The sequence below is a fragment of the Cryobacterium breve genome, from assembly GCF_004402375.1.
GTDB classification, from domain to species: Bacteria; Actinomycetota; Actinomycetes; order Actinomycetales; family Microbacteriaceae; genus Cryobacterium; species Cryobacterium breve.
In genome coordinates this window covers 1-57671 of record NZ_SOGJ01000012.1, presented here as the reverse complement: position 1 = coordinate 57671, position 57671 = coordinate 1, and the positions used below count along the sequence as shown (strand labels likewise).

The following is a 57671-nucleotide window of genomic DNA, read 5'->3' as shown; positions in this document are numbered from 1 at the left end:
GCCACGATCGCGCCCAGCGGACGGAACAGGAAGCTGATGCCGAGGGAGGCCCAGGCGATCAGCTGTGCCAGCCCGGCGTTGTCGTCGGCGAGCGGGGCGAAGTACAGACCGGCGAGCACGAGACCGGCGGCCTGCGCGTAGATGAAGAAGTCGTACCACTCGATCGTGGTGCCCACCATCGTGCCGGCCAGGACCCGGCGTTCTTCCCGCCGGGTGACGGTTTTAGCTGTGGTGCGGTCGGTCGTCAATGCCATGGAATACCCCTTTGTATCTCCCTGCGAGTTGCGGCGCGGTGTAGCGCGATTCCGAAACGGTATCACAGATCGTATATTATCTACAGGGTCGGGTGGGTCGGGTGGGTCGGGTCTGGTTGGGCTCGCGGTTCGGGTGGGCCGGGTCTGGTTGGGCTCGCGGTTCGGGTGGGCCGGGTCTGGTTGGGCTCGCGGTTCGGGTGGGCCGGGTCTGGTTGGGCTCGCGGTTCGGGTGGGCCGGGCTTGCGGCTCGCGTGGTGGTTGAGGCGCCGCTCAGCGCAGATCGGCCGCGATTGCGGACGCGGCCGTCACGAGTCGGGCGCCGATCGTGGTGGCACTCTGCCCGCTGCCGAGATAGACGACCGCCAGCGCAGCGGGTGCCTCGCCGGGCACGGAGAGTGGCACCGCCACGGAAGCCAGCCCTGGGATGACCTCGTCGTGGCTGGTGGCGAAGCCGCGCGTGCGCACCTCGGCGGCCTCGCTGCGGCGTTCTTCGTCACCGAGCTGTGACCATTGAGCTGCCGTGAGCAGCGACTGGATGGCTATTCCGGGCGCGCCCAGGCCCAACGGATGCCGCGTTCCCGGCCGTTGCGCCACCGTTGCATGTGCCTGCCGTGGTTCCACGCTGACCAGGGTCACGACCTCCGCCCGGTCCAGCATGGTCACAAAGGCTGTCATTCCCAGCTCGTTTGCGACGCTCGTGAGCTCGGGCAGGGCGGCGGTCTGCAGACTGCGGGCGACGCCGCGGGCGAGTGCGGCCATCCGCGGGCCGAGGCGCATGGCGCCCGCGGTATCTCGGATCACGACTCCGTGGTCCTCCAGCGTGCGCAGAATTCGGTAGGCGATGGAACGGTGCACGCCGAGGGCGGCGGCCACGTTGGCGATGCTCATGGCCTGGTCGGAGTCGGCAAGGATCTCGAGCACACGAATGCCCCGCGACAACGTTTGCGAATGCGGCGCGCCGTTCGCGTTGGGCTCGCTTGCCCCGGTTGCGTTGCTCGTGTTGGGCTTGCCTGCCCCGGTTGCGTTGCTCGTGTTGGGCTTGCCTGCCCCGGTTGCGTTGCTCGTGTTGGGCTTGCCTGCCCCGGTTGCGTTGCTCGTGTTGGGCTTGCTTGCCCCGATTGCGCCGTTTGCGCCGTTCGCACTGTTTGCGCTGTTCGCGTTCTTCGCACTGTTTGCGCCGGGTTCGCTCGCCCCCGGCTCCCTCGCACCGCTCATCCTGCCTATTGACGTCACCACGGAGCCATTCTCGCATCGTCGGTTCGGCCCCAGGGGGTCGCCCCGGATTTACTTCCGAAGCATGTGGCCAACTCAGGAGATCCGGGTGCCGCTCGGCATCCGTCGCCCGAACCAGCGCGGTGGCCGGTTGTTGCCGCGGTGCTTCTCCTGAGTTAGCCACACAACCCCGGCCCGACTGGGTTCGCAGCTTTGGTCCCGCAGTGCCTGGCCGTCTCGTAGTGCCTGGCCCTTGTAGTGCCTTGCCGTCTCGTAGTGCCTTGCCGTCTCGTAGTGCCTTGCCGTCCCGCAGTGCCTGGGCGTCCCGCAGTGCCTGGCCGTCTCGTATTGCCTTGCCGTCCGGCCGTCCGGCCTCTAATTCTCTTATCCTGGCGTTTTGCGTGCCTAGCTCCTGCAAATAGTGAGGGCCGGACCGTGTCTCCGCGAATTCCGGGGGTGTGCACCGGCTTTCTCACCGAATTGCAAGAGGTAGGTCGGAGGCATGGTGGCCAACTCAGGAGATCCCTGAGGGGAGCGACCGAATCGGTCCGGACTAGTGGCTCCGAGCGCACGCCAAATGCGCCCACCGCGTCAAATCTCCTGAGTTGGCCACCGGGGGTGCGGCCACCTCGGGGTGCGCTCCCGCTGCGCATCCGTGCGCTCCCGCCGCGCATCCGTGCGCCGACAGGCAAGTCGTGCGGGCCAGGCCGGCATATCGTGAGCCGATATGAATGCGATCTGGGTGTCCGCGTGCCCGTTCGCCGCGGTTGCGGCGGCCGGATTGGGTGTGGCCTGTTCGCTCTCCGGGCTCCGGATGTTGGGCCGAACCCTGGTCGCGGCACCCGCCATGATCGTCATGGCCGTCTCCTGCGCCGACATGGTATTGCCCGCTCTGCGACTGCTCGGGCCCCTAGCGTGGGCAGGGCTGCTGATCGGGTCGGCCCTACTGGCTCTGCTCGACCGGGCTCACCGCAGACTGGCGGCGCACCACGCCACCTCCTTGCTACTGATGGCGGTGATGTGGGCCGTAATGCTGTCACCGGCGGGCGCGGCGATGGGTTCCGCCACCGCTTTCATAGCTGGAACCGCACCCGGAACCATAACCGCAGCGGCCGGGCCAGCCGCGGGAAACGGCGCGCACGTCGGGCACGCGCTGGCGTCCTCCAATGTCCGGTTGCTGCCGGCCGGGCTGGTAGTGCTGGTGGTCGCGACATCCGTGGCCGTCGCATTCAGCTCCGTTCGGTCGGCGCGCCGCCCGCAGGGGATGGAGCCCGCTTCGGCGACGCTCCGGCTGGAGTCAGCCCAGCATCTGAGCATGGCCGTGGCGATGACGTTGATGGCGGCGGGCATGTTTTTACCGCTGGTGGGTGGCTGAGAACGAGCCGAACCCCGCCCCGGCGTGAGCGCAGGGCAGTCAGGGATATTTCCACTGAGAGGACTGGCCCGCCTGCGCTGCCAACAACCCCCGCAGAAACGGGTAGGGGTGCTCCCCTACCACCCTCGTCGTGTGGCTAACTCAGGAGAAGAGCCGCGGCATCCGCAGCTTGCTGCAGCGTTCTGGTCGACAACTGTCCGCCGCCGCCCGGATCTCCTGAGTTAGCCCCAGGGCAGAGGCGGCCAACGTGCAGAACTCCTACACGTCGTGGGCCAAGTGGTGCTGTTGCCTGGGGTCCCCGGGGGCGGCGAATCCGCCCCCGACCGAAGTGCAGGAGTTGTGCTCAACCGAGCCGCGAGCGGGGCTTTCAGCGCGCAGGATGCACGCCCGAGACCCAGTGCTGCCCCCGCGATAGACTGGGCGGGTGCCCGTCATCGAGATCAGCGACCTCAGCGATCCGCGTCTCGTGGACTACGCACACCTCACAGATGTTGCTCTCAAAAAGGCTCGCGGCACCGAGCAGGGACTGTATATAGCCGAATCGGCATTAGTCCTCAAGCGGGCCTTGCACGCCGGACACCGTCCCCGTTCGGTACTCGCCCTCGGCAACACCGTCGATGAAGCCCACGATCTCGTCGGCGGCGACGTGCCCATATTCGTTGGCCCCGGGGAACTGCTCGCCGAGCTCACCGGGTATGTTCTGCACCGCGGCGTGATCGCCTCGATGCATCGGCCCGAGCTGCCCGACCCGGATCAACTGCTCGCCGGCGCCCGTCGAATCGTGATCCTCGAAAACGTGTCCGACCCTACGAACGTGGGCGCGATCTTCCGTTCCGCCGGGGCCATCGGCGCCGACGCGATCCTCGTCTCCCCGCGCTGCTCCGACCCGTTCTACCGCCGCGCCATCCGCGTTTCGATGGGCACCGTCCTGCAGGTGCCCTGGACCCGCGTCGGCGACTGGCCGAGCACCCGTGCACTGCTCACCCGGCACGGTTTTCACCTCGCTGCGCTGGCCTTGACGACGGATGCCGTCAGTCTCCGCGACTTCCCCGGCCACGAGCATGAGCGGCTGGCGCTGCTGCTCGGTGCGGAGGGTGACGGGCTCACCCCGGATGCGCTCGCGGCATCCGACAGCGTGGTTCAGATCCCGATGAAGCACGGCATCGACTCGCTCAACGTGGCCGCCGCCAGCGCCGTCGCGATGTGGGCGCTCTCCAACTGACGCCATAACACCCGGCCAGCCAACCAGACCTGTGGCCAACTCAGGAGATTCACTAGGAATGTTCCGCCAGGCCCCGAACCAGTGCGGCGAGATGCCCCGGATGCCGGACTCCGCACCGGATCTCCTGAGTTAGCCCCATGCACGGCCACACACCCAGCTACGCGGGCTCGCACTCGCACTCGCGCCCCGCCCCACCGCGCCCGCACCGGCACCGCGCCGCCCACCCCGCCGCGCCACACGCTCCCGCGCGCTCAGTGCCACAGTGGCACCGGAAGCTTAGGCTGAGGTCATGAGCAACGAGGCTGTCATTGTCGATGTCGTGCGCACCGCGTCAGGTCGAGGCAAGCCGGGCGGCGCCCTCTCGGGCGTGCACCCCGCTGACCTTCTGGCCGGTGTGCTAGGCGAACTGGTCACCCGCAACGGGCTCGATCCCGCCCTGGTCGACGACGTGATCGGCGGTTGCGTCAGCCAGGTCGGGGAGCAGGGCTACAACGTGACCCGCACCGCACTGCTGAGCGCGGGCTTCCCCGACTCGGTTCCGGGCGCCACCATCGACCGTCAGTGCGGCTCCAGCCAGCAGGCGGCTACCTTCGCCGCGCAGGGAGTGATGGCCGGAACCTACGACGTGGTCATTGCCTGCGGTGTCGAGTCGATGAGCCGCGTGCCGCTCGGCAGCTCCCGGGGAACTGCAGCCGGGCACGACCCGCATGGCCCGCGGATGCGCGACCGCTACCCCGCTGGCCTCGTCAACCAGGGCGTCGCGGCCGAGTTGATGAACCAGAAGTGGCGACTCGGCCGCGGCGAGCTCGACGCATTCGCGGCTCGCTCGCACCGCCTTGCCGCGGCCGCGGCCGATCGGGGCGACTTCGACGGCGAACTCCGACCGACGATCGTGCAGGGCGGCCGGGTCGTCACGGAGGACGAGACCATCCGCCCCGGCACAACACTCGACTCCCTGGCCGCGCTGCCGCCGGCGTTCCGAACGGATGCTCTCGCCGCCCGGTTCCCGCAGCTCGACTGGCACGTGACCGCCGGCAACTCGTCCCCGCTGACCGACGGTGCGTCCGCCGCCCTGATCATGAGTGCAAAACGCGCGGCCGAGCTGGGCCTCAACCCGCGGGCCCGCTTCCACAGTTTCGCGGTCAGTGGAAGCGACCCGCTTCTGATGCTGACCGGCGTGATCGCGGCCACCCGGCGCATCCTGGAACGCTCTGGACTCAGCATCGACGACCTCGACGCCTATGAGGTCAATGAGGCGTTCGCCACCGTGCCGCTCGTCTGGCTGCGGGAGCTCGGTGCCGACCCGGCCCTGCTCAACCCGCGCGGCGGGGCCATCTCGCTCGGCCACGCGCTTGGCTCCTCGGGCACGCGGCTGCTCGGCACCCTGCTCAATCACCTCGAACTGAGCGGCGGTCGTTGGGGGTTGCAGACAATGTGCGAGGGCGGTGGCATGGCCAACGCCACCATCATCGAGCGGCTCTAAGATGCGCATCGACGGATGCTCCGCCCTCGTCACCGGAGCGGCGTCCGGCCTCGGACTGGCCACCGCCACCGCGCTGGCCGAGGCCGGGGCCGCGGTCGTGCTGCTCGACCTTCCGGGTGCCGCGGGGGAGCGGGCGGCGGCCTCGATCGGCGGGCGGACGCGCTTCGTGCCCGGCGATGTCACTCGCGCCGAAGACGTTCAGGCAGCCGTCTCTGAGGCGGTCGATCTCGGTCCGCTGCGCATCGTCGTCAACTGTGCCGGCATCGCCCCCGGCCAACGCACGGTCGACCGCACCGGCAGCCCGTTGCCGCTCGACGACTTCGACCGCGTCATTCGCATCAACCTGGTGGGCACGTTCAACGTGATCCGGCTGGCCGCCGCCGCCATGCAGGCGTCCGAGCCGACCACCGCCACGGTCCCGGAGCGCGGCGTGATTGTGAATACAGCATCGGTCGCCGCCTATGACGGTCAGATCGGCCAGGCTGCCTACGCCGCGTCGAAGGGCGGCGTCGCCGCGATGACCCTGCCGCTGGCCCGCGAGTTCGCGCGGTCGCTGATCCGGGTCGTGGCGATCGCGCCGGGTATCTTCGACACCCCGATGCTGCAGGGCCTGCCCGAGAGCGTTCGCGAGTCCCTCGCGGCGCAGGTGCCGCACCCCGCGCGCCTCGGCGACCCGGCCGAGTTCGCCGCGCTCGTGCGGCATATCGTCGAGAATCCGATGCTCAACGGTGACACCATCCGCCTCGACGGCGCCATCCGGATGCCGCCCCGCTGACCGGCCTCCACCCTGTACATCCCCTTCGAGCCCCGCCATCACACTCGATATTAGGATAGGCTTACCAAAGCACTCGGGCTTGGCCCGTCGACAGTAGGGACACGTAACACGATGATTCTGACACGCCGCTGGGCATTGCTTACCGCTATCGGAACGGTGACCCTGCTCGGGGCCACCGGGTGCAGCGCCGCCGACGAATCCGCCACCTCCACCTCGGCCACCCCGTCGGGCTCCATCACCGTCTACAACGCGCAGCACGAGGAACTCACCCAGGCTTGGGCCGACGAGTTCACCGCGGAGACCGGCGTCACCGTGACGCTCCGCAATGGCAGCGACTCCGAGCTCGGCAACCAGCTCGTGCAGGAAGGCACCGCCTCCAAAGCCGATGTGTTCCTCACCGAGAACTCCCCGGCGATGAGCTTGGTCGAGCAGGCCGACCTGCTCGCCCCGGTCGACGACGCCACGCTTGAGAAGGTGCCCGAGCAGTATCGTCCTTCCACCGGCCTGTGGACCGGCATCGCCGCCCGCTCGACCGTGTTCGCTTACAACCCGAGCCTGATCAGCGAGAGTGAACTGCCGGCCTCGCTGCTCGACCTCGCCGACCCTGCCTGGGCTGGGCGTTGGGCCGCGTCGCCGTCCGGCGCCGACTTCCAGGCCATCGTCAGCGCCCTCCTCGAACTCGAGGGCGAAGACGCCACCCGTGACTGGCTCGCTGCCATGAAGCAGAACGCGGTCGTGTACAAAGGGAACAGCACCGTGATGAAGGCCGTCAACGCGGGCGAGATCCCCGCCGGCGTGATCTACCACTACTACTGGTTCGGCGACCAAGCCGGCACCGGTGAGAACAGCTCTAGCACGGAGATGTACTACTTCAAGAACCAGGATCCCGGCGCATTCGTCAGCGTCTCCGGCGGCGGAGTGCTGGAGACCAGCGAGAACCCCGTCGCAGCGCAGGCGTTCCTCGCCTTCATCACCGGCAAGGGCGGCCAGGAAATCCTGCAGACGGGCACGTCGTTCGAGTACCCCGTCTCCGGTTCGGTCGACGCGAACCCCGCGCTCGTGCCACTGAGTGAACTCGACGCCCCCGTCATCGACCCGTCCAAACTCAACAGCACCACGGTCACCGATCTGATGACCGAGGCCGGTTTCCTCTAGGCTGCAACTGGTGATACCTGCAGCCCCCTCGACCGCGACTCCGGCGCCCGACGAGTCGGGCACCATTGGCGAAGCCGTCGCCGAAACCGGCGTGACGGGGCTGGCGGGGCGCACGGATGCCGCGGTCCGGGTCGGCAAACGACCCTCGCCATTCATCGTGGCGGCTGCGATCACCGTGTCCCTGCTCGGGCTGCTTCCGCTCGGCTACGTCGTCGTCACTGGCTTCCTCACCGGCTGGCCGGCCCTGTCGGCGCTCGTGTTCCGGCCGCGGGTCGGCGAGCTACTGGTGAACACGATCGGGCTGGTCGTGATCACCGTACCTCTGACGACGGCGATCGGGGTGGCCGCCGCCTGGCTGGTCGGTCGCACCTCCCTGCCCGGCCGCAGGGTCTTCGCCGTGCTGCTGGCCACGCCGCTCGCGGTGCCGGCCTTCGTCAACAGCTACGGTTGGGTGAGTGCCATCCCGTCGCTCAACGGCCTCTGGTCGGGGGTCCTGATCGCTACCCTGTCGTATTTCCCGCTGGTCTACCTGCCCTGCGCTGCGGCGCTGCGGCGCCTCGACCCCACGGTCGAAGAGGCGGCCGAGTCGCTCGGCAGCAGCGCCTGGGGCGTCTTCTTCCGTGTGATCCTGCCGCAATTGAGGCTGCCGATCCTGGGTGGCGCCCTGCTCGTGGGCCTGCACCTGCTCTCCGAATACGGCGCGTTCGCAATGATCCGATTCGACACCTTCACCACCGCGATCGTCGAGCAGTACCGGTCCACATTCAACGGCCCTGCGGCCAACGCCCTCGCAGGCGTGCTCGTGCTGCTCTGTCTGTTCCTGTTGATCGGGGAATCCGGTGCTCGCGGCCGCGCACGCTACGCCCGCATCGGCTCGGGCGTGGCTCGGGTCACTCCCCGGCGCTCCCTCGGCGCCTTTTCGCCGGTCGGCTACCTGTTCCTCGGCGGACTGTTCGCCCTGGCGATCGGGGTGCCATTCTGGAGCGTCATCCGCTGGCTCGCGCAGGGCGGCGCGGCTGTGTGGACCGAGCCCGTTCTGGCCCAGGCCCTGCTGCAAACGGTGGGCTACGGCCTCGCCGGCGCCGCGGTCACGTGTCTGCTCGCGTTCCCGATCGCGTTCCTCGCGGTGCGTTACCCCAGCCGGCTGTCCCGCGGCTTGGAGTCGGTCAACTACCTCACCAGCTCCCTGCCCGGCATCGTGACGGCCCTGGCGCTGGTGACCATCAGCATCCGTTTCGTTCAGCCGCTCTACCAGACCACGACGCTGGTGATCGTGACCTACCTGCTGATGTTCCTGCCGCGTGCGCTGGTGAACCTCCGGGCCGGGCTGGCGCAGGTGCCGGTGGGGCTGGAGGAGGCCGCACGGTCGCTCGGCAGGCGTCCCGTCGCCGCGTTCCTGCACGTGACGACCCGTTTTTTCGCACCGTCTGCCCTGGCCGCGGGGGCGCTTGTCTTCCTCGGCATCGTGACCGAGCTGACGGCCACTCTCCTGCTGGCCCCCAACGGAACCCGCACCCTCGCGATCCAGTTCTGGTCGAAAGTGAATGACATCAACTACGTCGGCGCCGCTCCCTATGCCCTGCTGATGATCGTTTTGAGCCTGCCGGTCACCTACCTGTTGTTCGCCCGCTCCCGGCTGACGAGCATGCAATGACCAACCAGGGAGGCGCCGTGGGCGCAATAGACCTATCCAGAGACACCGAGACGGGCACGCCGTCGGGCGCCGCCATCGAACTCGCCGGCGTCAACAAGAGCTTCGGCAGCACCCGTATCCTCGAGGACATCGCTCTCTCGGTGCCGCAGGGCAGCCGCACGGTCGTGGTCGGTTCTTCCGGGTCAGGCAAGACCACCCTGTTGCGCCTGATCAGCGGATTCGACTTGCCCGACTCGGGAACCATCACCGTTCTCGGTCGCACCGTGGCCGGCCCGGGCGTGGCCGTGGCCGCGCACCGGCGGGGGATCGGCTTCGTGGCGCAGGACGGTGCCCTGTTCCCGCACCTCACGGTCGGCCAGAATATCGCGTTCGGCCTGGGTCCGGCGCTGCGCGGCGGCACCCGTCGGCAACGCGCGCGGGCCGTGAGCGAGCTGCTCGAGATGGTGTCGCTGAAGCCCGACTTCGCTGAGCGTCGTCCTGACGAACTCTCCGGCGGCCAGCAGCAGCGCGTGGCCCTGGCCCGGGCGCTCGCCCGCAGGCCGCGGGTGATGCTCCTCGACGAACCGTTCTCCTCCCTCGACGCCGGACTTCGGGCGGCAACCCGCGACATCGTGGCCGAGACCCTGGAGCGCGCCGGCATCACGACGGTTCTGGTCACCCACGACCAGGCCGAGGCGATGAGCTTCGCCCACCAGCTCGCGGTGCTTCGCGACGGCAATCTCTGCCAGGTCGGGCCGCCGCGCGAGGTCTACTGGCGGCCGGTCGACCTGTTCACGGCCCGCTTCCTGGGCGACGCGGTCGTGCTGCCGGCCACCATCGCCGACGGATTCGCCGTCTGCGCGCTTGGCACGGTCGCCGTGGCTGCCACGAGCCTGCGCGGCGACGCCTGCATCATGCTGCGACCCGAACAGATCGTGGTCGAACATTGCGAGGCCGGTGTGACGGATGGCGCTGCATCCGTCGCCTGCACGGGCCGGGTCGAAGGGGTCGACTTCTACGGCCCCGAGGTGCAGCTGGCGGTGCGCCTGTTCTCCGGCGGCGGCGCGGTGCCCGGCTCCGCCCACGGCTCCGGCGGCACGCTGGTGCACGTGCGGCAGCACGGCACCATCGGCACCGTCGTCGGCAGCCGGGTCAGCCTTACGGCCCGCGGCATCGCCACGGCCTTCGCCGCACGCCCCTAACCGCCCCGCAGCCAGACCCCTGAACGCCCTCCACTCTTCGCCGAGACGTGAGAAGAACTCCGGAAAACTAAGAATCTGGGAGGACGACGCTGGGCTCGGCACGTCACGGCACGTGAGAGGGGCTTACTCGCGCATCAGCATGGCCGGGGGCCATGCGCTCGAGGCCGAGTAGGTTTCACCGCTCACCGCTCACCGCTCACCGCTCACCGCTCACCGCTCACCGCTCCGCCACCCGGTGGATCGTGCCGCCGGTGAAGGCCTACGGTGACGGGCCCCGGAACGAATTCGACGGAGATTCTGCCGACATCAAGCCCAAACAGGCCGGAATGCCGCCTTTTCCCGAAAATCTCCGTCGAAGTGGTTCGGCGGCGCGCCGCGGCGGGCGGGCGGTCGACGGGCGGGCGCACGGCGGGCGGCGGCGGTAGTCGCGGCTGGTCTACTCGGCGGCGTGCGCTTCGAGGAACTCGTAGACCTCGGTGTCGTCGACGCCGGGGAAGGTTCCACTGGGCAGCGGCGACAGCACATGCGCGTGCAGGCGGGCGCTCGGCCAGGCCTTGCCGGCCCAGCGGGCCGAAATGTCCGATGCCGGGCGGCGGCAGCAGGACTCGTCCGGGCAGCGGGAAACTGCCCGTTGGGTGGTCTCCCGGCCGCGGAACCACTTGGCCTGCACGAAGGGCACGCCGACGCTGATCGAGAACTCGCCGGCATCCGTCGCGCCGGTCTGGGTGGCGCACCAGAACGTTCCGGCGGGTGTGTCGGTGTACTGGTAGAACTCGGTGGTGCGGTTGGTGTGGGTGAAGGCGCTGCGGGCGCTCCACTGTTTGCAGACGAACTGGCCCTCGATCGAGCCGGTCACGTCGGCAGGCAGGGGGAGGTCATCGTTCTCGTAGCCCTTCTGCAGGGCGCCGTCCCCGGTGACCCGGAGGAAGTGCAGAGGCATGTCCAGATGCGAGGTGGCGAGGTTGGTCAGGCGCAGGGCAGCAGCCTCGTGGGTCACCCCGAAGGCGTCGCGGAAGTCTTCGACCGAGAGCTCGCGTTCACGCTTGGCGTGCGAGAGGAACGCGACGGATGCCGCCTGCGGCATCAGGCAGGCGGCCGCGAAGTAGTTGATCTGCAGCCGCTGCCAGAGAAACTCGGCGTAGCTCGCCGGGCGCTCGTGCCCGAGCAGCCGGTGTCCCATCGCTTGCAGGGCCATCGAGCGCAGACCGTGGCCGCCCGGGATGGACGCCGGCGGGAGGTAGATGCGGTGGTTGACCAGGTCGGTGACCGATCGGGTCGAGCCGGGCAGGTCGTTGACGTAGATGAGGCTGAAACCGAGCTGCTCGGCCATCACGCTCACCTCCCGGTGGGTGAGCGCACCCGATACGTGCCCGGATGCCCGAACCCGCTCCTCGGCGAGCTGCTCGATGTCGGGCATGAAATTGTCTTGTTCGCGCATCCGTTCGCGCAGTTCCGTGTTCGCCCGGCGCGCCTCCTCCGGGGTGGCGATGGCCTCGCTGGCGCGGCGGGCCAGCTCCCGGTGAAGGCCGAGCAGGGACTCGAGGGCCGCCAGCGGCATGCCCTTGGTCATCTTCACGCGCGGGAGCCCGAGGGCTCCGTAGAGCGGATTGCGCTGTGCGCGCTCCAGTTCGATCTCGAGGGCGGCGCGGTTGTTCGGCGGTTCGTTCTTGAGAAGGTCGGTGAGTTGCACGTCGACGGCCGTGGCGATGTCCTGCAGCGTCGAGAGCTTCGGGGAGCGGCGGCCGTTCTCGATCAGGGAGAGTTGGCTGCCGGCCATGCCCACGTGCTCGCCGAGCTGGTCGAGGGTGAAGCCCCGTTCAGAGCGGAAATGACGGATGCGCAGTCCCAGGGTGATCAAATCAGCGGCGCGTGTCGGCATTCCTTAACGATATCTAAAAAAGCGATGTTCTTAACCTGGTCCGGTCGTTGCGAATGTCGATTTGTGCATCATTCTGGAGGAAGGGGATGATTTTTGCGCCCCTCCATGACTGCAGACCGCTGGTTCACGCCGGATTGACCACGAAAGGCCAGGAGATGACCATCGCGAATTCCCGAGTAGAGACCGGCGGGGGCGAGTCACGCAACGCTACCGGCACCACCGACCCCAACCTTCAGTCCTGGGTGGACGAGATTGCCCGGCTGACCCGGCCCGACGCCATCGTCTGGTGTGACGGATCGCTGCGCGAGGCCGACCTGCTGGCGAAGCAGCTTGTCGCCGAGGGCAAGCTCATCCACCTGAACCCGGAGTGGCGCCCCAACAGCTATCTCGCCCGCACGAGCCCGTCGGACGTGGCGCGCGTCGAGGACCGCACCTTCATCTGCTCGGTCAACCAGGGCGACGCCGGCCCCACCAATAACTGGGCCGACCCGGACGCCATGCGCGGCGAACTGCAGGGTGTCTTCGCGGGCAGCATGCGCGGCCGCACGATGTACGTCGTGCCGTTCTCGATGGGCCCGCTCGGCGGTCCCATCTCCCAGCTCGGCGTCGAGGTCACTGACTCGCCCTACGTGGTGCTGAACATGGGCATCATGACTCGCATGGGCCAGAAGGTCCTGCACCTGATCGAGGGCGGGGCACCCTGGGTGCACACCGTGCACAGTGTCGGCTACCCGCTGGTCGACGCCGAGGGGGTCCACCGCGAGGACGTCTCCTGGCCGTGCAGCGACACCAAGTACATCGTGCAGTTCCCGGAGACCCGGGAGGTGTGGTCGTTCGGTTCGGGCTACGGCGGCAACGCGCTGCTCTCGAAGAAGTCGTTCGCGCTGCGGATCGCATCCGTCATGGCCCGCGACGAGGGCTGGCTCGCCGAGCACATGCTGCTGATCAAGGTCACCTCGCCGGAGGGTGGCGTGTCGCACCTGGCCGCGGCGTTCCCGTCGGCCTGTGGCAAGACGAACCTGTCGATGTTGCGCCCGACCATCCCCGGGTGGAAGGTCGAGACCATCGGCGACGACATCGCCTGGCTCCGCCCTGGACCCGACGGCCGTCTCTACGCGATCAACCCGGAGGCCGGCTTCTTCGGCGTGGCCCCCGGAACCGGCGAGATCACCAACCCAACCGCCGTGGCGACCGTCTGGGGCAACACGATCTTCACGAACGTCGCGCTGCGCGACGACGGCGACGTGTGGTGGGAGGGTCTGACCGAGACCACCCCCAGCCACCTGATCGACTGGGAGGGCAACGACTGGACGCCCGCCTCCGGCCGCCCGGCCGCCCACCCCAACTCGCGTTTCACGGTCGCTGCCGCGCAGTGCCCGTCGATCGCCGACGACTGGGAGGCCTTCGGTGGTGTGCCGATCGACGCCATCCTCTTTGGCGGGCGCCGCGCGACGAACGTGCCGCTGGTTGCCCAGGCCCGCAGCTGGAAGCACGGCGTGTTCATGGGTGCGACCATCTCCTCCGAGAAGACGGCCGCCGCCGAGGGAACGGTGGGCGAACTGCGCCGCGACCCGTTCGCGATGCTCCCATTCTGCGGATACAACATGGCCGACTACTGGGCGCACTGGCTCAAGGTAGGCAAGGGCCTCGGCAGCAAGGCGCCGGAGGTCTTCCAGGTGAACTGGTTCCGCAAGGGTGCCGACGGCAGCTTCCTGTGGCCCGGTTTCGGTGAGAACTCCCGGGTGATCGAGTGGATCGTGCGCCGCATCGAAGGATTTGCGGATGCCGTGGACACCCCGATCGGACACCTCCCGGTCAAAGGTGGCCTCGACCTACAGGGACTGGACCTCGCCCAAGCGGATGTCGAGCAGCTGTTCGCGATCGACCCGGCCTCCTGGCTGGCCGAGTGTGACCTCACCGAGGAGTACTTCGCCAAATTCGGCGACCGAGTGCCGCCGGCATTGCTCGCCGAGCTCGCCAGCGTGCGCTACAACCTGCGCAACGCGTAGCAGGGCGCAACGCTTAGCAGGGCGCTGCGAGTCGGGCGGTGCCGCTCACCAATTCGACGGAGATTCTGACCGGAACAAGCGTTTCTGGACTGAAACCTGCCCATTTATGCAAAATCTCCGTCGAATTGGTTCGGGCGTGGGGCGGCTAGGCGAGTAGCTGGTGCTTGGCGAGCTCGCGGTAGAGGGGCGTCGAGGCGACCAGCTCGGAGTGCGTGCCGGTGCCGACGACCTGGCCGTGGTCGAGCACGACGATCTGGTCGGAGTCGACCACGGTCGACAGTCGGTGCGCGATCACGATCAGGGTTCGGTCCACGGTGACCGCGTCGATGGCGGCCCGCATCTTCTGCTCGTTGACGCCGTCGAGGCTCGAGGTTGACTCGTCCAGCAGGAGGATGGGCGGAGCAGCGAGAAGGGCCCGCGCGATGGCGAGGCGTTGGCGTTCGCCCCCGGAGAGCATCACGCCGGACTCGCCGACCGCCGCATCCAGCCCGGCGGGGTCACGCTCAAGCACCTCGGAGAGGTTCACGGCGTGCAGCACGGCGATGCACTCCTTGTCGGTGGCGTCGGGCGTGGACAGGGTCAGGTTGTCCCGCAGCGAACCGGCTAGCACGGGGGCGTCCTGCTCGACGTAACCGATCTGCGAGCGCAGGGCTGTGCGATCGAGGGTGCGGATGTCCAGGCCCCCCAGGCGCACGACGCCGTCGGTCGGGTCGTAGAACCGCTCGATCAGCGCGAGAATGGTGCTCTTTCCGGCTCCCGACGGGCCGACCAAGGCGGTGCGCTTTCCGCGTGGCGCGCTGAAGGAGACACCGCGGAGTACGGGGCGCGGCTCACCGGCGGCGTCGGCGTCGGCGCGTTCGGTCGCGCGGTCGGCAGCGTCGGCGACCTGTGCGGCCTCTGGCGTCGCGGCGTCCGTCGCGGCCTGTGCGGCTGCGGCGTGCTCCACTGCCGCGAGTTCGGCTGAGACGAGATCCGGTTCGGTCAGTGCTGTCTCCAGCGCGGCCGGCACCACGATGGCCGTCTCGAGCACGAACGGGTGGTCGACGGCGGACTCGATCATGGCGTTCTCCGCGGCGGCGAGCTCAGCGTCGGACGCCGTATGAGCGGAACGACCGGCCCCGGCCGAGACGGCTGGGCCGGCTGAGCCGGCGCGGGCATCGTCGGTAGCCGCAGTCCCAGGCGCAGTCGCAGTCCCAGACCCAACCGACTCCGCGACGGCGCCTTCATCCGGCGCGGCAGCCGCGGCATCCTTCGCCACGGGGGCGACCATGTAGCCGAACTGCACGTTTTCGAACGAGATCGCCGGGGCATCCGGCCGCACCGATTCGTTGGCGGCGCCGACCGTGATGGCCAGCGGGGCGATGTCGCGGTCGAACTGGTCCTCGCTGGGCAGGTCGATGATCTCTTGGATGCGGCCGAGAGCGCCCAGTGCGGCGTTCACCGACGTGATCGCGCCGAACGCCTGGCCCAGCGGCACGATCATGAGGAAGAGGAACAGGATGAACGCGATCAGGTCCGCGACCGAGATGGTGCCGCTGGCCACGCGGAAGCCACCCACGCCCAGCACGACCAGGAAGGACACCTGCATGGCGATGCCGGCAATCGGCACGACGAGCGCCGAGATCTTCGCGACCTGGATGCCCATCCGCCAGGCACCCTTGGCGTCTTCCTCAACGGCGGCGACCTCCCGGTCGGTGGCGTTCGAGGCGCGCACGGTGCGCACGGCGCTGATGGCGCGCTCCACACTGGCGGCGAGGTCACCCACCTTTTCCTGGGCGGCCAGGCTGGCGGCACGGATGCGCCGCGACAGCAGTGTGACAGTGACCACCGACACCGCGATCACCAGCACCGTCAGCCCGAGCAACACCGGATCGATGACGAGCATGGCGATGAGCGCGCCCACGAAGGTAAGCGACCCGCCGATGGCCTCGACGAGCCCCTGGGTGAGCACGGCCCGCAGTAGCGTGGTGTCCGAGCCCACCCGGGAGACCAAGTCGCCCGTGCGGCGGGTGTCGAATTCGCTGATCGGGAGGCGCAGCATCCGCCCGATCAGCTTGCGGCGGCTGGAGAGCACGACGCCCTCGCCGGTGCGCTGCAGCAGATAGTGCTGGTAGCCGCTGATCAGGGCTGAGACGACGACGAGCGCGACCAACGCCCAGACAAGGCCGCCGAGCGGGTCGCCCTCCTGCACGATGGTGATGACCTGGCTGACCAGGAGCGGCTGCGCGAGGCTGGCGAGAGCGCCGAGGATGCTGAGAACGACGACGAAGCTGAGCACCTTCTTGTGCTCGAGCAGGTACGGGACCAGCTGGCTGAACGTCGCGCGGGGCCCTCCGGCTTCGGCGCGGCGCCCCATCCGACCGAGGCGGCCGCGGCCGGCCGGTTGAGCGGCAGCGGTGGCGGTTGCGGATGGGCGGGCGGCGGAACGGGGGCTGCTGGGGGTACTCACCAGATGAGCTTAACCGCATCCTGTGTCGGATTGCCCCGGCGGTCTACAGTAAGGAACTGTGCCGGAGCCAGTCATCGTTGCCCAGAATCTTGTCAAGAAGTACAAGGACTTCGCCGCCGTCGCCGGTGTGTCCTTCGAGGTGGCGCCGGGCGAATCCTTCGGTCTCCTCGGCCCGAACGGCGCAGGCAAGTCGACCACTATGCGCATGGTGGGCGCCGTTTCCACCCGAACCGGCGGCGACCTGCGCGTCCTGGGCCTTGACCCCAATCGGCACGGCCCGGAGATCCGCTCCAGGCTCGGTGTGGTGCCGCAGGCCGACAATCTCGACACCGAGCTGCGCGTGCGCGAGAACCTGCTCGTCTACGGCCGCTACTTCGGCCTGCCGCGGGCACAGGTGGCCCGCCGCGCCGACGAGCTGCTGGCCTTCGCCCAGCTGGAGGACAAAGCGAAGGCGAAGGTCGACGCACTCTCCGGGGGGATGAAGCGGCGCCTCACGATCGCACGGGCCCTGATCAACGACCCGAGCATCCTGTTGCTCGACGAACCGACCACGGGCCTCGACCCGCAGGCCCGGCACATCCTCTGGGACCGCCTGTTCCGGCTCAAGGAGCAGGGCACGACCCTGCTGCTCACCACCCACTACATGGACGAGGCCGAACAGCTCTGCGACCGGCTGGTCGTGATCGACAAGGGCGTGATCATGGCCGAGGGTGCCCCCGCGCAGCTGATCCGCACCTACTCCTCCCGGGAAGTGCTCGAGGTGCGGTTCGGTTCCGACCTGAACGCCGACGTGGCCGCACAGATCGCGGGAATGGGCGACCGCATCGAGGTCCTGCCCGACCGCATCCTGATCTACAGCGAGAACGGCGAGTCCGAGCTGGTGCGCATCGTGGAGGCCGGCCTCACCCCGATCACCAGCCTGGTTCGGCGCTCCAGCCTTGAAGACGTGTTCCTGCGCCTGACCGGGCGGACCCTGGTCGAATGAGCGCCGCTCAGCGCGCCCTGGATGCGGCCCAAACGGCACCGCCGCCCGGCTCGGTCGGCGACCGGGCCATCCGATCCACCCGGCGCACCCGGCGCTGGGGCTCCTGGTACGTCGCCGAGCACCGCTTCCTGTCGCTGCGCGCCTACGCCCAGACGGTGGTCGTGACCGCGATCGGCAACCCGGTCATCTACCTCTACGCGATGGGGGTCGGCCTAGCCACCCTCGTCGACGCCAACCTGGGCGCGGATGCCGTTGGCGGGGTCAGCTACCTGGCGTTCGTCGCTCCCGCCCTGCTCTGCAGCGCGGCGATCGCCGTGGCCGGCGACGAGTTCACCTACCCGATCATGCTCGGCTTCAAATGGAACCCGGTGTTCTTCGCGATGAATGCCGCCCCGATCCAGCCGGGCCAGATCATCAACGGCATCGTCATCGCTGTGGCCGTGCGCATGTTCGTCACCTGCGGCATCTTCTACGGGTTCATGCTGCTGTTCGGCGCGGTTTCGGCAGCGGCCGGGTTCGTCAGCGTCTTCGTGGCCGTGCTCACGGGCCTCGGCTTCGGCGCCCTGCTGATGGCCTACACGGCCACCCTGACCGAAGACACCGGCCAGCTGGCCATGGTGATGCGATTCATCGTTCTGCCGATGACGCTGTTCTCCGGCACGTTCTTCCCGCTCGCCGTGCTGCCGGTCTGGCTGCAGTGGATCGGCTGGATCTCCCCGCTCTGGCACGGCGCCGAGCTGGCTCGCGTGTTCTCCTACGGCGCGAACGAGCCGGTCTGGCTGGGCATGCTGCACGTGCTCTACCTGGGTGCGCTGCTCGCCCTCGGCTGGATCTGGGCGCGGCGCATCACAGCGAGGCGGCTGAACAAATGACCGAAACCGATCTCAGAACGGATGCCGCGGCATCCCGACTGCTCGGCGCGCTCTACGCCGGCAACGCCCGCAGCGTCATGCTCCGGGGCTGGCAGGCGACGAGGAGCACCAACTGGCTGGTCGTGGTCAGCGGCTTCTTCGAACCGATTTTCTACCTGCTCTCGATGGGCCTCGGCCTGGGCTCGCTGGTCGGCACCATCACGACCGAGTCGGGCCAGGACGTGCCGTACGCGGCATTCATCGCGCCGGCATTGCTGGCGGTCGCCGCCATGAACGGCGCCATCTACGACTCCACGTGGAACGTGTTTTTCAAGATGCAGTTCGCCAAGCTCTACGAGGGCATGCTGTCCACCTCCCTCGGCCCGCTGGATGTGGCGCTCGGCGAGATCTCACTGGCGTTGCTCCGTGGGGCGCTGTACGCCACCGGTTTCCTGGTCGTGATGCAGGCGCTCGGGTTGAACCTGTCCTGGTGGGCGCTGCTGGCCCTGCCGGCTGTGCTGCTGATCGCGTTCGGCTTCGCGAGCGTGGGCATGGCTGTGACGAGCTTCATGAAGACGTTCCAGCAGATGGACTGGATCACGTTCCTGCTGCTGCCGATGTTCCTGTTCTCGGCCACGTTCTACCCGCTGAGCGTCTACCCGCAGCCGATCCAGTTCGTGATCCAGGCGTTGCCGCTCTGGCACGGGGTCGAGCTCGTGCGCGGCCTGACCACCGGCCAGGTCGATCCCGGTCTGCTCTGGCACGTGCTCTACTACCTGGTCATGATCCTGCTCGGGCTGGTTGCCGCGACCCGCCGCCTGCGCACCCTGTTCCTCGACTGAACCGCTCAGTGCTCGATGTCGATGTCGCGGGTCTCACGGCTCAGCAGGAGGGCGACCAGGGTGACCACGGCCATCACGGAGAGGTAGACGCCGACCCAGAACGGGCTGCCCTCGCCGAGTGTCCACAGCCAGATCGCGATGAACGGCGCCACTGCTGCGCCGAGAATCGAACTCATGTTGTAGGCGAAGGCCGAGCCGGTATAGCGCACGCTGGTCGGAAACAGTTCGGGCAGTAGCGCGCCCATCGGACCGAAGGTCATGCCCATCAGGGAGAAACCGATGATGAGGAAGAACATCACGCCGACGAACCCGGCACCGAGCAGCGGCACGAAGAGCAGGCCGAACACGGTGATCGCCAGGGTCACGACGATCAGGGTCTTGCGGCGGCCGTGCGTGTCGGCCCAGGGTCCGGAGGCCAGCGTGAACACGCCGAAGAACAGCACGCCGACGATCATCATCAGGATGAAGTTGTTGTAGCTGTACCCAAGGCCGGGCACCGGGGCATCTGTTGCGCCGCGGCCGTAGCCGAGCGTGAACGTGGTCATCAGGTAGAAGAGCACGTAGGTGGCCAGCATGATGAAGGTGCCCAGGATCAGCTGGCGCCAGTGCGACGTGAATACGGCCGCGAGCGGCAGCTTCTCCACTCGTTTGGTGGCCACGACCTTCGTGAAGGCGTCGGATTCGACCAGGCGCAGGCGCACCCAGAGGCCCACGACGACCATCACGGCGGAGAAGAGGAACGGGATGCGCCATGCCCACTCGAGGAACGCGTCCGAGGGACGGGTCGGGTCGGTGGACGGCAGGGCGAGGGCGATGGCCAGGAACAGGCCGTTCGCGATGATGAAGCCGAGCGGGGCGCCGACCTGCGGGAATGTGCCGTACCAGGCGCGCTTGCCGACCGGGGCGTTCTCGGTGGCGACGAGCGCGGCGCCGGACCATTCCCCGCCGAGCGCGAATCCCTGGGCGAGGCGCAGCACTACGAGCAGGGCGGGCGCGACCCAGCCGATCATGGCGTAGGTGGGCAGCAGCCCGATCAGGAAGGTCGCGATGCCCATGGTCAGCAGGGCGCCGACAAGGGTGGCCTTCCGGCCCCGCTTGTCGCCGAAGTGCCCGAAGACGAGGGCGCCAATGGGGCGGGCCACCATCGCCGCGCCGAAGACGGCGAACGAGGCCAGTAGCGCCGTGGTCTCGTTTCCCGTGGGGAAGAAGAGGTGCGGGAAGACGAGAACGGCGGCCGTCGCGTAGACGTAGAAGTCGTAGAACTCGATCGTCGTGCCGATGAGGCTGGCGAGGATCACGCGGCTGCGCGGGTTCGTAGGTGCTGCGGCGTCGGGAGTGGTCGACGTGGTGGGTGCTGACATGGAGAATTGCTCCGGGACTTGGCGCGGAAGCGGACCATCGGAGTCGAGAACCAGCGTCGATCAGGCGTCAGCGGCTGCCCCCGAGGGCCGCGCGAATGGGCGGCCGTTTGTGACAGCCGCCCTTGCACCCTACGGGGGGAGGCAGCGCGGAGCCAATCCTCGACTAACGCTCAGATAACGATCCGGATGCCACCCTTCATGCGATCAGTCGACGCCGAACTCCCGCAGACGGTGCAACAGCTGTGCGGTGGCGATGGCGGCCGACGCCGCCTCCGCGCCCTTGTCCTCCTTCGAACCGGGCAGGCCGGCCCTGTCCAGACCCTGCTGCTCGTCGTCGAGGGTGAGCACGCCGAAACCCACCGGCTTGCCGGTGTCCAGGGCCACCCGGGTGAGGCCATCCGTTGCCGCCGCCGACACGTACTCGAAGTGCGGCGTGCCGCCACGGATGATCACGCCGAGCGCGACGACCACGTCGGCACCGTTGTCGAGAGCCACCTTGCACGCCACCGGCAGCTCGAAGCTGCCCGGCACCCGCACCAGGGAAAAGCGGGCACCGGATGCCTCGAGCACCCGGGTCGCACCGGCGATCAGCCCGTCGGTGATCACGTCATGCCACCGGCCGGCGACGATCACGATGTTCAGACCGGTTCCGTCGATCTCGATCTCGGGGGAGCCTGCTCCGCTCATAGGACGATTCCTTTCAGGATGTCTGTTTCTGCAATGTGGTGACCCATCCGGTCGCGCTTGACGGCCAGGTAGTCCTGATTGTGCGCGCCGACGCCCACGATCAGCGGCACGCGCTCGGTCACGGTGACGCCGTGCGCCTTCAACTGGCGCACCTTCTCCGGGTTGTTGGTCAGCAGTCGCACCGAGGAAAGACCCATCTCGTGCAGGATGGCGGTGGCGGCGCCGTAGTCGCGGGAGTCGGCGGGGAGGCCGAGCGCCACGTTCGCGTCGAACGTGTCCAGTCCGTCTTCCTGCAGCTTGTAGGCGCGTAGCTTGTTGATCAGGCCGATGCCGCGGCCCTCCTGTCCGCGCAGGTAGACGACGACTCCGCCCTGCTCCTGGATGGTCTCGAGAGCGGCATCCAGCTGCGGACCGCACTCGCATTTGAGCGAGCCGAACGCCTCGCCGGTGAGGCACTCGGAGTGCACCCGGACGAGGGCGCCGTCCGCAGGGGTGCCGGAGACGATGGCCACGTGGTCGGCGCCGGTCATCCGGTCGCGGTAGGCGCGGATCTGGAAGTCGCCATGCCGGGTGGGAACGGTGGTCTCCACCTCGAAGTCGACCCGCGGCGACTCGCGGATCGGGCTGACCGTGGGCAGCTCGGTGTCGGTGTGGAACTCCTGCAGGTAGGCGATCAGGTCCTTGATGGTGATCACCAGCACACCCTCGCGCTCTCCGAGGGCAAGCAGCCCGGGCAGGCGCATCATCTCGCCGTCTTCGGCGACGATCTCGGAGATCCCGGCGACGGGTGCGAGGCCGGCCAGTTTCATCAGGTCGACGGCCGCCTCGGTGTGGCCGTCGCGCTCGCGAACGCCGCCGTCCAGCGCACGCAACGGCATGATGTGGCCGGGACGGTGCAGGCTGGACGGCGTGGACGCCGGGTCGGCCAGAACGCGCAGGGTGTGGGCGCGGTCGGCGGCGCTGATCCCGGTGCTGAGCCGGTCTGCCGCGTCGACTGACACCGTGTACGCGGTGCCGCGCGGGTCCTCGTTGTTCAGAACCATCATGGGCAGGTCGAGCTTGTCGGCCAGGTCGTTGGTCATGGGCGCGCAGATGAAGCCGGAGGAGTACCGAACGGTCCAGGCGAGCCACTCCTGCGTGGCCAGTTGGGCGGAGATGATCACGTCGCCCTCATTCTCGCGACCCTCATCGTCGGCGACGATGACCGGTTTTCCCAGCCGGAGGGCATCCAGCGCGGTGGGAATGTCGGCGAGGCTCATAGGTGGCTCCTTTTCGATCCGGCGTCCGCCAGGGCGAGCATGCGCTCCACGTGGCGGGCCAGGATGTCTGTTTCGATGTTGACGTGATCATCGGCCAGACGCTGTCCCAGCGTCGTGGCGGTGAGGGTTTCGGGGATGAGCGAGACTTCGAACCACTGGTCCGGTTCGCTCGCCGGGCTGATGTTGCTGACGGTCAGCGAGACGCCGTCCACGGCGATGGACCCCTTGCCGACCACGAGCGGGGCGAGTTCGGGGGAAAGGCTTAACCGCAGCACGCGCCAGGCGTCGCCGGGCGTGACGGCGAGGAGAACGCTGGTTCCGTCGATGTGGCCCTGCACGATGTGGCCGCCCAGCCGGTCGCCCACCAGCGCCGCACGCTCGAGGTTCACCGGGTTGCCGACCTCAGCAGCTCCGAGCGTGGACATGAGCAAGGTCTGCGCCATCACATCGGCCGTGAATGTGCCGCCGGTCTGTTCCACCACGGTGAGGCAGACGCCGTTGACCGAGATCGAGTCGCCGTGGCGGGCGTCGGACACGACTCGCGGGCCACGGATGGTGAGGCGCGCGGCATCCGCGGATCGCTCCACCTTCTCGACCCGGCCGAGTTCTTCGATGATTCCGGTGAACATGTGTGTCCTATCTCGGCCGGGCGACGACGAGCAGGTCGTCACCGAGTCGGTCGTAGTGGTCGATGGCCAGGCGGCGCTGCTCGTCGATGTTCGCGACGCCGATGTCGCCAAGGGCGAGGCGACCGCCGCCGAGCAGCGTCGGCGCCAGGTAGACGAGATACTCGTCGACCAGGCCGGCCGCCACGAAGGCGCTGGCAAGCGTGGGTCCACCCTCGATGAAGGCTCGCCTGATGCCGCGCCCGTGCAGGTTGCACAGCACCTCGGCCAGGTCGTGGGTGGTGAAAAACAACGGCAACTGTGGGTGGGAGTGTAGCGCCGCGTCGGCCGGGATACTCCGGGTGCCGATCACGACCGGCACCGGCTGGTCGGGCAGAAGCTGCCCGTCGGCGTCGCGGGCGGTCAGTGCGGGATCGTCGGTGAGCACGGTGCCGGTGCCCACGATGATGGCTCCGGATGCCGCGCGGCGCCGGTGAACGTCGAGCCGGGCCTCGGGTCCGGTGATCCAGCGGCTCGTCCCGTCGGTGGCGGCGGCGCGCCCGTCGAGGCTCGACGCCCACTTCAGCGTCACGAACGGTCGCCCGAGGCGGGCGGCGGTCAGCCAGTCGGCGAGGAACGGTTCGACCTCGTCGGCGAGCACCCCTGCCCGCACGTCGACGCCGGCGTTGCGGAGCCGTTCGGCTCCGCCGGAGGAGTCGACGCCGGGATCGGCGACGGCGTAGACGACCCGGGCGACACCGGCGTCGATCAGGGCGAGGGCACAGGGTCCGGTGCGTCCGGTGTGATTGCAGGGTTCGAGGGTGACCACGGCGGTGGCGCCGCGGTCCGCACCGGGGGCGAGTCGGGCCAGGGCGTCGACTTCGGCGTGGGCGGTGCCGGCACCGCGGTGCCAGCCCTCGGCGAGGACCTCCCCCGACGCGCTCAGGATGACACAGCCGACCCGCGGGTTGAGTCCTGTGGCCGGGCCGTTCGCCGCCAGGGCGAGGGCGCGCCGCATAGTGGCCTCGAGCGCCGTCTGGTCGGTCATTCCGGTCCTGTCCGTTGGTCAACGAACTCCGGGTTTTTCGGTGCGGCGAACACCAAGTGGGTCGCGCAAACGCGAAACCCGCCGACCGACCGGGATGGTCAATCGACTCGTGCGCCTCTCATCCGGACTTTAACCGTCGGTGCTGGAATTTCACCAGCTCAACCATGTCGCTCCAGGAGCGGCACGGGTCGCGGACTTTCACCGCCGGTTCGGACTTACACCGACCCCGGAGCACGTTTCTTATAACTACTACTAGTTATAGCCCAACGCGTCGGCCGCCGAAGAATTCCCGTGCAAGCCGGCGGCCGGCGGGCGGCGTTCAGGACTGCGGATGCGTGGAAAGGATCGGTTGGGGGGCCAGCGGTGGCCAGGTGCCGGCGCCGAGTTCCCGGGAGATGTTCCGGGCCGTCTCGCGCAATCCGTTCAGCACGCTGGAGTCGGGAGGCCATTCGCTCGACGGTACGACAATGGCGACCGCGGCAATGACATTGCCGCGGGTGTCGACCACGGGCGCAGCGATCGACGACTCGCCCAGCACGGCCTCGTCCTCTTCGGTGGCGATGCCGTTGCCCACGATCGCCACGAATTGGATGGCCAGCTGAGCCGGGTCGGTGATCGTGGCTCCGGTGAGACTTCGCAGGGGCCTTCCCAGCAGCCCGGAAGCGTATTCCGGACTGTATGCGAGCAGAACCTTGCCCATCGCCGAGGCGTGGGCAGGGATCGACAGGCCCGTTTCGGGCATCTGCTGGCTGCCGTCAGGTCGCTGGTTGTGGTGGATGATGATGACCTCGTCGAACAATTGCACCCCCAGCCGTGTGGACAGTCCGGTTCTGCGCGCAAGTTCCAGGGTCCAACGCATGGCCCGCGCGCGCACATCAAGCGTGTCGAGGTAGACATTCGAAAGTTTGAGCAGGGCCGGGCCGAGCATGTACCGGTTGCCGCCGGGCTCTTGCGCGACGAGGCCGTGGCCCTGCAGGGATTTGACGATGCCGTGCACGGTCGAGACCGGCAGCGCGAGTTCGGTGGCGAGCTCGGTGATGCCGAGGTGGCGAGCGCCCTGCAACGACGACAGAACTTTCGCCGCACGATCGATGGCTTGAATCACAGCTGCCTCTCCGGTTGATCCTTTCAGTATGCCGCGTCCTCGACGAGTCTTCCTGCACCGTGTTGACATCCACCATCTCTCCGGAGGATATTCGACATTATCGAATTGCGTTCTGTATTTCTTTGAGTCGCGAGGGAGAGTGCCTCGCGGATCCAGCTCGAAAAGTTCAACGGAGAGCAAACATGAAGATAATCCTGGAGGTCTCAACATGAAGAAACTGATCAATTCCCCGGAGACGGTTCTCGCCGATTCCCTCGTCGGCGTCGCGGCCGCTCATCCCGAACTTCGCGTCGACCACGTCAACCGCATCATCTACCGGGCAGACCCGACCAGAGCCGGCAAAGTCGCGCTGCTCTCGGGCGGAGGAACCGGCCACGAGCCGCTCCACGGTGGTTTCGTCGGCGTGGGAATGCTGGATGCGGCCTGCGCCGGGGCGGTCTTCACCTCGCCGACACCCGACCAGATGCTTGAGGCCACGAAAGTCGTGGACAGCGGAGCGGGCGTGCTGCACATCGTCAAGAACTACACGGGCGACGTGATGAATTTCGAAATGGGCGCGGAACTGGCCGCAGCGGAGACCGGGATCGAGGTTGCCGTCGTGGTCGTCAACGACGACGTCGCGGTCGAGGATTCCACGTTCACCGCCGGCCGCCGGGGCGTCGGCACCACGGTTCTGCTCGAGAAGATCGCAGGTGCGGCAGCTGAGGAAGGCCGCGACCTCGCGGCCGTCGCGGCGGTGGCCCGCCAGGTCAATGAGTCCGGCCGTTCCATGGGCGTGGCCCTGAGCAGCTGCACGGTTCCCGCGGCCGGGAAGCCGACCTTCGAACTCGCCGAAGGCGAAATGGAGATCGGCGTGGGCATTCACGGGGAGCCGGGACGCCGCCGCGTGCCACTGGCCGGGGCTGCCGAGATCGCCCGTCTGCTCGTTGAGCCGATCCTCGCCGACCTGGACTTCACCGGCGCCCCGACGATCGTGATGGTGAATGGGTTGGGCGGAACCCCGTTGATCGAGCTCTATGTCATGTATGCCGAAGTCAGGAAGGTCCTCGACGCCGCCGGCATCACGGTTGCCCGCTCACTCGTGGGCAACTACATCACCGCGCTGGACATGGCGGGCTGCTCCGTCACGATCCTCAAGGCCGACGATGACCTGCTTCAGCTGTGGGATGCGCCGGTGAACACCTCCGGACTGCGCTGGGGGATGTAGCCATGACGAATGACACGATCAACCTCGACCAGCTCACCGGCTGGCTCACCCGTTTCCGCGACCTGGTGACCGAGCAGGTCTCGTATCTCACCGAGCTGGACTCGGCCATCGGCGACGCGGATCACGGCTCGAACATGACCCGCGGCATGGGTGCGGTGGTAGAGAAAATCCAGGCCTCACCGGCCGGTACCGTCGACGAACTGTTCAAGGGCGCAGGCATGACCCTGGTGACGTCGGTGGGTGGTGCCAGCGGTCCCCTCTACGGAACCTTCTTCCTGCGGATCGGCACGACGGCAGGACCGGTCGCGAGTCTGGACGCCCCCGGCCTGGCGGCCGCACTCCGTGCGGGGCTGGACGGTGTCGTAGCCCGCGGTAAGGCCGAGGCCGGGGACAAGACCATGTACGACGTCCTCGCTCCCGCGCTCGACGCGTTCGATGCCGCCCTCCTCGCTTCATCCGACATCACCTCGGCGGCCGCTGCCGCCTACTCCGCCGCACAGACGGGGCGGGATGCCACCGAAGCTCTGCTCGCCCGCAAAGGCAGGGCGAGCTATCTGGGGGAGCGCAGCATCGGCCACATCGACCCGGGAGCCGCGTCGACGTCGCTGCTCTTCCAGGCTCTGACCGAGATACTCGGCGAGGAGTAGACCGTGATCGGAATCGTCGTGGTGTCGCACAGCCCCCGTCTCGCGCAGGCGGCAGTGGACCTCGCTGTTGAAATGGTCGGGGCCGACGGCCCGGCCATCGCCATCGCGGCCGGTGCCGGCGATGGCGTGATCGGAACGGATGCGTTCAAGGTCGCCGAGGCCATCGCCGAGGTCTCCTCGCCCGAAGGCGTGCTGGTGATGATGGATCTGGGATCGGCGGTGATGAGCGCCGAAATGGCGCTCGAGTTCTCGGACGACCCCGATGTGCCCGTGCGGCTCAGCAGCGGCCCGTTCGTAGAGGGCCTGATGGCGGCAGTGGTGCGCGCGGCGGGTGGCGCCACCCTCGACGAAGTGGATCGTGAGGCCCGAGGTGCCCTCCGCGCGAAGCAGAGCCACCTGGGCGATGAGGACCCGGCCGGCCCACCGGCCGACTCGGGCCCGGCGGCGGAACACGCGATCGAGGTGACGCTGCTGAATCCTGACGGCCTGCATGCGAGACCGGTTTCGATGCTCGTCACCGCCCTCAGCGTCTTCGAGGCCACGGTCACGGTCGCCAACCTCCGCACCGGCAAGCCCCCGGTGACGGCCAGCAGTCCGACGGCCCTGCTGACCGTCGACGCCCGGAAAGGGGACACGATCTCCGTCGCCGCGGCCGGTCGGCAGGCCGTGGAGGCGCTCGAGGCCGTAAGCGACCTCGTGGGGAAGGGCTTCGGGGAGCTGGGGGCCGACTCCGCTCGCGCGCACGAGCCCGTTCCGTCCCTGTCCCAGCCGCCTGCTCGGTCTTCCAGCGGGGCGCCGTCGAGCGGACCCCTGGGTGTGAGCCCCGGCCTGGCCGTCGGTCCGATCGTGCGCATGCCGGAGAAACCGGATGAACCGGGACCGGCAGCCGCACTCCCGGTGAGCGAGCGAGAGGCGGCCGCGGAACAGATCGTGGCCGCCGCGGCATCCGTAGCCCGGGCCCTGCGGGACAAGGCGTCCCGGGTGTCGGGCGCGGCGCGGGGCATCCTGGAAGCAACGGCGCTGATGGCGGCGGATCCCGGGCTGATCGATGCTGCCGTTTCCCGCGTGACCTTGCAGGGCGACACGCCGGAGCGAGCCGTCTGGGCGGCCGTGGGCGAGGTCGCGGATGTCTTCACGCAGCAGGGTGGGCTCCTCGCGGAACGCATCCCGGACCTGCACGACGTGCGCGACCGCGTCGTGTCCGAGTTGCTCGGCCGACCGGCACCAGGCCTGCCGGATCGCGTGGAGCCGTATGTGCTCGTGGCCCGGGACCTGGCCCCTGCGGACACGGCCCTGATCGACCCCACGGTGTGCCGGGCGATCGTCACCGTCGAAGGCGGCCCCACCTCCCACACCGCCATCCTCGCGCGGGCGCTCGGCCTGCCGGCCGTGGTGGCGGCCCGCGATGCGATGGAGCTGCCCGAGGGAAGCGTGGTGATCGTTGACGGCTCGACCGGTGAGATCGTCGTTGACCCCTCCGGCGACCAGGTGGCGCGAGCCGAGGAACAGCACAGCCGGGTGATCACCTTCGACGGCACGGGACGGACCAGGGACGGACACCGTGTTCAGCTCCTCGCGAACGTGGCGTCGCCTGACAGTGTTGCCGCCGCAATCGAAGCGAACGCCGAGGGTGTCGGCCTCTTCCGCACCGAGTTCTGCTTCCTCGACCACGCCGAAGCTCCGGGACTCGACGAACAGGTCGCCGCGTACCGACAGGTGTTCGCCGGATTCCCGGGGAAGAAGGTCACGATCCGAACGCTGGATGCCGGGGCCGACAAGCCGCTGGCCTTCGTCACGGCGGCCGACGAAGTCAACCCTGCCCTCGGCATCCGGGGGTACCGCACAGCGTGGCAGCGGCCAGAACTGCTGGACACCCAACTGCAGGCCATCGCAGCGGCGGCCGCCGCGGAAAACGCGGTGGTCGGCGTCATGGCTCCCATGATCGCGACCGTCGACGAGTCCGTGGATTTCGCGGCCCGCTGTGCCGCGCACGGCCTGCGCAATGTAGGCGTGATGATCGAGACTCCCGCTGCCGCCATCACAGCGGGCCCCATCCTCGAACGGGTGGACTTCGCAAGTCTGGGGACCAACGACCTCGCCCAGTACACCATGGCGGCCGATCGGCTGATGGGGGAGCTCGCCGTGCTGAACGACCCCTGGCAACCCGCGGTCCTGAGAATGATTCGGGAGGCCTGCGAGGCCGGTCTGGCGGCCGGCAAGCCGGTCGGTGTCTGCGGTGAGGCCGCGGCCGATCCGATGCTCGCCGCCATCCTGGTGGGACTCGGAGCGACCAGCCTGTCGATGTCCCCGCGCGCCCTGGGCGGAGTCGCGGAATTCCTTCGCGGCGTGACGCTGACCCGGTGCCGGGACGCCGCGATTGCCGCGGTCGCCGCCGGTAGCGCGGGCGCTGCCCGGTCCGCTGCCGCGCTTCTGCTGGAGCCGACACCGGCGTAGCTGCCGGCGTCGGGCCCGCCCGGGCATCAGATCTGCACAAATGTGCACCGGGCGGCTTCAGGAATAACAGTGAATGTCCGCTTAATCCTGAATAGCATTCATAAAAACGGCTTCAGGCGCGTGTTTCTGCGTCAGATCCCCGCTCCCAGCCGTTGGCTCGGGTCTGGGCGGACGTGCGAGCAGGGCTCGGCGGGTGCGGTCCCACGGTCGCCCGCGGCACAGCATCCAGATGTGGTGGAATCGGCGGGCGTAGGGTGAAATCTGTGCCCCGGAAGACCGGTTCACCGCCGCCGTCCGACAAAGATGTAGACGCAGTTCGACCAGGAAGAAGGTCCACGATGACCACTCCAATCCGCACAGTCATGAGCCCCGGACGTTACGTCCAAGGCAAGGGAGCGATCGATCGCCTCGGCGAATTCGTATCCCAGATCGGCTCCGCCCCCCTGATCGTCGCTGATGACGTCGTGTGGGGTTTCGCGGGAGAGCAGGTGTCGGCGAGCTTCGCTGCTGCCGGCCTCCGCGTCGAACGAGTCGCATTCGGCCGCTTCGCGACCGCATCCGCTGTCGACGCGCTCGTTGAGAAGATCCGCGCAACCCACGCCGACGTGATCATCGGCGTGGGTGGCGGGAGCACGATCGATTCCGCCAAGGCTGCCGGCTTCCTTGCCGGTATTCGCTGGGTCAGCGTGCCCACGGTGGCGTCGACCGATGCTCCCACCTCCGCACTCTCTGTGATCTACACGGATGAGGGAGAGTTCGTCGAATACCGTTTCTTCCCGCGCAACCCCGACCTCGTGCTCATTGACACCCAGATCGTGGCCAACGCGCCGGTCGAGTTCCTGATTGCCGGAGTCGGCGACGCGCTGGCAACTTGGCTCGAAGCTCGGGCCACGGCGGCTGCTCATGCGACCACGATGGCAGGGGGACTGCCGACCCAGACCGGCACCGCTCTCGCCAAGTTGTCGTGGGACGTCATCTGGGAGAACGCCCTTCCCGCTCTCGACGCCGTGCGTGACAACCTGGTCACTCCGGCACTCGAAAAACTGGTGGAGGCGAACACGCTCCTCTCGGGACTCGGTTTCGAGTCGGGCGGACTGGCCGCCGCCCACGCCATCCACAACGGCCTGACCGCGGCTCCGCAGACCCACGGGCTCACCCATGGTCAGAAGGTGAACATCGGCTCGCTGACCCAGCTGGTACTCGAGGGCGCGCCACGGGCGGAGGTGGAGGACTTCATCGAGTTCACCACTCTCGTCGGATTGCCCACCACGTTGACCGAGATCGGTCTCAGCGTGGACGACGAGAAGGAGCTGAGGGCCATCGCCACGGCGTCGACCCTGCCGGGTGAGACGATCCACAACATGCCGTTCGTGGTCACTGCCGACGACGTTCTCGACGCTCTCAAGTCGATTGAGCGGCTCTCGCGCTCCGTGCGGTTGGCACGCGGCCTTCCTGCCCCCGTCATGTACGTGCAGAAGCACTGACCTGTCGGCCCGCCGGTCGCCATGAACCTTCAATGGCGCCGGCGGGCCTGCGTCTGCTCACTCGCACAGTTCCCGGGCGGTGCTTTCGTCGATGAACAGGTCGGTGATCAGGTTGGCGGCCAGCGCACCGCGGAGACTGTCCACCTTGGACTTGCCCGAGACGACGCAGATGCGCCGGGGGGTGCGGCGCAGCACCGAGAGTTCCGGGCCGGTGCCGCGATCATTGAGCGGGATGCCGTCGGTGGAGCCGTCCACGCGGTAGAAGACCGTCGCGACGTCGCCGACGACCTCGGCGTCGCTGAGCGCCGTGAGCTCGTCATCGTCGAGGTAACCGCCGACATAGACGTGGCTGGGGACGTTGGAGAAGGGCGAACCCACGCTGAAGAGAGCGACGTCCATGTTCCCCTGCATCTCCAAAAGCCTGCGCAGGCCGCGTTCCCGCCAGTATGCCGTGCGTGTGGACGGGTCGTCGAAAAAGGTGGGAACCGGGAACTGTTCCAGGCGGGCGCCGAACGCGTTGCTGAACCGCTGCAGGATCTCGTTGGCGTAGTCGAGCCCGGTGCTGCGCGTGTTGCCGGCCCCGTTCAACTGCACTATCTGCGCATTGTGCGTGCGTTTGGGCGTCACGTGGCGACTGACCGCATTCATCGTCGAGCCCCAGGCGATGCCCATGATCATGTTCGAGTCGAAAAACTCGCCGAGAATTCGTGCAACCGAGAGGGCCACGCGCTCCAGACGGTCGACGTCGCTCGCGTGGTCGGGTACCGGCACAACGTGCGCGGTGACCTTGAAGCGGTCCAGGATCAGTTTCTCCACCCGGCTCGTCGCGTCGAGCGGGGACCGGATCTGGATGTCGACCAACCCGCTGGTTCTGGCCTGGCTGAGCAGGCGGGACACCGAAGAGCGGGACGTGTGCAGCTCCCGCGCGATGGCCTCCATGGTCAGGTCCTGCATGTAATACAGATGGGCGGCAGTGAGAGCGTCACTGGTGCGTTCGGACAGCGACAGATCGTCCGGATGGGTCATTCTGACTCCTTGCACATATGTTCAAACTGCTTGACCGTTTGTGTAGAACCTAGCAGGGTGGACAGTGTCCCCCGCTGCGCAGTGTGCGGTCGAGGGGTCGGCTGTGACAGACCATCACGGTTTCCAACCACAGAGAAGTGAGCGCATCAGTGCTGTCATCACCCGAGTCGTCCTCTGCCCAGCCACGATCCAGTGCCGCCGCCGCCCAGGCCGCCGTGCAGGATCGCCCGCAGGCTCAGGTGCTCATCATCGGTGCCGGCATCAACGGCATCGCCACCTTCCGTGACCTGGCTCTGCAGGGTGTCGATGTCGTCATCGTCGACAAGGGCGACTACGTCTCCGGCGCCTCGTCGGCGTCATCGCACATGATCCACGGCGGCGTGCGCTACCTCGAGAACGGTGAATTCCGTCTGGTCAAGGAGTCGGTCGAGGAACGCAACAGCCTGCTCAAGATCGCCCCCCACTACGTCAAGCCGCTCAAGACGACCATCCCGATCTACTCAACCTTCTCTGGGGTCATGTCCGCGCCGATGCGCTTCCTCACCCACAAGCAGGGCAAGGCTCAGGAGCGCGGAGCCCTGCTGATCAAGATCGGCATGATGCTCTACGATTCCTTCTCGCGCGACGGCGGCAACGTGCCCCGGCACGAGTTCCTCGGCCGGAAGGCGTCACTCAAGCTGCTGTCGAAGATCAACCCCGGCCTCAAGTACACGGCCACCTACTACGACGCCTCCATGCACGACCCGGAGCGGCTCGCACTCGACGTGCTCGCCGACGGCCTGGCCGCCGGAACCCACGCGCGCAGCGCCAACTACATCGAGGCAGTCGGAATGGATGACGCTGGCGTGCGCCTGCGCAACGCCGTCACCGGAGCCGAGTTCACCTTCGTGGCCGACATCGTGGTCAACACGTCCGGACCCTGGACCGACCTCACGAACACGGCCCTCGGCCAGGCGAGCACCTACATGGGCGGCACCAAGGGGTCACACATCGTGCTCGACAACCCGGAGCTGCTCGCCGCCACCGGTGGCCGGGAGATCTTCTTTGAGCACAAAGACGGCCGTATCGTGCTGATCTACCCGCTCGCGGGCCGCGTCCTGGTGGGCACGACCGACCTCGAGCACGACATGACCCAACCGGCTCGCTGCACCGAGGCCGAGGTCGACTACTTCTTCGAACTGGTCAATCACGTCTTTCCGACGGTGGCCGTTGACCGGTCCCAGATCGTCTTCCGGTTCGCCGGTGTGCGCCCGCTGCCCCGCCACGACGACGAAGCCCCCGGATTCGTCTCCCGCGACTATCGCATCGAGTCCCGCCCGCTGGGTGCCCGGCCCGGCACCCTGCTCAGCCTGGTCGGCGGCAAGTGGACCACCTTCCGCGCCCTGGCCGAGCACCTGAGTGGGGACATCCTGACCCTGCTCGGCCTTTCGCGCACCGTCTCGACGGTCGGTCTCGCGATCGGTGGCGGCCGTGACTTCCCGGCGACGGATGCCGCGCGCCGGGTCTGGGTCGACGCGAACAGTGGCGAGGTAGGCGCCGATCGTGCCGACGTGCTCCTGACCCGCTATGGAACCCGCGCCGCCGAGGTGATCTCCTGGCTCACCGCCGAACCCGACGCGGCACTCGAGCAGCACCCTGGGTACACCCGGCGCGAGATCGAACTCATCGCGTCTACGGAATCGGTCGTTCACCTGATCGACCTGTTGCTGCGGCGCACCAGCATCGCCTTCCGCGGCGAGGTGACCCGTCCGCTGCTCGCCGAGTTGGCCCGGGTGCTCGCACCCGTCCTTGGCTGGGATGCCGCCCGCAGCGCGCACGAGGTCGACACCGCGGCGAACACGCTGCGCGACCTGTACGGCGTGCAGCTGGACCCGGCGGAAGCGTCGGCTCTGCCGGCCGTCTAGCTCTACTCGGGGCTGCCCCGTATCCCTCCGGTCTGCCCTCCGCCGGGCGCGGAGGATAAAATTTTCGTTTCATTCGTTCCTTCAATTCACTGATCACAAAGGATGTCAACGTGGACAATCTCGGTATCGTCTTCCTCTCGGAGCTGGTGGGCACCGCCCTCCTCGTCTTACTCGGCTGCGGCGTTGTCGCCAACGTCGCCCTAACCAAGAACAAGGGTTTCGGGGGTGGATTCCTCATGGTCACGATCGGCTGGGGCCTTGCGGTCTTCGCCGGGGTGATCGTCGCCTACAACTCCGGTGCGCACCTGAACCCGGCCGTGACCCTGGGGCTCGTGGCTTCCGATGCCTCCGAGTTCGGCTCGGGCGTTCCGGTCAACGTCGCGTCCGTTGCGGCGTACATCGCGGCCCAGATACTCGGTGCCATCCTGGGTGCCACCTTTGTCTGGCTCGCGTACAAGCAGCACTTCGACCAGGAACCGGATCCTGCCAGCAAGCTCGGTGTGTTCGCCACTGGCCCTGCCATCCGTTCATACGGCTGGAACCTGGTCACCGAGATCATCGGCACGTTCGTGCTCGTCTTCGTCGTCATCGCCTTCGGCGCCGGCCGCCAGGGCGAGAACGGCGGTCTGGCTGCCCTCGGCGCCCTGCCGGTGGCCCTGCTCGTGATCGTGATCGGTACTTCGCTGGGCGGACCGACCGGCTACGCGATCAACCCCGCCCGTGACCTCGGACCGCGCATTGCGCACTTCCTGCTGCCGATCAAGGGCAAGAGCTCCTCCGACTGGGCCTACTCGTGGGTGCCCGTCGTCGGCCCGGTCATCGGTGGATTGCTGGCGGGGTGGAGCTCAGCGTTCCTGCTGCCGATCCTGGCCTAGCCGCCGGGCAGCATCCTTCTCTTCTCTTCTCTTCTTTTTTCCAATCTCGAATTACCTTGATCCCGGCAGTGACAAAGGAGTTAACAATGGCAAAGTACGTCATCTCAATCGACCAGGGCACGACCAGTTCGCGTGCGATCATCTTCGACAAGGCCGGGTCGATCATCTCGACCGGGCAGCTCGAGCACGAGCAGATCTTCCCGCGGGCCGGCTGGGTCGAGCACGACCCGATGGAGATCTGGAACAACACCCGTGAGGTCATCGGTTCGGCTCTGGCCAAGGCCAACCTGACCCGCCACGACATCGCCGCCGTGGGCATCACCAACCAGCGCGAGACAGCCGTCGTCTGGGACCGCCGCACCGGCATCCCCGTCTACAACGCCATCGTCTGGCAGGACACGCGCACTCAGCCGATCGTCGACCGCCTCGCCGCCGACGGTGGCGTCGACCGGTTCAAGGCCACCGTCGGCCTGCCGCTGGCGACGTATTTCTCCGGCACGAAGATCGTCTGGATCCTCGAGAACGTCGAGGGGGCTCGGGAGAAGGCCGAGGCCGGCGACCTCATGTTCGGCACCACCGACACCTGGGTGCTGTGGAACCTTACCGGAGGCCTCGAGGACGGCGTGCACGCGACCGACGTCACCAACGCCAGCCGCACCATGTTCATGGACCTGAAAACCCTGCAATGGGACGACGAGATCCTCGCGGCGTTCAACGTGCCGCGGTCGATGCTGCCCGAGATCCGCTCCTCCTCCGAGGTCTACGGCGTCGCCAGCGGTCACAGCCTGCTGCGCGAGACCCCGATCAGCGGCATCCTCGGCGACCAGCAGGCCGCGACGTTCGGCCAGGCCGCCTTCGACCAGGGTGAGGCCAAGAACACCTACGGCACCGGTAACTTCCTGATCTTCAATACCGGCACCGAGATCATCCACTCCAAGAACGGCTTGCTCACCACGGTCGGCTACAAGCTCGGCGAGGGCGAGACGCACTACGCCCTGGAGGGCTCCATCGCAGTCACCGGCTCCCTTGTGCAGTGGCTGCGGGACAACCTGGGCATCATCCACACGGCCGAAGAGATCGAGTCGCTGGCTCTGTCGGTCGAGGACAACGGCGGCGCCTACTTCGTGCCGGCCTTTTCCGGACTGTTCGCCCCGTACTGGCGTGCGGATGCCCGTGGCGCCCTGGTCGGCCTCACCCGCTACGTGAACAAGGGCCACATCGCCCGGGCCGCGCTTGAGGCGATCGCTTACCAGAGCCGCGAGGTTCTGGACGCGGTCAACGCCGACTCCGGCGTGCCGCTCACGGAACTCAAGGTGGATGGTGGGGCCTCGGCCAATGACCTGCTGATGCAGTTCCAGGCCGACATCCTGGGTGTGTCCGTCGTTCGTCCGGTGGTGGCGGAGACGACCGCCCTGGGTGCCGCCTACGCGGCCGGCCTGGCGGTCGGCTTCTGGAACGACCTCGACGAGCTGCGGTCAAACTGGCAGGAAGACGCCCGCTGGGAGCCGAGCATGGACGTCGCCGAGCGCGACCGCCTGCTGCGCAACTGGAAGAAGGCCATCACCAAGTCCCTCGACTGGGTCGACGCCGACGTCGTCTAGCCGCGCTGCCGCGCTGCCGCGCTGCCGCGCTGCCGCGCTGCACCACCCTCACCCCCGAAACCCGGCGGCCAGTCCCGGCCGCCGGGTTTCGGCATCCGTGCCGGTCTGTGTGGCTAACTCAGGAGATTCAACGTGGGCGGTGCCAACGGATGCCGGACCAGTGCGGTTTCTCCCTCGAGGCGAAGACAATTCTCCTGAATTAGCCACGGGCTGGCGGTGACACCTGGGTCCTCCACAGCACAGCTCGACCTGAGCAGTCCACTGGCTTGAGGCCTTCGTCGCAGCACGGGCCGGCGCTGTCCACACTTTCAACATGACTTGGGCAGAATACTTCCGCTCCAACAATGTGCAGATCGCGGAGACCGGGGCGCTGAACGCAGCCGGCGCTGATTGGCGTGCGCTGAGGGCGGCCGTGGAAACTGGATATCTGGTGCGCGCACGTCGCGGGCACTATGCGCTCCCCGACACGGATATGCACATCCTCGAGGCGGTACGCCTGGGTGGGCGACTCGCTTGTGTTTCCGCGGTGGCGAATGCCGGAATCTTCGTCCTGGACAGCGCTTTCGCGCACATCCACCTCGACCCAACCGCATCCCGGCTGCGGGCGCCGCACGACCGTTTCCAGCAGCTCACTTCCCAGAACCGCGACGGTGTGGAACTCCACTGGGGTCAATTGCTCGACCCCCGCGGCGGGACCGAGTTCCGCATCGGGCTGGCCGATGCCCTGGTTCAGGGCTTCCGGTGCCAGGAATCGAGCTTCGCGATCGCCTCTCTTGAGAATGCCCTGCACCAGAAGCTGCTTGCGGCTCACGCCGTAGCCCAGGTCTTCGCAGCGCTGCCCGCCGAGTTCCAGCGCCTGCGCCCGCTCATCGACTCACGTAGCGAATCCGGCCAGGAGAGCGTGCTTCGTCTCGTGTTTCTCGGAGCAGGCTTCCACGTAGAGATCCAGGTCGAGATCGGCGGCGTCGGTCGCGTCGACATGATCGTGGAAGGGCGCATCGTGGTGGAGGCGGACAGTCGACAGTTCCACGAAGGCTGGGAGGCCCAAGCGCGGGACCGCACCCGCGATTGCGACCTCGCGATGCTGGGCTATCTGAGCCTGCGAGTGCTGTACCGGGACATCATCCACAACCCCGAGCGAGTCATCGCCGCTGTTATCGGTCTGTTGGCGGCGACTAGCCGCTACCGCACTTTCATCCTCTAGCCGAACTCGTTCCCGGCTCTCGGGATCACCGACCCGGTGGCCCGCCGCCAGTTTGGCCCGACGTCCCCTGCGGTCGAGCCTTGCGGTCGAGCCCTGCTCGAGTGGCTAACTCAGGAGATCTGCCGAACCCCAGCATCAGCCCCGCGAGTTGCCGGGGCAAAAAGTTTCAGCGCTGACGGATGTCCTGAGTTAGCCACGTAGGAACTGAACCACACCCGCTCGGAATCCCGTGTGGCCGCGGCCGTGGTCCTGGAGCGCGGTTTTGAGGGCAGTCGGGTTGTGAGACCACCCGCGTTGAAATAGCGGTCCAAGTATGCGTGGCCAACTCAGGAGATCTGCGGAAGCGCTGCATCCGTTCCGCGAGTTTCCGGGGCGAAATTGCACGGATGTGACGGATCTCCTGAGTTCGCCACGGAGGGAAGGGACGAGGGAGTCGGTGGGTGCCGGACGCAGGGGGGAGTGGCCGCCGCAACTCGGCGCGTACGAATTGGGGCGGGACTAGTAGGCGCGGGAGGCGCGGGAGGCGCGGGAGGCGCCCAGGGCGGCGACCAGGGAGGCCAGCCCGGTGATCCGGATGACGCCTAGCCGGGCGGCCTCGGCCGTGTCGGGGCCGGCCGGCGCCTCGGTGCGGTCCAACCACACCCCGGTCAGGCCGGCGGCCGCGGCTCCCATCGCGTCGGTGCGGAGCCGGTCGCCCACGTAGACGGTCTGCTCCGGCGCCGCCCCGAACACCGCGCAGGCGTGGCGGAAGATGCGGGGATCCGGCTTGGCGAAGCCCAGATCACCGGATGCGATCACATGCTCCAATCGCGTGTCCAGCCCGGTGTCGGCCAGCTTGTGGCCCTGGGGGGTCGACTCCCCGTTGGTGATCAAGCCGATACGCACGCCGGGGAAGGCGGTGGCCAGGGCGTCGAGGCAGGGGAGTGCATCCGGGTGGAGCCGCCAGCTCGCCCGGTAGTGCACGAAATACACGTCGAACCAGGCACTCGCGGCCGGCCCGGACAGAATGACGCCATGCGCCGCCGCGAAATCGCGGGCCCGCGCCTGCCGCTGGCCGGCGAAGTCCAGACTGCCGGCAAGATAGGCGTGGTAGTGCCGCTCCTCGAGGTCGTCCCAGAGTGCCGACGCCGCTCTGCGGTCGGCGTGGGCGTAGGTGCCGCCGAGGGCCCCTAGATGGGCACGAATGCCGTCGGTGACGGCTCCGCGATGGGCGAACAGCGTGTCATCGAGGTCGAAGAGAACTGCGGCGGGAATCGGCATCCGTTATCAGGCAACCCCGGCAACCCAGGCAACCCCGGCACCCCCGGCAACCCGGGCACCCCCGGCAACCCGGGCACCCCCGGCAACCCCGGCCAATCCGATGTACCCGACAAAACCTGACACGGCGACGGCGACGGGTGGCACTCTAGCGGCGGGGCAGCAGGCCGACGCGGTCGTAGGCACGGGCCAGCGTCTCGTTGGCCACCCCCGCGGCCCGGTCGGCGTTCTGAGCGAGGAGGCGGTCGAGTTCGGCGGGGTCGTCGAGCAGTTCGAGCACGCGCGCCCGGATCGGTCCGAATGTGCCGGTGACCACCTCGGCGAGGCCCTTCTTCAGATCGCCGTAGCCCTTGCCTGCGTACTCGTCCTCGAGCGACTGGATGCTGCGCGAAGCGAGCACCGAGTAGATGGTCAGCAGGTTGGCCACGCCGGGCTTGTTGTCGCGGTCGAAGACCACGCCGCCCTCGGCATCCGTGACGGCGCGCATGATCTTCTTGGCCGTTACCGCCGGCTCGTCGAGCAACCAGATCACGCCGGCGTGCGACTCCGCCGACTTCGACATCTTCGAGGTCGGGTTCTGCAGGTCGTAGATCTTGGCGGTCTCCTTGACGATGGCGACCTCCGGCACGGTGAACGTCTGCCCGAACCGGGCGTTGAAGCGCGCAGCCAGATCCCGAGTCAGTTCGACGTGCTGGCGCTGGTCCTCGCCGACCGGCACGATCTCGGTGTCGTACAGCAGGATGTCCGCGGCCATCAGCATCGGGTAGGCGAACAGTCCCACGGTCGTCGCGTCCGAGCCCTGCCGGGCGGACTTGTCCTTGAACTGAGTCATCCGGCTGGCCTCACCGAACCCGGTGATGGTGTTCAGCACCCAGGCGAGCTGGGCGTGGGCGGCGACATGCGACTGCACGTAGAGCGTCGACGCCGACGGGTCGATGCCGCTCGCGATGTACTGGGCGGCAGTGCGGCGGGTGTTCTCGCGCAGCTTCACCGGGTCCTGCGCCACCGTCAGAGCGTGCAGGTCGACGATGGAGAAGTACGCGTCGTGGGTCTGCTGCAGCGCCTTCCAGTTCAGGAGGGCGCCGATGTAGTTGCCGATCTGCAGGGAATCGGCGCTCGGCTGCATGCCCGAGTAGAGGCGGGGCTTGTTCATGGGATCAGATCTTTTCGTGGCGTGTGGCCGCCGGGGAACCGGCGGCGCGAACTGGTGGGAGGTCAGATGGCGTAGTCCACGACCACGGGCGTGTGGTCGGACCAACGCTGGTCGTAGGCGGTCGCGCGGTCAACTGCGTAGTCGGTGACGGATGCCGCGAGCGCCGGCGTCGCCAGCTGGTAGTCGATCCGCCAGCCGGTGTCATTGTCGAAGGCTTGCCCGCGCCACGACCACCAGGTGAACGGTCCGTCCACTTCGCCGGCCCATTTGCGTCCCACGTCAACCCAGCCGAGGCCGGCCCCGGCGTTGTAGTCGGGCTCGTCTTCGGCGCCGACGATGCGGTCGAAGTAGGCGCGCTCCTCCGGCAGGAACCCGGCGCGCTTCACGTTGCCGCGCCAGTTCTTGATGTCGAGCGTGCGGTGGCCGACGTTCAGGTCGCCGAGCACGACGGCCCGGTCGCTGTGCGCGGCGAGTTCGGGCAGGCGCTCGAGCATGGCATCGAGGAACTTGTACTTCTCGACCTGCTTCGGGGTGTCCACCGTGCCGGAGTGCACATAGGTGCTGACGACCGTGATCAACGTGCCGTTGACTTCATAGTCGGCTTCGAGCCAGCGGCCGGCGCTGTCGAATTCGGTGGGGCCAAGTTCCACCCGGTGAATGCTCGCGGTCGACCGGCTGGCCAGGGCGACTCCGGCACGACCCTTGGCGGTGGCGGCGTCGTGCAGGATGCTCCACTCCGGCCCGAGCAGGCCCTCGAGGTCCTCCGTCGACGCACGCACCTCCTGGATGGCAAGGATATCCACGTCACGATCGGCGAGCCACTCGCCCATGCCCTTGCGGTACGCGGCTCGCACGCCGTTCACGTTGATGCTGGCGATCCGCAGGCGCGTGGTGGCGGAGGCGACGGACGAGACAGGGGCGGATGCGGCAGTCGAGTCGGAAGGCATTCCCCAACTCTACTTTGGGTCTAGCCGGGACCGTCGGCGTCGATGGCCGCGGCCCGCTTCTCAGCGGCGCGCAGGCGGCGCGCGGTCAGCAGCCGCTGGGGCCAGGTCGCGGCGTCGTGCGCCAGACGGGCGTCGCGCAGCTCGGCCCTCACGACCACCTGGAAGGCCTCTTCTTCCCGAAGACGCTTCTCAATGGCGACCTCGTCGGCGCTGATCTGTCGCGGGGAGAGCCCGGCGTCGTCCATGCCGACGGCGATCCAGGATGCTGCGAGCAATGTGAGCGTGCTGGTCAGGTTGAACCAGATCAGAAGCCCGATGATCACCGCGAATGCGGCGAGCAGCGGGTTCCGGCCGGCGCCGGCGAGCAGCGTGCTGCCGAGGATCTTGAGCACGCCGAGCCCCGCAGCGCCCAGAACGGAGCCGGTGATCAGCTGGCGGAAGGGGATCCGCACCCGCGAGAGCACCCGGAACAGGGCCGCGAGGGTGACCGTGTCGATCACGAGTACGAGGATCAGACCGAGCGTGCGGGCGGCGGTGTTGAACCAGAATGAGTCCCGGGACACCCCGAACAGGCCGAACAGCGCCCCGAGCGCCTCGGTGCTCGCGATCGAAATCAGGGCCGAAACGACCAGCACGACCGCGAACAGCAGGCCGAGGCCCAGTTCCCGCAGCTTGACCAAGAGAATGAAGGTCTTGTCGGGCGGCATCCGGAAGATGGTGCGCACTGCGAGCGCCGTCGTCGAGAGCCAGCCGAGCACGGTCGCGAGCAAGCCGACCAGCGCGATGACTCCGGACCAGCCGAAGACTCGGGCACTGGCGAGCACGCTCGGGTCGATCACGCCCTCCTCGCCGATCAGCCCCGGGACCGACTGGTTGATGAAGGAGTAGAGCGTGAACTCGAGGTCGGGGTTCGACGTGATCCACAGCCCGGCGATGGAGAAGGTCAGCCAGAGGGCAGCGAACGTCGCGAAGATGGCCTGATAGGACATGCCACCGGCGAGGATGCTTCCGCCGCTGTCCCCGAACCGGGTGAGGACCCGCACGGGACGAGAGCGCATGATGCGGGCAACGAGGGTCTTGGTCCGGTCGACTACGGCAGGAGTGTTCACCTAGCCAGCCTAGGCGGCAGCCGGGCGGGCGAGTATGCACAAGGCCGGTCTTCCCGGGCGATTCGCCCCGGGAAGACCGGCCTTGAGAGCTCGTGCGGCTATGCGGTGCCGCGCAGCATGGCCTGCTTGACCTCGGAGATGGCCTGCGTGACCTGGATCCCGCGGGGGCACGCCTCGGTGCAGTTGAAGGTGGTGCGGCAACGCCACACGCCTTCCTTGTCGTTCAGGATGTCGAGGCGCACGGCGGCATTGTCGTCGCGCGAGTCGAAGATGAACCGGTGCGCGTTGACGATTGCAGCCGGACCGAAGTACTGTCCGTCGGTCCAGAACACCGGGCAGCTCGACGTGCACGCGGCGCAGAGGATGCACTTGGTGGTGTCGTCGAAGCGCTCACGCTGGGCGACGGTCTGGATGCGTTCCTTGCCGTCGGTGGGCGCGTTGTTGGCCACCAGGAACGGCTGCACGGCACGGAACGATTCGAAGAACGGCTCCATGTCCACGATCAGGTCTTTCTCCAACGGCAGACCCTTGATCGCCTCGACGTACACCGGCTTGGTGATGTCGAGGTCCTTGATCAGAGTCTTGCAGGCCAGGCGGTTGCGGCCGTTGATGCGCATCGCATCCGAGCCGCAGATGCCGTGCGCGCAGGAACGGCGGAAGCTCAGACTGCCGTCCTGCTCCCACTTGATCTTGTGCAGGGCGTCGAGCACGCGGTCCGTCGGGTACATCTGCACGTCGTAGTCGTCCCAGTGCGGTTCGTCGTCGACTTCCGGGTTGTACCGGCGGATGATCAGGGTCACCGTGAAGGACTGAATCTCCTCCGGCACGACGGCCGCGCCCATTGTTGCGGTGCTCAACTCAGTACTTCCTTTCCATCGGCTGGTAGCGCGTGATGGTGACTGGCTTCCAGTCGAGCGCAATGTGATCGGCGGCGTCGGCGGAGAGCGGGTCGCCGGTCAGGTATGCCATGGTGTGCACGAGGTAGTTCTCGTCGTCGCGCAGGGGGAAATCGTCGCGCATATGCCCGCCGCGGCTTTCCTTACGGTTGCGGGCGGAGTAAACGACGACCTCGGCCAAATCGAGCAGGAAGCCGAGTTCGACGGCCTCGAGCAGGTCGGTGTTGAACCGGCGGCCCTTGTCCTGCACACCGATGTTCTTGTACCGCTCGCGCAGCCCGTGGATCACGTTGGTGACATCGGAGAGCGACTCGTCGGTGCGGAACACCTGTGCCTTGGCGTCCATCGTCTCCTGCAACTCCTTGCGGAGAACGGCGATGCGTTCGGTGCCGGTGCTGGTGCGGATGCCCTCCAGCAGTTCGCGCACACCCTGGGCCGGGTCGGCCGGCAGCGGTGTGAACTCGGCGGTCTTGACGTAGGCGACGGCGTTGTTGCCGGCGCGCTTGCCGAAGACGTTGATGTCCAGCAGCGAGTTGGTGCCGAGCCGGTTGGAGCCGTGCACGGATACGCAGGCGCATTCACCGGCCGCGTAGAGGCCGGGCACCACGGTCGTGTTGTTGCGCAGCACCTCCGCGTTCACGTTGGTGGGGATGCCGCCCATCGCGTAGTGCGCGGTGGGCATGACCGGCACCGGTTCGGTGACCGGGTCGACGCCCAGGTAGGTGCGGGCGAACTCGGTGATGTCGGGAAGCTTGGTCTCGAGCACCTCGGCACCGAGGTGGGTGCAATCGAGGTACAGGTAGTCCTTGTTCGGACCGGCGCCGCGACCCTCCGCGACCTCCTTGACCATGCACCGGGCGATGATGTCACGCGGCGCGAGGTCCTTGATGGTGGGCGCGTAGCGCTCCATGAATCGTTCGCCGGCCGCGTTGCGCAGGATGGCTCCCTCGCCGCGGGCACCTTCGGTGAGCAGGATGCCCAGGCCCGCCAGCCCGGTCGGGTGGAACTGGAAGAACTCCATGTCCTCGAGCGGCAGGCCCTTGCGCCACACGATGCCCACGCCGTCGCCGGTGAGGGTGTGTGCGTTCGAGGTGGTCTTGTAGATCTTGCCGAAGCCACCGGTGGCGAAGATGAACGCCTTCGCCTGGAAGACGTGCAGTTCGCCGGAGGACAGGTCGTAGGCGACGACGGCCGACGGCTGGTCGACTCCGTCGACCGGGGTCATGACCAGGTCGAGCACGTAGAACTCGTTGAAGAAGTTGATGCCGCGTTTGACGCAGTTCTGGTACAGCGTCTGCAGGATCATGTGGCCGGTGCGGTCGGCGGCGTAGCAGGCCCGGCGAACGGGTGCCTTGCCGTGGTCGCTGGTGTGGCCGCCGAACCGGCGCTGGTCGATCTTGCCCTCGGGTGTGCGGTTGAAGGGCAGGCCCATGTTCTCGAGGTCGATGACGGCGTCGATGGCTTCTTTCGCGAGGATCTCGGCCGCGTCCTGGTCCACCAGGTAGTCGCCGCCCTTGACCGTGTCGAAAGTGTGCCACTCCCAGTTGTCTTCCTCGACGTTGGCGAGGGCCGCGGCCATCCCGCCCTGCGCGGCACCGGTGTGCGAGCGCGTGGGGTAGAGCTTGGAGATCACGGCGGTGCTCGCGCCGGAGCCGGCTTCGATGGCGGCACGCATGCCGGCACCACCGGCTCCCACGATGACGATGTCGAACTGGTGGTAGTGCACACCGTCGACGACGGTGGACTCGGAGGGCGCGGTTGAAGCATCCGTTGACATATGTGTGTTTGCAGCTCCTAGATGGCCGAGCAGAACGAGGGGAGAAGATCGGCGGGCGAGCCGGCCGGGCAGGGGTCGAACGTGAAGACCACGAGGGTGCCCAGAACGATCAGGATCACGACGGCCGCCAGGATGGCGGACTTGAGGATGCCACGGGTGAGGCGCTGCGTGGCGTAGTCGTTGACCAGCGTGCGCATACCGTTGCCGCCGTGGATCAGGGCGAGCCAGAGCATCAGCACGTCCCAGACCATCCAGAACGGGGTGGTCAGCTTGCCGGCGACGAAGGCGAAGTTCAGGGCGCTGACGCCCTCACCCACCATCAGGTTGACGAACAGGTGGCCGAAAATGAGCACGACCAGCACGACGCCGGAGACGCGCATGTAGATCCAGCCCCATTTTTCCCAGTTGACTCCGCGTTTCTTCGGCGAACGGGCGTACGGGCTGCGGGGAGCTTCGATTGTGGTTGTCATGGCACGTCCCGTCTAGTGGCTGAACACGTTGATCAGGTGGCGTGGCACGAAGGCAAGCATCGTCACGACCCACAGCGCGATGACTACGTAGAACATGGCCTTCTGATACTTGGCGTTCCAGAAGTCGATCAGGATGATCCGCAGGCCGTTGAAGGCGTGGAACACGATGGCCGCGACGAGCGCGACCTCGCCGAGGCCCATGATGGGCGTCTGGTAGCTGCTGATGACCGCGTTGTAGGCCTCTGGGCTGACGCGCACCAGCGCGGTGTCCAAGATGTGAACCAGCAAGAAAAAGAAGATCGCAACACCGGTGATGCGGTGGAGGACCCACGACCACATGCCCTCACGGCCCCGATACAGGGTTCCGGCGGGGCGACGTGACGTCGTTTTCTGCTGGGATGTCAGTGTCGCTGCCTGCTCTGGCATGAACCCTCCCTGGCTAAGTAGCGGCCTCGACGAATCAGGCCGACAATGCGCCGTGCGCACGTGATTCCAGTCTAAGTGTCTCTGCACCGAGATAAAACGCGATTGCCGTGGCTAGCGCTGCATTGACAGCGGAACCGCAACCATGGCGCGCACGGCGGCGCGATCGTCGATGACCTGTTCGTAGTGATCTAGCAGCGTGCCGCACACGTTTTCCCAGGATCGGCCGAGCACGCTCCGGCGCCCGGCCTCGCCCATCCGCCGCCGCAGGCCGGCATCGGCCACCAGCAGGGTGACGCTGCGGCGCAGGTCGGCTTCGTCGTCCGGACTGAAGAGGAGCCCGTTCTCACCGTGTTCGACCAGGTCGATCGGACCCCCGGCTCGCGGCGCCACCACCGGCAGTCCGGCGGCGTGCGCCTCCTGCAGGGTTTGGCCGAAGGTCTCCTCGGTGCCCGCGTGCAGAAACAGGTCGAAGCTCGCGTAGGCGCGGGCGAGCTCCGGCCCGTCCAGCCGGCCGAGCCAGGTCACCGGCATCCCGGCGAGTTCCTTCTCGAGGGCCGGCCGGGACGGGCCGTCGCCGACGAGGGCGATACGGATGCCGGGCACGCCCCGCAGGCAGCGGAACCGCTCCACCTGCTTCTCCGGGGCCATCCGGCCCACGTAGCCCACGACGACCTCTCCGTTCGGGGCGAGCCGGCGGCGGAGGGCGGACACCTCCGGGTCGGTCCTTCGGTTGGGATGGTAGCCGATCAGGTCGACGCCGCGGCTCCAGTGCGCCAGCCGGCGAAGCCCGATGCGGCGCAGGTCCGCCATCGACGCGGTGGAGGGGACGAGGGTGAGGTCGGCCCCCTCGTGCACCCACTTGACGAAGCGCCAGGCCGACTGCGCGGCCGGGCCGAGCCGGTTGCGGCGGGCGTAACCGGCGACATCCGTCTGGAAGACCGCGACGCTGGGCACACCCTGTCGGTTGGCCGCCGCGATGCCCTGCGCGCCGAGCAGGAACGGCGATGCGGCGTGCAGAACATCGGGTGCGAAATCGGCCAGCAGCCGATGCACGTGCGGGCTGGGCATGCCCACCGGGAACTGCCGGTAACGGGCGGCGGGCACGCCGTGCACCGGGAAACCGGCGTATCGGTCCGGCGCCCCGGCCGGCGCGATGACCATGGCGTCGTGGCCGGTGGCGGCGAGGTGGTCGAGCACCCGGCACACGCTCGTGGTGACTCCGCTGACGGTGGGCAGGAAACTTTCGGTGATGAGTGCAACCCTCATAGTTGGAGCGTAGGCAGGCCCTCCGGCGGGCAGGTGAACGCACTGTGAACAGCGTGGACCGGGCGGTAGTCTGGCCGAATGCTGCATTCCACGGAACCACTCGACCGTTTCTACAGCGTGATCCCGGCCGGTGGAATCGGATCCCGACTGTGGCCGCTGTCCCGCGCCGACGCCCCTAAATTCCTGCACGACCTGACCGGCTCCGGCCAGACCCTGCTCCGGGCCACCTGGGATCGCCTCGCGCCCCTGTCCGGCGAGCAGCGCATCATGGTCGTCACCGGCCGGGCGCACCGCGCCGCCGTCGAAGAGCAGTTGCCGGAACTGGCCGATTGCAACGTGGTGCTCGAAAGCGAGCCGCGCGAGTCCACTGCGGCTATCGGCCTGGCCGCGGCGATCCTGGAGAAGCGGGAGCCGGGCGTCATCATCGGCTCCTTCGCCGCCGACCACGTGATCAAAGGAGCGGCCCAGTTCCGCCACGCGGTCGCTGAGGCGGTCACGGCCGCAGACGCCGGCTATATCGTGACCATCGGCATCCAGCCCACGGAACCGGCCGTCGGCTTCGGCTATATCAAGACCGCGGGCACGCTGAACATCGACGGCGCCGCCAGCGCCCTGTCGGTCGATTCCTTTGTGGAGAAACCCGACATGTCCACCGCCCAGGACTACCTGGCCAGCGGCAACTACTTCTGGAACGCAGGCATGTTCATCGCCCGAGCAGACCGCCTGCTCGAGGAGATCGGGGCGGCCGAGCCGGCGCTCCTCGCCGGACTGCTGGAACTGGCCGAGGCCTGGGACACCCCGCGCCGCGGCGCCGTGGTCGACCGGGTCTGGCCGCGGCTGAAGAAGATCGCGATCGACTATTCGGTCGCCGAACCGGTGGCCGCGCGCGGCAAGCTCGCCGTGATCCCCGGGCAGTTCGACTGGGACGACGTGGGCGACTTCGCGTCGATCGCCAAGATCCATGCCAACGGCCGCAAGCGCGACCTGGCCATTCTGGGCGAGGGCGCTCGGGTTCTCGCCGACTCGTCGAGCGGAATCGTGGTGAGCCACACCGGGCGTATGATCGCGCTGATCGGCGTCGAGGACATCGTCGTGGTCGACACCCCGGATGCCCTCCTCATCACCACCAGCGCCAACGCCCAGAAGGTGAAGGCCGTCGTCGACGCGCTCAAGCTGTCCGGCAGCACTGACGTGCTCTAGGCGCGCCGAACCCCCCGATCGGGGTGCTTTTCGGTTCAGGGTCGGGGCCACGAGCCTCGGGGCGGATGACAGCCAGTGTCGCGTCTTGATAACCTTTCGCGCACAGGCGCTGTTTGCTCCTCTGAGCAGAGAATCATTCGGTAGCGTGGAAACCAATAAAGCCCCCTGCGAACCCCGCGCCGGGCGACCATTGGAGGTCATTTTGACAATCATGAAACGACGGGTCGCATTCAGCGGCCTTGCCACGCTCGGCGTAGTGGCACTTCTCGCAGCGTGTGCTCCGGCACCGACCGACGAGGGAACCTCGGGCGGCACCGCCTCCGACTACGTGCCCTGCATCGTCTCCGACTTCGGCGGCTTCGACGACAAGTCCTTCAACCAGTCCAGCTTCGAGGGCATTTCGAAGGCGTCCAAGGATTTGGACATCGACTTCAAGCAGGCCGAGTCCAAGTCGGAAGATCAGTACGGCCNTGGTCGACCAGGGTTGCGACTTCGTCCTCACGGTGGGCTTCGCCCTGGCCAACGCCACCCGCGACGCCGCGCAGGCCGCGCCCGACACCAACTTCGCGTTGATCGACTCCGCACTCTCCAATGACGACTTCAGCCCGCTCGAGCTGGACAACGTGAAGCCGGTTCTCTACGACACCGCGCAGGCGGCGTTCCTGGCCGGCTACCTGGCCGCCGGAACCAGCAAGACCGGTGTGGTCGGCACCTACGGCGGACTCCAGTTCCCGTCGGTCACCATCTTCATGGACGGCTTCGTCGACGGCGTCGCGTACCACAACGAGAAGAAGGGCACCAACGTCACCGTCAGCGGCTGGGACAAGGCCGCCCAGACAGGCCTGTTCGCCGGTGGCTTCGACGACATCAACCAGGGTAAGGCGCTCAGCACCACCCTGATCGATGCCGGCGCAGACGTCATCCTCCCGGTTGCCGGACCGCTCTTCCAGGGCACCGCGCAGGCCATTCAGGACTCCGGCAAGGACGTCGCCATCATCGGTGTCGACAGCGACCTGTTCGAGACCACTCCCGAGTTCGCTTCGATGTACCTCACCTCGGTGCTCAAGCAGATGACGGATGCCACCGAGCAGATCATCCTCGACGACGCTGAGGGCGACTTCACGTCCGCCCCCTACGTCGGAACGCTCGAGAACGGCGGCGTCGACATCGCCCCGCTGCACGAGTGGGAGTCCAAGGTCGACCCCGCGGTCATGACCGAGATCGAGGCCATCAAGGCCGACATCATCAGTGGCGCTCTCAAGGTGGAGTCGCCCGCGACCCCGAAGTAGCATCACCCGACGTCGGGGAGGCACGCATTTTGCGGGCCTCCCCGACTGCGTTAACCGCCCGATCAGCCCACCAACATATGAGCAAGCGCGTCAACTTTCGCTCGCCACTGCATAGACTCAACCTCATGAAGCTCGAACTTCGAGGCATTACGAAGAGATTCGGTGCCCTGGTCGCTAACGACCACATTGACCTCACCGTCGAGGCCGGAGAAATCCATGCGCTGCTAGGCGAAAACGGCGCAGGCAAATCCACCTTGATGAACGTCCTCTACGGCCTGTATCGGGCCGAGGAAGGCGAGATCCTCCTCGACGACGTGGTGCAGCACTTCAGCGGTCCCGGTGACGCCATGGCGGCGGGAATCGGCATGGTGCACCAGCACTTCATGCTCATCCCGGTGTTCACGGTGGCCGAGAACGTGATGCTCGGGCATGAGGAGACCAAGGCCGGCGGGCGCCTCGACCTGCCCGCAGCCCGCAAGCACGTGCGGGAGATCTCCCAGCGCTTCGGGTTCGACGTCGATCCGGACGCGCTCGTCGAGGACCTCCCCGTGGGGGTGCAGCAGCGGGTGGAGATCATCAAGGCGCTCTCCCGCGACGCAAAGGTGCTCGTCTTCGACGAGCCCACCGCCGTACTCACCCCGGCGGAGACCGATGAGCTGATGGTCATCATGCGCCAGCTCAAGGCAAGCGGAACCTCCATCGTCTTCATCACGCACAAGCTGCGCGAGGTGCGCGAAGTCGCCGACCGGATCACCGTCATCCGCCTCGGCAAGGTCGTCGGCGAGGCTTCCCCGACCGCGACCAACGTTGAACTGGCCACCCAGATGGTGGGCCGCGCGGTCGACCTCACGGTGGACAAGGCGCCGGCCGTGCCGGGTGCTGCGGCCCTCTCCGTTCGCAACCTCACGGTGCTCGACCAATTCGGCCAGATCCTGGTGAACAACGTCAGCTTTGAGGTGCACACGGGCGAGATTCTCGCCATCGCCGGCGTGCAGGGCAACGGCCAGACCGCTCTGACCGAGGCGTTGATGGGCCTGCAATCGCGGGTCACCGGGGAAATCACCCTGGACGGCAAGTCACTGCGTGGCCACTCGGTGCGCCAGGTGCTCGACGCCGGAGTCGGATTCGTGCCCGAAGACCGCAACGAAGACGGTCTGGTCGGTGAGTTCAGCATCGCCGAGAACCTCATGCTCGACCGCTCCAATGCGGAACCCTTCGTCAAGCGCTGGAACGTGCAACGGGCATTCCTCTCCGCCTTCGCCGAGAAGAAGGTCAAGGAATTCGACGTGCGCGCCCAGGGCATCGAGACCCCGGTCGGCAAGCTTTCCGGCGGAAACCAGCAGAAGGTGGTGCTCGCTCGGGAACTCGGCCGCGATTTGCGCCTGTTCATCGCAGCCCAGCCCACCCGCGGGCTCGACGTCGGCTCGGTGGAGTTCGTCCACGAACGCATCGTGGCCACCCGGGATGCCGGCACACCGGTGATCGTCATCTCGACCGAGCTCGACGAGGTGGCCGCCCTCGCGGACCGGATCATGGTCATGTACCGCGGTCGCATCGTGGGCATCGTGCCCGGCGACACTCCGCGTGCCGTTCTTGGTTTGATGATGGCCGGCGAAACGCCCGCCGGAGAAGGAGCTGCCGCGTGAGCGCGACACAGGGTACCCCCACCGCGTCGGGAACGCCGGCGACGCCGGTCCCCGAGCAACCGTCCCGCTGGAACCAGGCGTTCCGCGAGATCACCACCGGCAACGCGATCATCTCCGTGCTCGCCGTTGTGCTCGCGCTCTTCGTCGGCGGCATCATGATCGCCTTCACCAACGACGGTGTGCAGGAAGCGGCCGGTTACTTCTTCTCCCGGCCGGGCGACCTGCTGCGGGAAGTCTGGAACTCCGTGTCCGGCGCCTATTCCGCGCTGTTCCAGGGGTCGGTCTATAACTTCCGCCGGGACACCTTCGCTGCCGGCATCAAACCGCTCACCGAGACGCTCACCTTTGCCACCCCGCTGATCATGGCCGGGCTCGGCGTGGCACTGGGCTTCCGGGTGGGCATGTTCAACATCGGTGGCCGCGGCCAGATGCTGATCGCAGCCGCCCTCGGCGGCTGGGTCGGCTTCGCGGTCGACCTGCCCTACGGCCTGCACATGGTCGCCGCACTCGTGGCGGGCGTGCTCGGCGGCGCCCTCTGGGGTGGCATCGTGGGTCTGCTCAAGGCTCGCACCGGCGCCCACGAGGTGATCACGACGATCATGCTCAACTATGTTGCGTTCTACCTGGTCAGCTACCTGCTGCGTGAAGGCTTCCTGAAGACGCCCGGATCGAACAACCCGAAGAGCCCGGCAACCAAGGTCACCGCGGTCTTCCCTGACCTCCTCGGCCCGACCTATTCCCTGCACTTCGGATTCATCCTGGCCATCGCAGCCACGATCTTCACCTGGTGGCTGCTGTCCCGCTCGAACCTGGGCTTCCAGTTCCGGGCTGTGGGCTTGAACCCCCACGCCGCTCGTGTCGCGGGCATCAGCGTCAAGCGCATCTATGTCTACGCAATGCTGTTCTCGGGCGGCATGATCGGCCTGGCCGGTATCAACCAGGTCCTGGGCACCACGACCAGCGGGTTCGGCGCCGGGCTCGACTCCGGCATCGGATTCGACGCGATCACGGTCGCCCTGCTGGGACGCTCCAAGCCCTGGGGCGTGTTCGCGGCCGGTATCCTCTTCGGCGCGTTCAAGGCCGGCGGGTTCTCGATGCAGGCGGCCGAGGGTGTGCCGATCGACATCGTTCTCGTCGTCCAGTCTCTGATCGTGCTGTTCATCGCGGCCCCGCCGCTCGTGCGGGCCATTTTCCGCCTGCCCGCCCCGGGCTCCGCGCCCCGCCGTGCACTGCCCAACGTTACCCAGGAGGTGGCTGCAAAGTGAGCACCGTTGCTCCGGCCGTCCAGCCCGCATCACCCGCTGCCGACAACCGGCCCGAGTTCGAGGTCGTGACGAGCTGGAAGGCTCCCATCGCCGTCGGCATCTTCACCGTCGTCGCGTTCCTGCTGTTCGTGGCCTTCGGCCGGGAGGGCATCAGCACTCTGCGGCTCTCCACCTCGAGCGACCTGATCCAGCTCCCCGACCTCGAACTGCCCACCCTGGCGACCGGCATCGGGATCAGTGTGCTGCTGCTCCTGATCACGGGCGTGAGCGTCTGGATGGTGCGGTCCAAGCGCCGAGTGCCGATCTGGCTCATCTCCATCTTCGCGGTGCTCTTCCTGATCGGATTCTTGGTCTGGGCCGCCGCGGGCGAGACCATCCCGGTTCCCGGACTGCTCTTCGGCTCGCTCAGCCTGGCCGTGCCCTTGATCTTCGGTGCACTCGGCGGTGTCATCTCCGAGCGGGTCGGCGTGGTCAATATCGCTATCGAGGGTCAGCTGCTCGCCGGTGCGTTCACCTCTGCCATGGTGGCGTCCCTCACGAACCAGCCTCTCCTCGGTCTGGTCGCGGCCATGTTCGCCGGCGTCCTCGTCTCGATGGTGCTCGCCTCGTTCTCGATCAAGTACTTCGTCGACCAGGTCATTGTCGGTGTCGTCCTCAACGTGCTCGTGATCGGCCTCACCGGCTTCCTCTACTCGCAGGTGATGGCACCCAACGCGGAACTGCTCAACCAGCCTCCTCGGTTCGAGCGCATCAACATCCCGTTGCTGAGCGAGATCCCGATCATCGGCCCGGTTCTCTTCCGGCAGACCATGATCGTCTACATCATGTACGTGGCTGTCGCCGTGGTCTACTACGGCCTCTTCCACACCCGGTGGGGCCTGCGCCTGCGCAGCGTGGGCGAGCACCCCCAGGCCGCCGACACGGTAGGCATCAACGTCGCCCGCACCCGCTTCTGGAATGTGTCGCTCGCCGGCGCGATCGTCGGACTCGGCGGTGCGTACTTCACCCTCGGCTCGGTGGGCGCCTTCGGCAAGGAAATGACCGCCGGCGCCGGTTTCATCGCCCTCGCAGCCGTGATCTTCGGCCGCTGGGATCCGATCCGAGCCACGCTGGCAGCCCTGCTGTTCGGGTTCGCGAGCAACCTGCAGAACGTGCTCAGCGTCATCGGCTCGCCCGTGCCGAGCGAATTCATGCTCATGCTGCCGTACGTGATCACCATCGCCGCCGTGGCCGGGTTCGTCGGAACCTCCCGAGGTCCGGCTGCGTCCGGCAAGCCCTACATCAAATCGTGACCGCCATGGCCCCGGATGCTCTGCCCCAGGACGCCGCCATCGACTGGGCCGGGCTGCGAGAAGCGGCCACGGCTGCGATGGGCAAGGCCTACGTGCCCTACTCGAAGTTCCCGGTCGGCGCGGCCGCGCTGGTGAGCGACGGGCGCGTGATCAGTGGATGCAACGTGGAGAACGCCTCCTACGGCCTCACCCTCTGCGCCGAGTGCGCCCTCGTCTCCGTGCTGCACCTCACCGGCGGAGGCCGCCTCGTGGCGTTCACCTGCGTCGATGGCAATGGCCGCACGCTGATGCCCTGCGGCCGTTGCCGCCAGCTGTTGTACGAACACTCTGCGGCCGGCATGTTGCTGGAGACCGTGTCGGGTGTGCGCACCATCGATGAAGTGCTGCCGGACGCCTTCGGGCCGAGGCAGCTCGCCGAATACCAGGAAGAGTAGCTGTGAGCACCAACCAGAACCGTATCGAAGAATTCGACGCCGTGGACCTGATCCATGCCAAGCGCGATCGGGGTGAGCTCAGCACGCCGCAGATCGACTGGCTGATCGACGCCTACACGCGCGGCTATGTCGGCGACGAGCAAATGGCCGCCATGACCATGGCGATCTTCCTGAACGGCATGAACCGCCGGGAGATCAAGGACCTCACCATGGCCATGCTCAACAGCGGCGAGCGGATGAGCTTCGCCGGCCTGGGCAAGCCGACCACCGACAAGCACTCCACAGGTGGTGTCGGCGACAAGATCACCCTGCCGCTGATGCCCCTCGTGGCCGTCTTCGGCGCTGCCGTGCCGCAGCTGTCCGGCCGCGGCCTCGGCCACACCGGCGGCACTCTCGACAAGCTCGAGGCCATTCCCGGCTGGCGTGCTCACCTCACCAACGAGGAGATGTTCGCTCAGCTGCAGGAATTCGGGGGCGTCATCTGTGCTGCCGGCGGCGGCCTCGCTCCAGCCGACGGCAAGCTCTACGCTTTGCGCGACATCACCGGCACCGTCGAGGCGATCCCTCTGATCGCGTCGTCGATCATGTCGAAGAAGATCGCCGAAGGCACCGGCGCCTTGGTCCTGGACGTGAAGTTCGGGTCGGGTGCCTTCCTGAAGGACATCGAACGCTCCCGGGAACTGGCCCGCACCATGGTGGCGCTCGGCGAGGACGCCGGTGTAGCGACATCCGCTCTGCTCACCAACATGAACGTTCCGCTCGGATTCGCCATCGGCAACGCCAACGAGGTTCGCGAATCGGTTGAGGTTCTCGCCGGCGGCGGGCCCAAGGATGTCGTCGAGCTCACCGTGGCCCTCGCCCAGGAGATGCTCGCGCTGGTCGGCATCACCGATGTCGACGTTGAATCCGCCCTCACCGACGGGCGTGCCATGGACAAGTGGCGCGACGTGATCCGTGCGCAGGGCGGCGACCCCGACGCCCCCCTGCCCGTTGCCCGCGAAACCCACGTCGTCACGGCCGAACGCGACGGCGTGCTGGTCGAACAGCAGGCGCTGCCGTTCGGCATCGGCGCCTGGCGCCTCGGCGCCGGCCGCGCCCGCAAGCAGGACCCGGTGCAGCACGCGGCGGGCATCGACCTGCATGCCAAGCCCGGCGACACCGTGCGCGCCGGCCAGCCGCTGTTCACCCTCAGCGCCGACGAGCCCGAGCGATTCGCCCGGGCCCTGGAAGCGGTCGAAGGTGCGTACCGTATCGGCGACCCCGGCGAGCCCGTGCTCGACGGCGGCCCGCTGATCGCCGAGCGTATCGGGCGCTGAACCGATGCTTACCCCTGCCCGTATATCCGGTAAGGATGTGCGGGCCGGGGTTGGCCAAACAGCATGACTATCAGCACCCAGCCGGTAGATTAGGGGAGTGAACATGATCCCTGAGGATTACCTGCTGCCTGGTGCCGGCACGAGCATCAACGCCCTGCCGAAGATCTCCCTGCATGACCACCTCGACGGCGGACTGCGGCCGCAGACGATCATCGAACTGGCGGACTCGGTCGGGCTGGAGCTGCCGTCGACGGATGCCGCGGCGCTGGGTTCCTGGTTCAGCACTCAGGCAGATTCCGGCAGCCTGGTCGACTACCTCAAGACCTTCGAGCTGACCTGCGGGGTCATGCAGACCCGGGAGGGTCTCGTGCGGGTGGCCCGCGAATTCGTCGAGGACCTCGCCGCCGACGGTGTCATCTACGGGGAGATCCGCTGGGCCCCCGAGCAGCACCTGACCCGCGGCCTCACCCTCGACCAGACCGTCGAGGCCGTGCAGGAAGGCCTCGAGGCCGGCGTCGCACGGGTCGCTGAAGGCGGGTCCCGTATCCGTGTCGGCCAGCTGATCACGGCCATGCGGCATGCCGACCGCAGCCTCGAGATTGCGGAGCTCGCCGTGCGGCATCGCGCCACAGGGGTCGTCGGCTTCGACATCGCGGGTGCCGAGCTGGGATTCCCAGCCCACAACCACCGGGATGCCTTCGACTTCCTCGCCATGGCATTCATGCCCGTCACCGTGCACGCGGGCGAGGCAGACGGACTGGAAAGCATCCGCGGGGCCCTCTATGACGGTCGTGCCCTTCGCCTGGGCCACGGCGTGCGCCTGGCCGAAGACGTGATCATCGGCCGGGAAGACGATGAGAACACCTACGTCACGCTCGGCCCGGTGGCGCAGTGGGTGCGCGACCGTGAGGTCACCCTCGAGCTCAGCCCGTCGTCCAACCTGCAGACCGGCGCCATCGCGGCCTGGGGAGACGACCTTCAGGGTCATCCCTTCGACCTGCTCTACCAGCTCGGCTTCCGGGTCACCGTGAACACCGACAACCGGCTGATGAGCAACACAACCCTGACCAAGGAGCTGGCGCTGCTGAGCGACGCGTTCGGCTACGACATCGACGACCTCGAGGTGTTCCAGCTCAACGCGGCCCGGTCGGCGTTCCTGCCGCTGGACGACCGCGAAGAGCTGGCGGACGCCATCGTTGCCGGCTTCGAAACCGCCTGAGCGTCGCGCGCAGGCTGACCCTCCCTACCCCGTGAAAGTTCCCATGCCACTTCCGCCACTGCCCACCGAAGCCATCGCGATCGGCGTCCACGTCGACGATTGGCGCGGTGCGGTGACCGCCGCCGGTGACGCCCTCGAGCGATCCGGTGCCACGGCGCCCGAATACACCCAGCGCATGATCGCGGTCATCGAAGAGTTCGGTGCCTACGTGGTGATCGCCCCTGGGCTGGCCCTTGCGCACGCCCGCCCCGGCCCCGACGTGCACTCCGAGGGTCTGAGCATCGTCACCCTGGCCGACCCGGTCGCGTTCGGGCATCCGCACAACGACCCGGTCAGCGTCGTGCTCGGGCTCGCCGTGACCAGTTCCGACGAGCACGTGCTGCTCGTCGCCGAACTCGCGAACGTGTTCAACGACCCGCACGTCATCCCGTCGCTCGCCGCGGCAACACATGTAGACGCCATCCGTTCTCTGCTGGGCGTCAAGGCCGCAACCACCGAGGAGCCCTCATGAAGATCGTCGCTCTCTGCGGTGTGGGACTGGGGACTTCCGCGATCCTCAAGATCAACGCGGAGCGTGCGCTTGCTCGCCTCGACATCGAGGCGGATGTGACGGCCACCGACATGGCCGGGGTTAGCACGGTCGGGGCGGATGCCCAGGTCATTCTGACCTCGTCCGAACTCGTCGCAGCGATCGGCAAGACCAACGCCGACATCGTCGTGATCGACAACTACTTCGACGTGGACGAACTGGCAGCCAAGCTCGAAACCGCCCTGGGCTGACGCCGCGCCCGGGGCCGCACCTGCCGCCCCGCCGCCGCCGCCAGTGGTGGTTACCGCTGTTTCGCTGTGGCTGCGCCGCTGCGCGCGTGGCACGCCACCCGCGCAGCGGCGCAGCACTCGCGCGCGGGCCCGGGCG

General features: G+C 67.6%; 48 protein-coding genes, 1 pseudogene and 1 riboswitch (1 of these 50 running past the window's edge). Of the genes and pseudogenes, 29 read left to right on the top strand and 20 right to left on the bottom strand.

Features of this window, described 5'->3' with window-relative positions; all coding sequences use genetic code 11:
• Positions 1-254: the start of an MFS transporter gene (locus E3O65_RS05140; RefSeq protein WP_134362668.1), read on the bottom strand. Its footprint begins 1093 nt before the window's first position; only the first 254 of its 1347 coding nucleotides appear in the window; its start codon is at positions 252-254; its stop codon lies off the left edge, out of view.
• A gap of 270 nt (positions 255-524) precedes the next feature.
• A complete protein-coding gene (locus tag E3O65_RS05135; RefSeq protein WP_241985796.1) occupies positions 525-1193 on the bottom strand; it encodes an IclR family transcriptional regulator in 669 nt (222 codons plus the stop codon).
• Positions 1194-2193: 1000 nt separating this feature from the next.
• Here E3O65_RS05135 and E3O65_RS05130 point away from each other — a divergent pair.
• The 7 genes from E3O65_RS05130 to E3O65_RS05100 all read left to right on the top strand — a co-directional run bounded on the left by E3O65_RS05130 (position 2194) and on the right by E3O65_RS05100 (position 10311).
• Positions 2194-2841, top strand: a complete 648-nt coding sequence (locus E3O65_RS05130; protein ID WP_134362667.1) for a hypothetical protein — start codon at positions 2194-2196, stop codon at positions 2839-2841.
• Positions 2842-3265: 424 nt separating this feature from the next.
• Positions 3266-4063, top strand: a complete 798-nt coding sequence (locus E3O65_RS05125) for a TrmH family RNA methyltransferase (protein WP_134362666.1) — start codon at positions 3266-3268, stop codon at positions 4061-4063.
• Between the two features lie 289 nt (positions 4064-4352).
• On the top strand, positions 4353-5546 hold the full coding sequence (locus tag E3O65_RS05120) for a thiolase family protein (RefSeq protein ID WP_134362665.1): 1194 nt from the start codon (positions 4353-4355) through the stop codon (positions 5544-5546).
• A gap of 1 nt (position 5547) precedes the next feature.
• Positions 5548-6321 (top strand): SDR family NAD(P)-dependent oxidoreductase, encoded by a 774-nt coding sequence (locus E3O65_RS05115; RefSeq protein WP_134362664.1) that lies wholly within the window; start codon positions 5548-5550, stop codon positions 6319-6321.
• Between the two features lie 111 nt (positions 6322-6432).
• The gene (locus E3O65_RS05110; RefSeq protein WP_134362663.1) at positions 6433-7476 is read left to right on the top strand and encodes an iron ABC transporter substrate-binding protein; all 1044 of its coding nucleotides are present in this window, start codon (positions 6433-6435) and stop codon (positions 7474-7476) included.
• A gap of 154 nt (positions 7477-7630) precedes the next feature.
• Positions 7631-9130, top strand: coding sequence for an ABC transporter permease (locus E3O65_RS05105; protein WP_198411708.1), 1500 nt, complete (start codon positions 7631-7633; stop codon positions 9128-9130).
• A complete protein-coding gene (locus E3O65_RS05100) occupies positions 9127-10311 on the top strand; it encodes an ABC transporter ATP-binding protein (protein WP_134362662.1) in 1185 nt (394 codons plus the stop codon). Before E3O65_RS05105 ends, E3O65_RS05100 begins: the two co-directional genes overlap by 4 nt.
• Positions 10312-10747: 436 nt before the next feature.
• Here the strand turns inward: E3O65_RS05100 and E3O65_RS05095 are convergent, their stop codons facing one another.
• Positions 10748-12190 (bottom strand): helix-turn-helix domain-containing protein, encoded by a 1443-nt coding sequence (locus E3O65_RS05095; RefSeq protein WP_134362661.1) that lies wholly within the window; start codon positions 12188-12190, stop codon positions 10748-10750.
• Positions 12191-12345: 155 nt separating this feature from the next.
• Between E3O65_RS05095 and E3O65_RS05090 the strand changes: the two genes are divergently transcribed.
• The gene (locus E3O65_RS05090) at positions 12346-14199 is read left to right on the top strand and encodes a phosphoenolpyruvate carboxykinase (GTP) (protein ID WP_134362660.1); all 1854 of its coding nucleotides are present in this window, start codon (positions 12346-12348) and stop codon (positions 14197-14199) included.
• Positions 14200-14344: 145 nt separating this feature from the next.
• On the opposite strand, the gene E3O65_RS05085 is transcribed toward E3O65_RS05090, so the two are convergent.
• Complete coding sequence (locus tag E3O65_RS05085; RefSeq protein ID WP_134362752.1) at positions 14345-16555, bottom strand: ABC transporter ATP-binding protein; 2211 nt, start codon at positions 16553-16555, stop codon at positions 14345-14347.
• A gap of 151 nt (positions 16556-16706) precedes the next feature.
• On the opposite strand from E3O65_RS05085, the gene E3O65_RS05080 reads away from it, so the two are divergent.
• The 3 genes from E3O65_RS05080 to E3O65_RS05070 are packed head-to-tail and all read left to right on the top strand — an operon-like array spanning position 16707 to position 19326.
• Complete coding sequence (locus tag E3O65_RS05080; protein WP_134362659.1) at positions 16707-17633, top strand: ABC transporter ATP-binding protein; 927 nt, start codon at positions 16707-16709, stop codon at positions 17631-17633.
• Positions 17630-18505, top strand: coding sequence for an ABC transporter permease (locus tag E3O65_RS05075; RefSeq protein ID WP_134362658.1), 876 nt, complete (start codon positions 17630-17632; stop codon positions 18503-18505). Before E3O65_RS05080 ends, E3O65_RS05075 begins: the two co-directional genes overlap by 4 nt.
• Positions 18502-19326 (top strand): ABC transporter permease, encoded by an 825-nt coding sequence (locus E3O65_RS05070; protein ID WP_134362657.1) that lies wholly within the window; start codon positions 18502-18504, stop codon positions 19324-19326. Before E3O65_RS05075 ends, E3O65_RS05070 begins: the two co-directional genes overlap by 4 nt.
• A gap of 5 nt (positions 19327-19331) precedes the next feature.
• On the opposite strand, the gene E3O65_RS05065 is transcribed toward E3O65_RS05070, so the two are convergent.
• The 6 genes from E3O65_RS05065 to E3O65_RS05040 all read right to left on the bottom strand — a co-directional run bounded on the left by E3O65_RS05065 (position 19332) and on the right by E3O65_RS05040 (position 25391).
• Positions 19332-20687, bottom strand: coding sequence for an MFS transporter (locus tag E3O65_RS05065; protein WP_134362656.1), 1356 nt, complete (start codon positions 20685-20687; stop codon positions 19332-19334).
• Positions 20688-20891: 204 nt separating this feature from the next.
• Positions 20892-21374, bottom strand: a complete 483-nt coding sequence (ribH, locus tag E3O65_RS05060; RefSeq protein ID WP_134362655.1) for a 6,7-dimethyl-8-ribityllumazine synthase — start codon at positions 21372-21374, stop codon at positions 20892-20894.
• Complete coding sequence (gene ribA / locus E3O65_RS05055; protein WP_134362654.1) at positions 21371-22633, bottom strand: GTP cyclohydrolase II; 1263 nt, start codon at positions 22631-22633, stop codon at positions 21371-21373. The genes ribH and ribA overlap by 4 nt, the downstream gene beginning before the upstream one ends.
• On the bottom strand, positions 22630-23262 hold the full coding sequence (locus E3O65_RS05050; protein ID WP_134362653.1) for a riboflavin synthase: 633 nt from the start codon (positions 23260-23262) through the stop codon (positions 22630-22632). The genes ribA and E3O65_RS05050 overlap by 4 nt, the downstream gene beginning before the upstream one ends.
• A gap of 7 nt (positions 23263-23269) precedes the next feature.
• Positions 23270-24286, bottom strand: coding sequence for a bifunctional diaminohydroxyphosphoribosylaminopyrimidine deaminase/5-amino-6-(5-phosphoribosylamino)uracil reductase RibD (gene ribD, locus E3O65_RS05045; protein WP_134362652.1), 1017 nt, complete (start codon positions 24284-24286; stop codon positions 23270-23272).
• A 106-nt stretch (positions 24287-24392) separates the two neighbouring features.
• Positions 24393-24524, bottom strand: a riboswitch (FMN riboswitch).
• Positions 24525-24605: 81 nt separating this feature from the next.
• A complete protein-coding gene (locus tag E3O65_RS05040; RefSeq protein WP_134362651.1) occupies positions 24606-25391 on the bottom strand; it encodes an IclR family transcriptional regulator in 786 nt (261 codons plus the stop codon).
• A gap of 208 nt (positions 25392-25599) precedes the next feature.
• Between E3O65_RS05040 and dhaK the strand changes: the two genes are divergently transcribed.
• From dhaK to E3O65_RS05020, 4 genes are all read left to right on the top strand, one after another.
• A complete protein-coding gene (gene dhaK / locus E3O65_RS05035; RefSeq protein ID WP_134362650.1) occupies positions 25600-26598 on the top strand; it encodes a dihydroxyacetone kinase subunit DhaK in 999 nt (332 codons plus the stop codon).
• 2 nt (positions 26599-26600) lie between these two features.
• Positions 26601-27245 (top strand): dihydroxyacetone kinase subunit DhaL, encoded by a 645-nt coding sequence (gene dhaL, locus E3O65_RS05030; RefSeq protein ID WP_134362649.1) that lies wholly within the window; start codon positions 26601-26603, stop codon positions 27243-27245.
• A gap of 3 nt (positions 27246-27248) precedes the next feature.
• Complete coding sequence (gene ptsP, locus E3O65_RS05025) at positions 27249-29699, top strand: phosphoenolpyruvate--protein phosphotransferase (RefSeq protein ID WP_134362648.1); 2451 nt, start codon at positions 27249-27251, stop codon at positions 29697-29699.
• Between the two features lie 338 nt (positions 29700-30037).
• Complete coding sequence (locus tag E3O65_RS05020) at positions 30038-31183, top strand: glycerol dehydrogenase (protein WP_134362647.1); 1146 nt, start codon at positions 30038-30040, stop codon at positions 31181-31183.
• A gap of 57 nt (positions 31184-31240) precedes the next feature.
• On the opposite strand, the gene E3O65_RS05015 is transcribed toward E3O65_RS05020, so the two are convergent.
• Entirely contained in the window at positions 31241-32209 is a 969-nt protein-coding gene (locus E3O65_RS05015) for a sugar-binding transcriptional regulator (protein WP_134362646.1), read from the bottom strand.
• 137 nt (positions 32210-32346) lie between these two features.
• Here E3O65_RS05015 and E3O65_RS05010 point away from each other — a divergent pair, with 137 nt between their 5' ends.
• The 4 genes from E3O65_RS05010 (at position 32347) to E3O65_RS04995 (ending at position 37793) form a co-directional block, all read left to right on the top strand.
• The gene (locus E3O65_RS05010; RefSeq protein WP_422386403.1) at positions 32347-34113 is read left to right on the top strand and encodes a glycerol-3-phosphate dehydrogenase/oxidase; all 1767 of its coding nucleotides are present in this window, start codon (positions 32347-32349) and stop codon (positions 34111-34113) included.
• A gap of 110 nt (positions 34114-34223) precedes the next feature.
• Positions 34224-34988, top strand: a complete 765-nt coding sequence (locus E3O65_RS05005; protein WP_134362645.1) for an MIP/aquaporin family protein — start codon at positions 34224-34226, stop codon at positions 34986-34988.
• 86 nt (positions 34989-35074) lie between these two features.
• The gene (gene glpK / locus E3O65_RS05000; RefSeq protein ID WP_134362644.1) at positions 35075-36589 is read left to right on the top strand and encodes a glycerol kinase GlpK; all 1515 of its coding nucleotides are present in this window, start codon (positions 35075-35077) and stop codon (positions 36587-36589) included.
• A gap of 313 nt (positions 36590-36902) precedes the next feature.
• Entirely contained in the window at positions 36903-37793 is an 891-nt protein-coding gene (locus E3O65_RS04995; protein ID WP_134362643.1) for a DUF559 domain-containing protein, read from the top strand.
• A 498-nt stretch (positions 37794-38291) separates the two neighbouring features.
• Here the strand turns inward: E3O65_RS04995 and E3O65_RS04990 are convergent, their stop codons facing one another.
• The 9 genes from E3O65_RS04990 to E3O65_RS04950 all read right to left on the bottom strand — a co-directional run bounded on the left by E3O65_RS04990 (position 38292) and on the right by E3O65_RS04950 (position 47094).
• Positions 38292-39053, bottom strand: a complete 762-nt coding sequence (locus E3O65_RS04990; RefSeq protein WP_134362642.1) for an HAD family hydrolase — start codon at positions 39051-39053, stop codon at positions 38292-38294.
• 145 nt (positions 39054-39198) lie between these two features.
• Entirely contained in the window at positions 39199-40203 is a 1005-nt protein-coding gene (trpS, locus tag E3O65_RS04985) for a tryptophan--tRNA ligase (RefSeq protein ID WP_134362641.1), read from the bottom strand.
• A gap of 62 nt (positions 40204-40265) precedes the next feature.
• On the bottom strand, positions 40266-41150 hold the full coding sequence (locus E3O65_RS04980; protein WP_134362640.1) for an exodeoxyribonuclease III: 885 nt from the start codon (positions 41148-41150) through the stop codon (positions 40266-40268).
• Between the two features lie 20 nt (positions 41151-41170).
• Positions 41171-42259, bottom strand: a complete 1089-nt coding sequence (locus E3O65_RS04975; RefSeq protein ID WP_134362639.1) for a YihY/virulence factor BrkB family protein — start codon at positions 42257-42259, stop codon at positions 41171-41173.
• A gap of 98 nt (positions 42260-42357) precedes the next feature.
• Positions 42358-43101, bottom strand: a complete 744-nt coding sequence (locus E3O65_RS04970) for a succinate dehydrogenase iron-sulfur subunit (protein WP_134362750.1) — start codon at positions 43099-43101, stop codon at positions 42358-42360.
• Positions 43102-43117: 16 nt separating this feature from the next.
• Positions 43118-44932 carry a succinate dehydrogenase flavoprotein subunit gene (gene sdhA / locus E3O65_RS04965; RefSeq protein WP_134362638.1) on the bottom strand — a complete coding sequence of 605 codons (1815 nt, stop codon included), beginning with the start codon at positions 44930-44932 and terminating at the stop codon, positions 43118-43120.
• Positions 44933-44949: 17 nt separating this feature from the next.
• Positions 44950-45402 (bottom strand): succinate dehydrogenase hydrophobic membrane anchor subunit, encoded by a 453-nt coding sequence (locus E3O65_RS04960; protein ID WP_134362637.1) that lies wholly within the window; start codon positions 45400-45402, stop codon positions 44950-44952.
• Positions 45403-45414: 12 nt separating this feature from the next.
• Positions 45415-45828, bottom strand: a complete 414-nt coding sequence (gene sdhC, locus E3O65_RS04955; protein WP_134362636.1) for a succinate dehydrogenase, cytochrome b556 subunit — start codon at positions 45826-45828, stop codon at positions 45415-45417.
• Between the two features lie 111 nt (positions 45829-45939).
• Complete coding sequence (locus E3O65_RS04950) at positions 45940-47094, bottom strand: glycosyltransferase family 4 protein (RefSeq protein WP_134362635.1); 1155 nt, start codon at positions 47092-47094, stop codon at positions 45940-45942.
• A 78-nt stretch (positions 47095-47172) separates the two neighbouring features.
• On the opposite strand from E3O65_RS04950, the gene E3O65_RS04945 reads away from it, so the two are divergent.
• The 10 genes and pseudogenes from E3O65_RS04945 to E3O65_RS04900 all read left to right on the top strand — a co-directional run bounded on the left by E3O65_RS04945 (position 47173) and on the right by E3O65_RS04900 (position 57535).
• Positions 47173-48294, top strand: coding sequence for a mannose-1-phosphate guanylyltransferase (locus E3O65_RS04945; protein ID WP_134362634.1), 1122 nt, complete (start codon positions 47173-47175; stop codon positions 48292-48294).
• Positions 48295-48505: 211 nt separating this feature from the next.
• Positions 48506-49583 (top strand): annotated as a pseudogene (locus tag E3O65_RS04940) (BMP family lipoprotein).
• A gap of 125 nt (positions 49584-49708) precedes the next feature.
• Positions 49709-51229, top strand: coding sequence for an ABC transporter ATP-binding protein (locus E3O65_RS04935; RefSeq protein ID WP_134362633.1), 1521 nt, complete (start codon positions 49709-49711; stop codon positions 51227-51229).
• On the top strand, positions 51226-52494 hold the full coding sequence (locus E3O65_RS04930) for an ABC transporter permease (protein WP_174722265.1): 1269 nt from the start codon (positions 51226-51228) through the stop codon (positions 52492-52494). The genes E3O65_RS04935 and E3O65_RS04930 overlap by 4 nt, the downstream gene beginning before the upstream one ends.
• Complete coding sequence (locus tag E3O65_RS04925) at positions 52491-53786, top strand: ABC transporter permease (RefSeq protein WP_134362632.1); 1296 nt, start codon at positions 52491-52493, stop codon at positions 53784-53786. The genes E3O65_RS04930 and E3O65_RS04925 overlap by 4 nt, the downstream gene beginning before the upstream one ends.
• Positions 53787-53791: 5 nt before the next feature.
• Positions 53792-54220, top strand: coding sequence for a cytidine deaminase (locus E3O65_RS04920; protein WP_134362748.1), 429 nt, complete (start codon positions 53792-53794; stop codon positions 54218-54220).
• 2 nt (positions 54221-54222) lie between these two features.
• Positions 54223-55536: a thymidine phosphorylase gene (locus E3O65_RS04915; protein ID WP_134362631.1), complete on the top strand. Its 1314-nt coding sequence runs from the start codon at positions 54223-54225 to the stop codon at positions 55534-55536.
• 103 nt (positions 55537-55639) lie between these two features.
• Positions 55640-56755 (top strand): adenosine deaminase, encoded by a 1116-nt coding sequence (locus E3O65_RS04910; RefSeq protein ID WP_134362747.1) that lies wholly within the window; start codon positions 55640-55642, stop codon positions 56753-56755.
• Positions 56756-56798: 43 nt separating this feature from the next.
• On the top strand, positions 56799-57266 hold the full coding sequence (locus E3O65_RS04905; protein WP_134362630.1) for a PTS sugar transporter subunit IIA: 468 nt from the start codon (positions 56799-56801) through the stop codon (positions 57264-57266).
• The gene (locus E3O65_RS04900; protein ID WP_134362629.1) at positions 57263-57535 is read left to right on the top strand and encodes a PTS sugar transporter subunit IIB; all 273 of its coding nucleotides are present in this window, start codon (positions 57263-57265) and stop codon (positions 57533-57535) included. The genes E3O65_RS04905 and E3O65_RS04900 overlap by 4 nt, the downstream gene beginning before the upstream one ends.
• Positions 57536-57671 lie beyond the last annotated feature (136 nt).

Coding starts and splice junctions, on each gene's coding strand:
- E3O65_RS05020 (WP_134362647.1), top strand. CDS start 30,038: ATGACCACTCCAATCCGCACAGTCATGAGCCCCGGACGTTACGTCCAA.
- ribD (WP_134362652.1), bottom strand. CDS start 24,286: ATGACCGACCAGACGGCGCTCGAGGCCACTATGCGGCGCGCCCTCGCC.
- E3O65_RS05015 (WP_134362646.1), bottom strand. CDS start 32,209: ATGACCCATCCGGACGATCTGTCGCTGTCCGAACGCACCAGTGACGCT.
- E3O65_RS04945 (WP_134362634.1), top strand. CDS start 47,173: ATGCTGCATTCCACGGAACCACTCGACCGTTTCTACAGCGTGATCCCG.
- E3O65_RS05110 (WP_134362663.1), top strand. CDS start 6,433: ATGATTCTGACACGCCGCTGGGCATTGCTTACCGCTATCGGAACGGTG.
- dhaL (WP_134362649.1), top strand. CDS start 26,601: ATGACGAATGACACGATCAACCTCGACCAGCTCACCGGCTGGCTCACC.
- E3O65_RS05050 (WP_134362653.1), bottom strand. CDS start 23,262: ATGTTCACCGGAATCATCGAAGAACTCGGCCGGGTCGAGAAGGTGGAG.
- sdhA (WP_134362638.1), bottom strand. CDS start 44,932: ATGTCAACGGATGCTTCAACCGCGCCCTCCGAGTCCACCGTCGTCGAC.
- E3O65_RS04995 (WP_134362643.1), top strand. CDS start 36,903: ATGACTTGGGCAGAATACTTCCGCTCCAACAATGTGCAGATCGCGGAG.
- E3O65_RS05095 (WP_134362661.1), bottom strand. CDS start 12,190: ATGCCGACACGCGCCGCTGATTTGATCACCCTGGGACTGCGCATCCGT.
- E3O65_RS05115 (WP_134362664.1), top strand. CDS start 5,548: ATGCGCATCGACGGATGCTCCGCCCTCGTCACCGGAGCGGCGTCCGGC.
- trpS (WP_134362641.1), bottom strand. CDS start 40,203: ATGAACAAGCCCCGCCTCTACTCGGGCATGCAGCCGAGCGCCGATTCC.
- E3O65_RS04905 (WP_134362630.1), top strand. CDS start 56,799: ATGCCACTTCCGCCACTGCCCACCGAAGCCATCGCGATCGGCGTCCAC.
- E3O65_RS04935 (WP_134362633.1), top strand. CDS start 49,709: ATGAAGCTCGAACTTCGAGGCATTACGAAGAGATTCGGTGCCCTGGTC.
- E3O65_RS05075 (WP_134362658.1), top strand. CDS start 17,630: ATGAGCGCCGCTCAGCGCGCCCTGGATGCGGCCCAAACGGCACCGCCG.
- dhaK (WP_134362650.1), top strand. CDS start 25,600: ATGAAGAAACTGATCAATTCCCCGGAGACGGTTCTCGCCGATTCCCTC.
- E3O65_RS04920 (WP_134362748.1), top strand. CDS start 53,792: ATGGCCCCGGATGCTCTGCCCCAGGACGCCGCCATCGACTGGGCCGGG.
- E3O65_RS04950 (WP_134362635.1), bottom strand. CDS start 47,094: ATGAGGGTTGCACTCATCACCGAAAGTTTCCTGCCCACCGTCAGCGGA.
- E3O65_RS04980 (WP_134362640.1), bottom strand. CDS start 41,150: ATGCCTTCCGACTCGACTGCCGCATCCGCCCCTGTCTCGTCCGTCGCC.
- E3O65_RS05120 (WP_134362665.1), top strand. CDS start 4,353: ATGAGCAACGAGGCTGTCATTGTCGATGTCGTGCGCACCGCGTCAGGT.
- E3O65_RS04900 (WP_134362629.1), top strand. CDS start 57,263: ATGAAGATCGTCGCTCTCTGCGGTGTGGGACTGGGGACTTCCGCGATC.
- E3O65_RS04990 (WP_134362642.1), bottom strand. CDS start 39,053: ATGCCGATTCCCGCCGCAGTTCTCTTCGACCTCGATGACACGCTGTTC.
- ribH (WP_134362655.1), bottom strand. CDS start 21,374: ATGAGCGGAGCAGGCTCCCCCGAGATCGAGATCGACGGAACCGGTCTG.
- E3O65_RS04910 (WP_134362747.1), top strand. CDS start 55,640: ATGATCCCTGAGGATTACCTGCTGCCTGGTGCCGGCACGAGCATCAAC.
- sdhC (WP_134362636.1), bottom strand. CDS start 45,828: ATGCCAGAGCAGGCAGCGACACTGACATCCCAGCAGAAAACGACGTCA.
- glpK (WP_134362644.1), top strand. CDS start 35,075: ATGGCAAAGTACGTCATCTCAATCGACCAGGGCACGACCAGTTCGCGT.
- E3O65_RS05085 (WP_134362752.1), bottom strand. CDS start 16,555: ATGGGGCGCCGCGCCGAAGCCGGAGGGCCCCGCGCGACGTTCAGCCAG.
- E3O65_RS05070 (WP_134362657.1), top strand. CDS start 18,502: ATGACCGAAACCGATCTCAGAACGGATGCCGCGGCATCCCGACTGCTC.
- E3O65_RS05065 (WP_134362656.1), bottom strand. CDS start 20,687: ATGTCAGCACCCACCACGTCGACCACTCCCGACGCCGCAGCACCTACG.
- E3O65_RS05130 (WP_134362667.1), top strand. CDS start 2,194: ATGAATGCGATCTGGGTGTCCGCGTGCCCGTTCGCCGCGGTTGCGGCG.
- E3O65_RS04970 (WP_134362750.1), bottom strand. CDS start 43,101: ATGGGCGCGGCCGTCGTGCCGGAGGAGATTCAGTCCTTCACGGTGACC.
- E3O65_RS04960 (WP_134362637.1), bottom strand. CDS start 45,402: ATGACAACCACAATCGAAGCTCCCCGCAGCCCGTACGCCCGTTCGCCG.
- E3O65_RS05100 (WP_134362662.1), top strand. CDS start 9,127: ATGACCAACCAGGGAGGCGCCGTGGGCGCAATAGACCTATCCAGAGAC.
- ribA (WP_134362654.1), bottom strand. CDS start 22,633: ATGAGCCTCGCCGACATTCCCACCGCGCTGGATGCCCTCCGGCTGGGA.
- E3O65_RS05090 (WP_134362660.1), top strand. CDS start 12,346: ATGACCATCGCGAATTCCCGAGTAGAGACCGGCGGGGGCGAGTCACGC.